The organism is Modestobacter sp. SYSU DS0511 (genome assembly GCF_054050755.1).
In genome coordinates this window covers 56,775-114,445 of record NZ_JBJGZY010000008.1, presented here as the reverse complement: position 1 = coordinate 114,445, position 57,671 = coordinate 56,775, and the positions used below count along the sequence as shown (strand labels likewise).

Sequence of the window (57,671 nt, the reverse complement as noted above, 5' to 3'; positions counted from 1 at the left end):
CCCACTCGCGGCACATGAGCAGCAGCTGCTCCTTGGCGAAGTCGGGGTCGACGTGCGCCAGCGGCAGGCAGTGGAAGGCGGTGTCCCACGCGGCGAACCACGGGTACTCCCACTCGTCGGGCATGGAGATGACGTCGGCCAGCGCGAGGTGCCGCCAGCCGACGTTGCGCCGTCCGCGCTGCTTGCGCTCCTCGGGGGCCGGCTCGTCGGGGCTGCCGTCGAGCCACTGGGCGACGTCGTAGCGGTAGAGCTGCTTGGTCCACAGCAGGCCGGCGTAGGCGCGGCGGGCCACGTGCCGGTCGTCGGCGGACAGGCTCGGGTGGATGACGTCGGCGTAGAACTCGTCGGCCTCGTGCTTGCGGTTCTGCAGGACGGCGTCGAACTCGGGGCCGAACGTGTCGTCGTCCGGATCGGGCTTGCGCAGCCGCAGCTTGACGCTGACCGTCTCGCCGGGCTGGACGGCGTCCCACTGGTACCAGAAAGCGGCCTTCGTGCCGGTGTCGGCGGGGTTGACCGCGTCGCGGTCACCCTCGACGACGCACCGGTTGATGCCGTCCTTCGTGTACTTGGTGGCGTTGCGGGCGGCACCGAAGAGCTCGACGGCGTTGGTCTCGTTGTCGCAGAACAGCACGTTCGGCGCGCCCTCGGCGGCGAGGACGTAGCGGCCGAGGAAGCCGTGCTCGGCCTCGATCGCCTCCAGGCCGTTGACGCTGAGGGTGGGCGCGAGCAGCTGGGTGAGCACGCCCTGGCGCTTGTCGCCGCCCCACGACCAGGTGTTGCGAAACCAGACCTGCGGCAGCAGGTGCAGGGGCGCGGCGTCCGGGCCGTGGTTGGTGGCGGTGACGACGATGCAGACGTCGTCCGGCGCGTTCTTGGCGTAGGTGACCTGGACGTCGAAGAACCGGTCCTCGTCCAGGACGCCGGTGTCGGCGAGCTCGTACTCGCGCTCCAGCTTGCTGCGGCCGGCGTTCTCGTCCCGAAGCTGCTGGTACGGGAACTCGGCCTGCGGGTAGCGGTAGAGCCACTGCATCCAGGAGTGGGTGGGGGTGCCGTCGACGGCCCACCAGTGCTCCTTGGCGTCCTCGCCGTGGTTGCCCTCGGCGTTGGTCAGCCCGAACAGCCGCTCCTTGAGCACCGGGTCCTTGCCGTTCCACATCGCGACGGAGAAGTTGAGGAAGCCGTAGCGGTCGCAGAGGCCGCCCAGGCCGTCCTCGCCCCAGCGGTAGGCGCGGGCGACGGCGTGGTCGAACGGGAAGGACGCCCAGGCGTCGCCGTCGGCGGAGTAGTCCTCGCGGACGGTGCCCCACTGCCGGCCGGCCAGGTACGGGCCCCACATCCGCCAGGGGGCGGACATGTCGGCGGACTCGGCCAGGCGTGCGTGCTCGGCGCTGCGAGGCTGGGCCTCGGACTGCGGGGTGGGCTCGTGGATCGGCGCGGCGCCGGGGGTCGCGTCAGTCACGGACCCCACGGTCCCACGGGTTGGTTGCCGGGGCGTGTCAGGCGGGACCGTCCGAGACCAGGGTCACCGCCACCCGTCTCGCCCGTTGCACCCGTACCCCGTCGGTCGGCACGCGGCGCGCCGTCATCGTCCCCGCGGACTTGGCGTCACACGCCGATGCGCCCACGCTGTGAAGATGGCGGGGGCCTCGGACCGGGCGCGCCCGGGGCTGCACACCCGGTGGGCGCTGCTGGGCTGGGCCGGCCTGGTCGCCTCCGCTGCTGCGTCGGTTCCGCTGACCTGGCGCGACTGGCCGACGACGACCGCACTGACGGTGCTCGTCGCCGTCGCCCTGGCCGTGACCGGGCAGCTGCTCCTGGGCCGGCCGCGGGCACGCCGAACCGGCGCACCCCTGCTCGCAGTCGGCGCACTCTGGCCGACCAGCCTCTGGGGAGTGGCCGACCACGGGGTCAGGCCGTTCCTCAGCTGGACGCTGAGCGGGGTCGCGTGGGCGTTGCTGGGGATCGCGATGCTCAGCTATCCGTCGGACCTGCCATGGACCCGCTGGGTGCGCGGCTACATCGCCGTCCTGGTGACCGTCCTCGTCCCGGTCAACGTGGCCCAGGCCCTCGTCTCCGAACCGGAGTGGATCGGCTTCGCCGACGGTGCCTGGTGGCCGACTCTCCTGACCTCACCCGCCTGGCACGTGACGACGATCGTCATCTACTCGATCGGCTGCCTCGCGCTCGCCGCCGGGGCGATCACCCTCTTCGTCCAGCGGATGCGTGCGGCCTCCGGCATCGACCGGCTGGCCCTGCTGCCTGCGCTGCTCGGGGTGAGCACCGGTGCGGTCGTCGGCGCCGTGACCACCAGCGGGCAGGTGCTGGTGGCGTCGCAGGAGGCGTGGGCAGCGATGGTCGCCACCCAGAGCGTCGCGCTGCTCGCGCTGCCGATCAGCGTGGCGCTGACCGCCCTGCGCAGCCGGCTGGCCAACGCCGACGTGGCACGAGAGGTGGGTCAGCTGATCCGGCCGGCGACGCCGGACTCGGTGCAGGGAGCCGTGCGCACCCTGCTGCGCGACCCGACGGCGACCGTGCTGTTCTGGTCACCGGAACGGGCCGGCTACATCGACGGCGCGGGCCGACCTGCCGGATCGCCCACGGGCCGGGACCAGCTGATGGTGGACGTGCACGCGAGCTCCGGCGCCCCACTGGCCCGGGTGGCGTTGGACCCCCGGCTGCGACACCACGCCGGCCTGGTCGACTCGACGATGGCCTCGATCGGCCTGGCCCTGGAGAACGCCTGGTTGCAGGCCCAGCTACGCGCCCAGCTGGGCGAGGTCCGGGCGTCGCGCACCCGCATCCTGGACGCGCAGATGAGCGAACGGCGCCGGCTCGGCCGCAACCTGCACGACGGCGCCCAGCAGAACCTGCTGGCGCTGTCGATGCGGCTGGAGGCGGCCCGCACGCGGACCGCGGACGAGACCACGCAACGAGAGCTGACCGAGATCAAGGACCAGTTGCGCACGGCGCTGGCCGACATCCGGGACCTGGCCCGCGGGCTGCACCCCGCCGTGCTCACCCAGGCCGGGCTGGGTGCGGCGGTCGCCGAGATGGTGGGGCGCCGGCCGGTGCCCGTGCTGGTCGAACTGCCGGCCGAGCGCCTGGACGAGCTGGTGGAGTCGGCCGCCTACTTCGTCATCTCCGAGGCGCTCGCGAACGCCGACGAGCACGCGCACGCCGGCACCGTGTCGATCTGGGGCCGGCTGGTCGACGGGGACTTCGTCCTGCGGATCAGTGACGACGGCCAGGGCGGGGCGGATGTCGACGGCGCCGGCCTCCGCGGACTGGCCGACCGGGTCAGCGCACTGGGCGGGAGCCTCGTCGTCGTCAGCCCACCGGGCGGGGGGACGCAGGTCGACGTCCGGATCCCCTCACCCTGACGACGTCCGCGCTCCTGGCTCCGCTGCCACCACCGCGTGGCCGCGCAGCCAGGTGAGGACCGCACGGACCCGGCGGTTGTCGCCGCTCTCGGCGGAGATGCCGAGCTTGTCGAAGATGCTCGCGGTGTGTGCCTCGATGGTCCGCTCGCTGAGGTGCAGGCAGCCGGCGATGCTCCGGTTGGAGCGCCCCTCGGCCATCGACCTCAGGACGTCGCGCTCGCGGGCGCTCAGCCGGTCGAGCTGACCGGCGCAACGCTGTTGGGCGATGAGGTCCGCGACGACGTCCTGGTCGAGCACGAGCCCACCGGTGGTCAGCCGGCCCAGGGCGTCGAGCAGGGTATCGAGGTCGTCGACCTTGTCCTTCGACAGCAGTCCGCGCCCGCGGGTGCCGCTGGCGAGCAACCGGGTGGCGTAGGAGGGCTGCACGTGCGCGGAGAGGAGCAGCACCGGCAGGTCGGGCCACCCGACGTGCAGCTGCTCGGCGGCGACGAGGCCCTCGTCGGTGTGGGTGGGCGGCATCCAGACGTCGATGACGACGACGTCGGGCAGCGCGGCCAAGGCCCGGAGCTCAGCGAGCAGCTGGACGCCGTCCGCGGCGAGCGCGACGACCTCGTGACCGGCGCTCTGCAGCAGCACGGCCAGCCCCTCCCGGAAGAAAGGGCTGTCGTCCGCGATGGCCACCCGCACCGACGCATGGTCGCGGACAAGGGAGCGGCGCACCACCGTGGCAGCACGGGTCCGCGGCGCGGGGATTCCGCGGCTTCCGCGCGGGCTGGCCCGGATCCGCACCGGTGCGGTTCCGGCGATCGTTGGCGAACCGGATCCCGGGCCACGGGGGCAGCGGGGACGGCACCCGTCACGGAGGACACCATGGACGACTCTGGCAGCGGAGGCGGCGGCTTCGTCGTCCTCCTCATGATCCTCGTGCTGCTGGCGCTCTACTTCACCCCCACGATCATCGCGTTCGCCCGGGGCATCGCCGACCGGGGCACGGTGCTCGTCCTCAACCTGTTCCTCGGATGGACCTTCGTCGGCTGGGTCGTGTCGCTGGCGATGGCGGCCCGGAGCCGACCGGACCCGGTCGTCGTCGTGGCGCAGCCGATGATCGGCCAGGCCGGGCCGCAGCCGGGCTGGTACCGCGATCCCTCGGACCCGTCGGCCGAGCGCTGGTGGGACGGGGCGCGGTGGAGCGAGACACAGCGCGCACTCTCCTGATCCCGCTGCCAGCTCGGTCACCGGCTGGAACACCGCCCCGAGCTCGGCTGCGGGCTGGGTCACGGGGAGCGGTCAGCGGGGCAGCGCGTGCAGAGCGAGCGCGACCACCAGGGAGGTGTGCCGGGACGGCGCATGGACGTCCCCGATCAGCTCCTCGATGCGGGCTATCCGGCCGTGCACCGTCTGCCGGCGCAGTCGCAGCACCGCCGACGTCTGCACCTTCGACGACGAGTTGCCCAGGTACACCCGCAGCGTGTGCACCAGGGCGGTGCCGTGCGCGGCGTCGTACTCGACCAGCCGGCCGATCTCCTCGCGGACCAACTGCTCGGCCAGCGGTTCCGCGGTCAGGTCGCTGAGCAGCAGTTGCGCCGTCATCTGCCCGGCCAGCACCACCCGATCCCCGGCCGGGGCGAGGTCCAGCGCTCGCCGCGCCGCGGACAGTGAGCGGTCGGCGTCCTCCAGCCTGCCGACCACCGGCCCGGCCGAGACCCGGGCACCGTCCCGGCGACCATTCGCGGGCACCCGGTCAACGGCGGCCAGCGCCGCACGGGCGGCCGTCAGCGCACCCGAGGTCCGGACGACGGCGACCACGTCGTCCCCCACATCGGCCACGAGAGCCGTCCCGGCCGGGAGCGCCCCGCCGACCGCGCGGACGACCGCGTCCAGGTCGCTCCCGCCGAGCCCGGTCACCACCAGTGCGACGTAGCGGCCCTCGGGGGTGAAGGGAAGGCCCAGCACCCGAGCCCGGGCAACCAGCTCCCCGGGGGACCGCCAGCTCCGCTCGGCGAGGTCGGTGAGCAGTTGGGCGCGCCGCTGCCCGAGGTCGTCGCCGGCGGCCGAGCGCAGCAGGGCCAGCCCGAGCGCCTCGGCGCCGAAGCTGCAGACGGCGATCACCGCGGGATCCTGACCGCGGGCCGGCGGCAGCACGGCCACCTGCCCCCAGTGCCGCTCCAGCAGGACGATGTCCCGGCGGACCACCGGCCGCCCCCGGCGCCGGGCCCCGGGGGACTCCAGACCCGCGGACACGACCAGCGCGCCGTCGGCGGTGGTCACGGTCACCGGCGCGCGGACCAGGGAGGAGAGCAGGGCGGTCAGCTCCGCCGGGCCGGCGCCGTCGAGCAGGGCGTCGGTGAGCACCTCGCGCACTTCGCGGTCCCGCCGCTGCGCATCCATCGAGCTCTCGAGGATGGCCGACTGCACCTGCTCGGTGATCTCAACGAAGGGCACGACCTCCCGCAGCACCAGCAGCGGCAGGCCGTTCTCCCGGCACGCCGCGACCAGCGCGGGGGGCGCGGCGGGGAACGTCCAGCCCAGCTCGAGCGCCAGCGCTGCGGCCCCCCGCTCGGCCAGCGCCGCGACGTAGGCGGTCTCCCCCACCGCGCCCCGTCCGCCCAGGCCGAGCCCGGTGGTCAGCAGCAGCTCCCCGCCCTTGAGCAGGAAGGCGGCCTCGGCGAGCTCGCTGGTGTGCACCCAGCGCACGTCCCGCTCCAGCAGGTCGGCACCGACGACGACCTCGGGCCGGGCCCGGGCCAGGGCGTCGATCCGCAGCACCTCGGCCAACGTCATCGACATGACCGGAGCAGATCAGGGTCCGGACACAACGTCCAGTCCCACGCGGCAGATCGCACCACGACGTCCATGGCCGGAGTCCCGCTCGCCCCGCACGATGACGTCATCCGGTCCCCGCACCAGCGCAGGACCCGTCCAGCGAGAGGAGCGCGGTGAAACCCGCAGCTTTCGACTACCGGCGCCCGGCGACGGTCACCGACGCGCTCGCCGACCTGGCCCGGGCAGAGGGCGCCCGCGTGCTCGCCGGCGGGCAGAGCCTGGTACCGCTGCTGAACCTGCGCCTGGCCACCCCACCGGTGGTCGTGGACATCAACCGCATCGAGGGGCTCGACCACCTCACCATCGGCGACGGCCGGGTGCACCTGGGGGCCACGGTCCGGATGGCGACCGCGCTCACCTCGGACCTGGTGCGCGAGCACGCGCCGCTGGTGACCGCGGCGCTCGCCCGGGTCGCCCATCCGCAGGTGCGCGCCCGCGGCACCGTGGTGGGCAACCTCTGCCACCACGACCCGGCGTCGGAGATGCCCGCGGTGGCCCTGGCCCTGGATGCCGAGTTCACCGTCCTCTCCCCCGACGGCAGCGCGGCCACCGTGCCGGCCGCCGACTTCTTCCTCGACTCGTTCACCGCCGCCGTCCCACCCGGCGGGCTCGTCACCGCGGTGTCCTTCCGCGCCGCGCCACCGGGGACCGGCGCCGGCTTCTACGAGGTCACCCGCAAGGCGAAGGACTTCGCCCTGATCGCCGCGGCCGCCCAGCTGACCGTCGCGGGCGGCTCCGTCACCGATGCCCGGGTGGCGGTCACCGGGCTCGGTCACCGGCCGGTGCGCATGACCGCCACCGAAGCCGCCCTCACCGGCGTGGCCCCCACCGCAGAAGCCGTGCGGGATGCCGCCCGGCTGGCCGACGGCGAGGCGCTCGCCGAGGTCAACACCCGTTCCCCGGCGGGCTACCGCACCCGCGTCCTGCCGGTGGTCGTCGCCCGTGCGGTGAAGGCCGCCCTCGCCGACCTGGAGGTCACCCCATGACACAGGCCCCCGCTCGTACTCCACTGATCCCGATCAGCCTCACCGTCAACGGCCTGCCCGTGGAGGGCGCCGTCCCCGGCCGGACGCTGCTGGCCGACTTCCTGCGCGACACCCTCGGCCTCACCGGCACGCACGTCGGCTGCGGCCACGGCACCTGCGGGTCGTGCACGATCCTGGTCGACGGCGAGGCGGTGCGCTCTTGCCTGCTGTTCGCCGTCCAGGCCGACGGCTGCGCGGTCACCACCGTCGAGGGCGTCTCCCCCGACGGCCGGTTGACCCCGGTCCAGCAGGCCTTCCAGGACAACCACGGCATGCAGTGCGGCTTCTGCACCCCCGGCTTCGTCTGCTCGCTGACCGGGCTGCTGGCCAAGGAGCCCGCGCCGAGCGAGGAGACGATCGTCGACACGCTCAACGGCCACCTGTGCCGGTGCACCGGCTACCAGAACATCCTCAAGGCGGCCCGTCAGGCCGCCGGCCGACCCGTGGAGGGCGACCAGTGACCGAGCAGCTCGCCCGCCCCAAGTACGTCGGCGGCGCGGTCAAGCGCCGGGAGGACCCCCGTCTCCTGCTGGGCCGCGGGCGCTTCGTGGCCGACATCAACCTCACCGGCACCGTGTTCATGGGTGTCGTCCGCTCACCCCACGCGCACGCCAGGATCGCCTCGATCGACACCACCCGGGCGCTGGCCGACCCGCGGGTGCTCGCGGTGCTCACCTGGGACGACATCAAGGACCAGGCCGGGCCGCTGCCGTGCATCGACAGCTACCCCGACTCACTGCCGGCGCTGCAGACGGCGCTCGCCGACGGCGTCGTCCGGTACGTGGGCGAGCCGGTGGTCGCGCTGGTCGCCACCACCGAGTACGGCGCGGAGGACGCGCTGTCGCTGGTCGATGTCGGCTACGAGCCGTTGCCGGCCGTCGTCGACCTGGACGAGGCGACCGACGGGACGACGCTGCTCTACCCCGAGCACGGCACGAACGTGGTGACGACGATCGCCCAGGACGCCGGGGACGTCGACGCCGCGTTCGCCGCCGCCGACCGGGTGTACGAGGAGACGTTCACCATCCACCGGTACGTGCCCATGCCGATGGAGACCCGTGGCGTGGTCGCCGAGGTCGACCCGATCAGCGAGCGGCTGACGCTGACCACCTCCACGCAGTTCCCGCACCTCGTGCGCGGCTTCCTCTCCGGGGTGCTGGGCATGCCGGAGAGCCGGATCCGGGTGGTCGCCCCGGACGTCGGCGGCGGGTTCGGCGCGAAGTGCGAGTTCTACTGCGAGGAGGTGCTCGCCCCGCTGTTCGCGCTGCGGCTGCGGCGCCCGGTGAAGTGGATCGAGGACCGCCGCACCTCGATGGTGGCCTCGTCACACGCCCGCGAGCAGAAGCACACCGTGCGGGTCGCAGTGACCGACGACGGCACCGTCACCGCCGTCGACGCGCAGAGCTGGACGTCGAACGGCGCGGCGTACTGCACGCTGGCCACCACCCCGGCGTCCATCTCCAGCGCGATGCTCCGCGGGCCGTACCGGATCCCGCACTACCGGGCCCGAGCGCACTGCGTGGTCACCAACAAGACGCCGCTGGCGGTGTACCGGGGCGCTGGCCACCCGCAGGCGGTGCTGGTGATGGAACGGATGATGGACACCATCGCCGCAGATCTCGGCCGGGACCGGGTGGAGCTGCGGCTGCAGAACATGATCACCCCGGACGAGCTGCCGCTGGACCGCGGCACGGCGATCGTGCTGGCCGGTCAGGTCGTCTACGACACCGGTGACTACGGCGCCTGCCTCACCCGGGCCGTGGAGATGATCGGGCTCACCCCGGACTGGCCGGCCGAGCAGGCGGCCGCCCGGGCGGAGGGGAAGTACCTGGGCATCGGCCTGGCCTCGCTGGTGGAGGAGACGTCGATCGGGCCGTACGAGTCGGCCGTCGTCCGGGTCGACGGCGCCGGCAAGGTGACCGTGCTGACCGGCTCCTCGCCGCACGGGCAGGGGCACGTGACGACGTTCAGCCAGCTGGTTGCCGACGAGCTCGAGGTCGACCTCGAGGACATCACGATCATCTACGGCGACACCGATGTCGTCGCCGACGGCGTGGGCACCTTCGCGTCCCGCTCGGCGGCGATCGGCGGCGCGGCGGCGCGGAAGGCGGCCGGCGTCGTCAAGGACAAGGCGATGGACATCGCCGCGCACGTGCTGGAGATCGACGTCGCCGACCTGGAGTGGCGCGACGGCGCGGCGCACGTGCGCGGCGTGCCGGCGCGGTCGTTGTCGCTGGGTGAGCTGGCCGGGGCGGCGACGGCGTGGAACGCGCCGCTGCCCGGGGGGATGACGTTCAACCTGGAGGCCACCTACCAGCACCAGGCGGGTGGGATCGCGTTCTCCGACGCCACGCACGCGGCGAAGGTCGCCGTCGACGTGGAGACCGGCGAGGTGCAGGTGCTGGACTACGTGGTGGTGCACGACTGCGGCACGGTGATCAACCCGACGATCGTCGACGGGCAGGTGCACGGCGGGGTGGCCCAGGGGCTCGGCGGCACCTTCATGGAGGAGCTGGCCTACGGGCCCGACGGTCAACCGCTGCCGGTGACGCTGCAGGACTACATCATGCCGACGGTCGGGGACATGCCCTGGATCCGCACCGACCACATGGAGAGCCCGACCCCGTTGAACCCCTACGGGATGAAGGGCGCCGGTGAGGGTGGCGCGACCGGGGCCCCGGGTGCGCTGGTCGGTGCGCTGCAGGACGCGCTGGGAGTCTTCGGGGTGAACCTCACCTCGGACGGGCCGTGGACGCCGGACAAGGTGCTCGCGCTGATCCCGGAGGACCGGGCATGAGCATCACCGTGCTGGCCGGGGCGACGGTGGTCACCATGGACCCCGCGCGCCGGGTGCTCACCGCCGGGGCGGTGGCGTTCACCGACGCCGGGGTGATCGTGGCCGTCGGGGACACGGCGTCGGTCTCCGCCGACCACCCCGGGGCGACCGTCGTCGACTGTGCCGGGCAGCTCATCGTCCCGGGGTTCGTGAACACCCACACCCACCTGTTCCAGACCCTGCTCAAGGGCCTCGGCGACGACCGGGTGCTCTCGGACTGGTTCACCTCGATGACCGGGCCGTCGGCGGTGCAGCTGACGCCGGAGGACTGCTACGCCGGTGCGCTGCACGGGTGCGCGGAGGCGCTCACCACCGGGACGACGACGCTGCTGGACTTCATGTACGTGCACCCGCGCCGCACGTTGGGCGACGCGGTGGCGCAGGCCATGGCCGACGTCGGGATCCGCGGGGTGATGGCCCGCGGGTACATGACCGCGGGGGCCGACGTCGGGGTGCCACCGGAGCTGGTGCAGCCGCTGGACGACGCACTCCTGGATGCCGAGCGGCTGATCGGGGTGTGGAACCGGCCCGACTCGCGGGTGACCGTGGGGCTGGCGCCGTGCATGAGCTGGTCGGTCGACCGGGAGACGCTGGTGCAGACCCGGGCGCTGGCCGACGCGACCGGGGCGCTGGTGACGATGCACCTGTCGGAGTCGCCGTTCGACGTCGAGGAGTCGCTGCGCCGGTTCGGGTCCCGTGACGTGCCGTTCGCGGCCGAGACCGGTCTGCTGGGACCGGACCTGCTGGCCGCGCACTGCGTGCAGGTCGACGACGCCGATCTGGACCTGCTGGCCGCGACCGGCACGAAGGTCTCGCACAACCCCTGCTCCAACCTGTACCTGGGGTCGGGGTTCGCGCCGGTGCCCGCGATGCAGCGGCGTGGCATCACGGTGGGGCTGGCGTCGGACGGGCCCGCGTCGTCATCGAACCACTCGATGCTGCAGGCGATGAAGTTCGCGGCGCTGCTGCACAAGGGGGTGCACCGCGACCCGGAGATCATGACCGCGGAGAAGGCGCTGGAGATGGCGACCATCGACGGGGCCCAGGCACTCGGGATGGCGGACTCGATCGGGTCGCTGGAGGTGGGCAAGCGGGCGGACGTCGTGGTGCTGGACATGAGCAACCTCTGTGTGACGCCGGTGCACGCGGCGGTGTCGTCGCTGGTGTACAGCCAGCGCGGGGACGAGGTCAGCCGGGTCTACGTCGACGGCCGGCTGGTGGTGTCCGACGGTTCGCTGGTGACCGTTCCGGAGGCGGACGTGCGCGCGCGCTCCAGCGCAGCCGCTGCCGGGCTGGCGGCACGGGCCGGCACCGACCGGTTCGCCACCCGGCCGTGGCGGTCGATGGTCGGCACGTGACCGGTCACCCCGGAGACCCCGTGCCGGGTGCGGCGCTCCCCCGTGGCGCCGCACCCGCCACGGCCCCGGGAACCACGGTGCAGACGTCGTCCGGGGCGTTCTTGGCGTAGGTGACCTGGACGTCGAAGAAGCGGTCCGCGTCCAGGACGCCGGTGTCGGCGAGCTCGTACTCGCGCTCCAGCTTGCTGCGGCCGGCGTTCTCGTCCCGGAGCTCCTGGTAGGGGAACTCGGCCTGTGGGTAGCGGTAGAGCCACTGCATCCAGGAGTGGGTGGGGGTGCCGTCGACGGCCCACCAGTGCTCCTTGGCGTCCTCACCGTGGTTGCCCTCGGCGTTGGTCAGCCCGAACAGCCGCTCCTTGAGCACCGGGTCCTTGCCGTTCCACATCGCGACGGAGAAGTTGAGGAACCCGTAGCGGTCACAGAGGCCACCCAGGCCGTCCTCACCCCAGCGGTAGGCGCGGGCCACGGCGTGGTCGAACGGGAACGACGCCCAGGCGTCGCCGTCGGCGGAGTAGTCCTCCCGGACGGTGCCCCACTGCCGACCGGCCAGGTACGGGCCCCACATCCGCCACGGCGCGGACATGTCGGCGGACTCGGCCAGCCGCGCGTGCTCGGCGCTGCGAGGGGTCGGGGTGTCCTGGGGAGCGGGCGCCGGGTCCACGTTGTACAGCGAGGCGCCGGAGTCTGCAGCAGACGCCCAGGGTCCCACGGCGGCGTTGCACTCTTCTGTCACGCGAGGCCAGCCGAGACCAGGACCACCGCTGCGCCGGCTGAGGTGGCCGACCCCACGCCTCGACCCGCGCTCGGCGGCCCCGCTTCTACCGATCGACGTCGCAGAGCCGCCAGAACCGGCTGCGGCGGGCGCCCTGCTGCCCTTCTCCGGGGATGCGGCTGAGCGCCCGGTCGAGCCGCGCCCACGCCGCCGGGTCGGCGCGGAGCCGTGGCAGGTCCTCCACGCCCAGCACGCCGTGCGCGACGAGTGTGCGGGCGTAGCGCAGCGACGCCTCGGCCTTGGTCACGCCACCGCGGGTCGACGTCCGCTGCCGGTTCAGCGCCGCCTCCTCCAGCGCCTGCTCGTCGGGGAAGCGGGCGAGCAGGCGCGGCAACGGATGGCTGTCGGCGGCCGGCGCCTCAGTCGTGACCATCGGCCCGGTCGCCGCAGGGCCGAGCACCCGGTGCACCAGGGGGACGACGACCCGGTCGTGCGAGGTGCCGGGCGTCCAGACCGCGTCCAGGACGAGCGCCGACAGGCTGGCCCAGCGGGGTCGCCCGGGCTGCACGACGACCACGGGCTCACGAGCCGCGCCCTCCGCCGACTCGAAGTCGAGCATCGGCGCCCCGGTGTCCTCCACACGCACCCCTCGATCCGGTCCGCTGCGCCGGTCGCAGCGGGCTGGTCCAGGATGCCGTCGGTCGGACGCCGTGGACGGGCGACACAGCGAAGGGAGGTTCGCCTGGCGAGCTGCGGCGGTGACTCCCATCGGGTGACTCGGCTCCGGCCGGGAGGCGCCGACTGGTCTGATCGCGGGGTGAAGCTCGCCACCTGGAACTGCTGCGGGAAGTTCGACGCCAACCTGCGGCATCTGCTCGACCTGGACGTCGACGTGGCCGTGGTGTGCGAGGCGCTGGCTCCGGCCACGTGGCCCATGGCTCCGGACGGCCGGGCGATGACCGGCCTGAGCAGGCAGGTGTGGGCGGCCAGCTGGAAGGAGCTGGCGGTGGTCGCCCGGGCGCCGTGGTCGGTGGCGCTGCACGAGGACGCCGACTCGGCGCCGGTGTGGACGCTGCCCGTGCGGGTCATCGGCCCGACGTCGTTCACGCTGGTGGCGGTCTGGACCGTGGTCTTCCCGGGGACTCCTAGCTACGTCGCGCAGCTCGATCAGGCCGTCGACTGGATCGAACGGTTCTCCGTCGATGGGCCGACCGTGCTGGCCGGCGACCTCAACGCACCGATCTCGTCCAGCCAGAAGGCGTACGACCGGGTCGAGCGGCGGCTCGCCGATCTGGGCCTGGTCGATGCCTACCGAACGGCCCGCGGGCTCGAGCTCGGCGAGCAGCCCACCGAGGCGACGTACTTCCACCACCGCCGGCAGGGCCAGCCGTTCCACATCGACCACGTTCTCGTGCCCTCGGTCTGGGCGGACGAGGCGAAGGTCGAGGTGGGTGACTTCGACACCTGGGTCGGTTCGGGCCGCAGCGACCACGTGCCGGTGACCGTCGAGGTCAGCTGACGCTCCGGGAATCAAGGCGCGGACCGCGGCCGCTGGAGCGGAGGAAGCAGCCGGCGCTACGGCAAGCCGTGGTCAACCTGCCGCTGGATGGGGCCTCAGTCCTGGTTCTGCTCCGATACTCATCCCCAGGGCGTTTCCCCCTGGCGGTGCTTTCAGGTCCAACGCAACTCGGACTTAGTCAGTGACCCGTCACATCAGCGCACGTCGCTGACGGTCCAGTCGCTGAGCTGTGGCGAGCGCCTCTTGCGCCTTCTTGAGGCGCCCCCGGAGCAGGTCGCGCTCCCAATCGGTCCGAGCCAGAAGCAGCTCTTTCCGGGCAGCCTCCGCAGCGCGCTCGGCCGCTCGCAGGTTTGGCCTCGGCGAAGCGGTCTTCTGGCTGCCGCTTCTCGGGGTGGCCTGCGGCGAGCGACCGGAGTTGGTCCGCTTCCGCTGTGCGATACGCGCCTCTGCCGCCGCAATAGAGGCCTGGCACCTACCAGCGGCCGCGCTCGAAGCAGCGGCACCGGCCCCTCCCAGGGAGCGGAGCTTCTTCTTGCCCTGCGTGATCGTCCGCGTGTCCGCCAAACAGCCACGACAAGCTCGATATGGGAGCACGACCTTCTTGGTCGTCCCGCAGCTGGTGCAGCGGAGCTGGCGGTGCCGCATGCGGTCCGCTCGCTGGGCTGCACGGAGATCTTCCGCGATGGTTCGGATCCGCTCGCCGCCACCGGCGTCGATGACCCGGAGGACTGGACGGTCGTGGTTGAGCCGGCTCACGACATCAGGCTCCGGTCCTGCGCAGCCCGCGTCGTCACCCGTGAGGGTTGTGTCAGCCGGCGGACGACGGCCTCGCCCCCGACCCGGCCGATCAGCTCGAGGTCACCGCAGACGACGAGCAGGTCCCGCGCGCGGGAGAGCCCGACGTACAACATCTCCCGCGCCCGCTCCTCGAGCCGGAATCCGTTGACGGCGAGCACCACGGCCGGCCGCTCCAGCCCCTTGAAGCCGAGGACGTGCCCGTAGAAGAGGTCCTCGTCGTCCCAAAACGTGGCCCAGTAGGCGTCCTGCCCCTGCGCCTGCCGCTCCACCTGCACCGGGTGCCGGCTGTAGGTAGTCAACAGTGCCACCGACTCCGGGGGCCAGCCTTCCTCGAGCAGGGCGTCAGCGGCGTCGTCGGCGACCCCGACGGCGTCCTCGGTGGCGCACTGGATGAACCGCACCGGCACGCCCTGCTGTCCGCGGCTGCGCATCTGCGCCGGCGCGAGGCTGGAGAACGTGCCGGCGATCTGCTTGGTGTTGCGCAGGTTCTCCGTCAGCGGGATCGGCACCAGGTCAACCGTCGGCCGGCCCTGCCGGGCGAACACCCGCTGCCCCTCGTCGGCGAAGACGTACAGGCAACCCTCGCCCGGGTGCTTCAGCGCGGCGAGGACGGCGGCCCACCAGCTCTGCGCGAAGTCCTGCGCCTCGTCGATGACGATCGCGTCGAACCGCTCCCCCTCCGGCAGGTCGCCGGCGAGCGCGATCATGCGGTCGGGTAGCAGTTCCTCCCAGTAGCCGCTGTCGTCGTCCGAACCCACCGGCACCCCCCAGCCGATGCCGAGGTTGTGGAAGGTGCCGACGTACGCCGGCCGCTCCCGCCGCCGCAGCTGTTCGGTCCGGCGGGTGAGGTACTCGGCCAGGCCCCGCGAGTAGCACATGAGCGCGACCCGCTTGCCCTCGTTCGCCAGCCGGCGTGCCTTCTCGATGGCCAGCCAGGTCTTGCCCGATCCGGCGCCGCCGCGGATCTCGACCCGGTTGAGCAGCGCCAGCCGGTCGAGGACGTCGGCCTGCTCGCGGGTCAGCAGGTCGCAGGCGGCCTCCCTCTCGGCGAGGTCGGCGACCAGGTCCCGCTGCGGGATGGCCGCACCGGCGAGGCAGTCGACCAGCGCGTCGACGTCCGCGTGCGTGGGCGGCTCGGGGACGTCGACCAGCTTGCGCAGCGCCGTCTCGATCCGGCTGGCGGCGTAGGGCAGGTCGGTCTGGTCGAGGACCATCCACCGTGGCAGGTCCGGCGCCCGGAAGTCGTCAGGCAGGGTGGTGGTCGGCAGCGCGACGAGGTGCCCGAGCCGCGGGTTGCCGGCCGACCAGCGCGGGTGCTTGTCGAGGTAGTCGCGCAACAGGTACTTGCAGATCCGGGCCTGGTCGACCGGGTGGATCACCTTGTCGCGGGTGCGGCCGGACTGCCGCCACTCCCCGTGCTGCAGGGACACGCTGCCGCCCTTGACCTCGACGACGGCGATGCCGACGCCGGGCCAGGCGACGATGAGGTCGGCCTCCCGGTCCTCCTTGCGGTCGCTGAACCGCTGGCCGCAGAAGACGACGGCGTCGTCAGGCAGGTGCTCGAGCAGCGCGTCGGCGAAGAGGTGCTCGGCGTACGACGCGAACGCCGGCTCCTCCGGATACCGCCGCGCCGTCACTCCCGTACTCCGGTCACCTGCATGACTCCCCGTGATCCCCGTTGATTGCAGGACGCAGCATGGCACCGCCTGCGGGCGCCACCCGGTCGCCACCGCTGCGCGCGTCCTCAGGTGAGAAGCCCACGGCAGTCAGTCGAGGACGTCCTCGTCCTCGACTGAGGGCTCATCGCGCCCCCCGTTGAGTCCGCAGCTGCGGCAGGTCAGCACCGGCTCGTCCGGCCCGAGCATGCAGCCGCCCAGCGCGATGAGCCCTCGTTCGGCGAGCTCGAAGTCCGCGGGGCCGGGCAGCCCCCAGACCAGCGGGATGGACTCCTCCCGCCCACACGACGGGCACGACTTCCCGACCTGCACGCCAACCGACTCGCTCAAGAGCCCTCCCCGCGTCTCGGCCACCCCGACGGCGACCGGGTGCGGAGTAAAGCAGCAGACCCCGACAGAACGTCCATGCCGGCACCGAGTCGGACCGCTGGTCGCCGGCCGACTTAGCGCAGCACGGATGGCTGGATAGTCACGTTGAACCCGCAGCGTTCGAGATCTCACGATCCAACACATCGACAACGCGCCGAGAAGCGTCGTGGCGCAAGAGGCGGACTTGACCTACTGCGCGCGGCGCAGCCGCCGCAACCTCACCAAGAACCGCGGCGTACGCCTTGTCACGGGTGATGAAGACATCGCAATCCGGTAGGTAGGCAGCATGCTGGTTGTCGACAGGGTTCCCATGAGTCACCTTGCGCCGCAACTGAACGACCTCAAGTGTTCGCCGAAGCCAACTGCGCAACACTTCTCCGGACTCGACCTCCTCAAGCCATAGCCGCGAGAAGCCGGGAAGGTCGCCAGCCAACCTGTCAAGGTCGACGTAAGCACCAACCCAGTCCGCAAAGGTGTTCTTGGGCCCACCTAACGCCCCACGAGCTCGCAGACTGAGCAGGCTGTGCGCCAATTGGTCTCGGGTCTCCAGACGCCATGCTGCGATAGGCCGACCATCCCAGCCACCCCAATCTGGCTCTTTATGTGAGGCAGGATTCGAGACCAGAAGGGTCGTCAAATCATCGCCTACTAGCCCACTGTCCACGAATCGCTGCCGATTGTCCTGCTGATTCAGCATGACTGAATTGATCACTGGCTCCGTCTGCACCGCCCACTCGTGAGCTAGGTCAGACTGCTCCACTGCATGCCGATAGATCCGCTTGAGCCACCAGGCATCCAGAGACGCCACCGCACCGGTGTCAGGTAACGGACGGATCATCTTGGGTCGCCGTCGCCGTATGACGTTCACGTACTCGAGCGACTGGAGATGCGCCTCGGTCTGTAGCCGCCGCCTCCGGGGGCCACGAGCAAGGAGTCGAACAATTCGATCTCGAGTGGCACGCTGCGGAGTCTTGAGCACTTCGAGCAGTACACTCGGCGGGACGATCAGCTCGCAGTTATGTCGGTCAGCAATCTCCTCAAGGGACCTTCCGGTGCCCTCAAGGGCAATCGCCGACCATACGTTGTTGTCTAGCAATAGCCGCAATCGGGAGGTGACCGTCATCGGATCAGACGCCGCGCTGTCATCACCTCGTGAACCGCGGTCACAACTCCGCGGCCTTCCGCAAGATGATTTCCACGTCGTCCGTCAGCTCGAACGCCCGTAGCCGCTTCCGCGCCGCAGCCAGCTCCTCGCGCGAGAACAGCTCGGAGAACTCCGGGTCGAGCACGCTCGCCGCTGGACTCTTGTGCAAGAGGGAGCTCTTCACCAGACGTCGCCAGTTGAAGCGCGCGTCGTCGTCTGCCAGCAGTTCGCGGACCGCCTGGTGGGCGCCAATGGAGGCGACACGGCCTGTGAAGTAGGCCGGCTCGTAACCACAGGCAGCTCTGATGTATGCCAGATCGGCGCGGATACGGTCGTCGAATGCCTTCCGCAGACGCTTGGACGGTGCGTTGCCTGTGGGCCTTGCTGCCCGCTGCTCCTCGTTGGCGCTCGTACGCGCGTCGAGAAGCCGGCCCGCTGCGTCGAGCATGTCGCCGATGGCGGTTGGCCGCACCGACTCCTCCTCGAAGAGGGTCAGCGACTCATCCCTGCGACTGTCCGTCGACTTGCTCGTCGACACATTGGCGGTCAGCGGTGGGCGGCTGTCCCCGAGTCGCAGCTCACCACCGTGGTTGATCAGCGAGCCGGCCTGCTCGAGCCGTGACACAGCCGCCGACAGTGCAGCCTGGATGTCTGTTCCTTGGCGGCGCCAGCCGAACAGCCGGGACATAGCAGTCATGAGGTCTGTGGCGTGCATGGACCTCGCATCCCGCACGAGGAGGAGGACGGCCAACTCAAGCTCAGCGGGTGGGACCCAGCCGATCTTGCGGATCCCCTCGTCGTCCGTTGGAACTCGGACGACGGCGACCTCAACTCCGGACAGGGACAGGAAGTCAGCGCTGTCCCGGATGACTTTCCGACCATCGACGGTGACCTTGGACAGCACGAGGTCGATGTTCTGCTGGATGGCAGAGCCGACGCGTCCCACTCGCCAGTCGTTGCGGAAGTACTCCAGCAGGCGGCCGTGGTGCACCGGCGCTTCGACGCGCAGGACGCGCTCGAAGTAGGCCCGCATGGCCGGCCGCGCGTCTGCCGAACTGGGTGCCGCCCAGGTGCGCTCACCGGGGCTTCGCCCGTATGCGGAATGGGTCGGGTATGCCACCGCCCAGTCGGGCTTGGCGTCGAAGTCGATCTCCTCCAGGACGACCGCTGGAGCTGGCTGTCCGTCGGCAGCTGGCGCGGCAGGGCTCTCCCCTCGGATCGCCGCCTCGATGGCTGCCTGGAGCTGCTCGATCTGTCCGCGCCGATCCCGGGCCCAGCTGAGCCCCCAGATGCGGTGCATGCGCCACCCGAGCCCTTCCAGCACCTGCTGGCGGAGCCGGTCACGGTCGCGGGCTGCCTTTGCGGAGTGGTACATCGCGCCATCGCACTCGATGGCCAGCACGTACTCACCTGCGCGCTCGGGGTGCCGCACGGCCATGTCGATGCGGTAGCCGGCGTTGCCGACCTGCGGATCGACCTCGTAACCCATGCCCCGGACGACCTCGAGCACATCCTCCTCGAACGGGCTCTCCGGACCCACGGAACCCTCTCGGGAGTCGACGGCGAGCGCCGGAAGACCGCGGTCAGCGAAGTCGAGATAGCTCTTGAGGTGCGGGACACCGTTCTGCTCGTCGCTCGGCACTGGGAACTCGTCGGTCGTGATCCGTCCGGCCCGGAAGGAGGAGACGACCTCCACTCGCCGGCGGGCACGGGTGACGGCCACGTTGAGACGCCGCCATCCACGCTTTCGGTTCAGCGGACCGAAGTTCATGGTCATCTTGCCGAACTCGTCGGGGCCGTAGCCGACGGTGAAGACGACGATGTCGCGCTCGTCGCCCTGCACGCTCTCCAGGCTCTTGATGAAGAAGCCGTCCAGTCGGTCGTGGTCACTCAGCAGCCTTCGCAGGACCGGCTCGTCGACCGCCCTGCGTTCCATCGCTGCAAAGACCGCATCGACCTGCGGAGAGCTGAAAGCGACCACCCCGATGGACAGATGGGGATGGAGCGTCGCGTGGTGCAGCACCCGGTCCACCACGAACTCCGCCTCGACCGGGTTGTCGCGAGTCGTGCCCCGGTTGTAGACGCCGTCGACGACGAAGCCCTCGACGCCGAGGTCCGACGCTTCGAACGTCGCGCCGGGGAAGGAGTGCAACTTGCCCTCGTAGACGCGGTGGTTCGAGTAGCTGATCAGCGACTCGTGCTGGCTGCGGTAGTGCCAGAGGAGCGGCAGGTTGGCCAATGCGCCAGACGCCTTTGCGAGGAGGAGCAGCGACTCGAAGGAGTCCGTGGCCTCCTCGTCGTCTTCGGTGAAGTCCTCGCTGCCGGCCCCAGCCGTGAAGAAGGCGGTGGGCTCGAGTTGCTTCTCGTCACCCGCGACGATCAGGGCGTCACCGCGGTAGATGCAGTTGATCGCGTCCCACGGCAGCACCTGTGACGCCTCGTCGAAGATGACGACGTCGAAGCGCATGTCCGCCGGAAGGAACTGGGACACCGACAGCGGGCTCATCATGAAGCACGGCTTGAGGTCCTGCACCAGCGACCGGGTCTCCGCGAGCAACTGCCGGATCGGCTTGTGTCGCGTCTTTTTCGCTGCCTCGCGGCTGATGACGGACGCCGCCCTGCTGCCGTTCGAGCTGGGGCGCCGAGCCGCGCACTGGGAGACCACCCCGGCGTACCGATCATCGACCTGCCGACGGTCGAGCACGCGGAAGTCCGCGACCAGCGCGTCGCGGTCCGCAGCCCGGTAGCGCGCCAGCCGATCGTCTGACCGCACCGTCGCGTCGACCCACGCCACCGACGTCGCGCGCTCGATCGATGGGAGGACGTCGGCGGCGGGGGTGACGCGGTCCACCAGCTCCGCGACGACGCCGCCGAGTCCGTGCTCACCGAACCACGCACTCAACCGCGTGTACTGGCTCCAGTCCTCGATGTCAGTAGCCGCTCGTTCGGTCATCTCCCCGAGCAGCTGCTCGGCGTCCTCAAGATCCGCCGCGAAAGCGGCGCTCAGCTCACGCGCACGGTCGTCCTGGAAGAGGCCCAGGACCTTCTCGGACGCAGCAGCCCAGCGGTCGACGAGTTCGGCGAGATCACGTGCAGTGAGACTTGGGGATGCCAACCGCTCGGCAACGACAGGAGCGACCGGCCCGCCGAGCTGCTCCCGAAGATCTCGTGTCCACGCCAGTGCACCGTCGAGGTCACTCCACTCCGTGTCCAGGGCGCGGTAGGAGGGGCCGAGCATGGCCTGGTCTGCCTCGTACGCCTCGAAGATGCGCGCCCCTGCGTCGTCCCGGCGGCGGGCTGTCCGAAGAAGGCTCTGGGTCTCGTGCACGGTGATGTCTCGCCCCGTCACGAGCGCAACGTGCTCGGCTGCTTCGACCCCGGGCCCGAATGCGCTGGCTGCTTCGGCGCACCACTCCCCCAGCTGGTGGAGTGACATGACCATCGCCGCGAATGCGAACTCACCGAGCCGCTGCTGGATCTCTTCGTGCAGTTGCGCCACGAGGTCCCGCAGCTGGCCACCCAGTCTGGTGAGCAGCGGGTCGGGCTCGCCGTCCTCACCCAACTGGCTCGCGAGAGCTCGCATGTCGAGGTCGTCACCCGCCAGCCGGACGGCATTGCGAGCGACGTCGATGGCCGACGACAACCGACCGAAGTCCGTGTCACCCCGGCGGTAGTAGGAGCCGAGGCGAGCTGCGTGATCGACCTCTCCCTGGTCGAGCGCACGTTCGGCGCGCTGCCACTCGGCTGCCTCACCCAGGAGCGCGAGGACGTCAGGTGTGACCTTGCCGGAGACAGTCACCGCTCTCAGTTGTTTGCGATCGGCGCGCGCCGAACCGGACCAACGACGGATTCCGGTGTGGACTTCACGGAACCGGTGGTCGAGTGCCGCGAGATCCAGCTCCAGCGCATCCGGGCCGAACACACCCTCGAGAGCTGTGCGCCGACTCCGCATGCTGGTCACCAACATGCCCAGCACTCGCTCGGACTCTTCGAGTGCCGCGTGCAGGTTGGGGTTGAACCAAGGGGTCAGCGGTCGCGCGGTGACCGCACCGAGAGCCGCCAGGTCGGCCAGGCGAGCAGCAACCGACAGGGTCGGGCCCTCGGTCCCGAAGCCGAGCGCGGCACCCAGTCGTTGGGTGATGCCGTTGATCTCGACGAGTCGTTCCGGCAGCTGGGTCAGCCACTGGAGCAGCCGCCGCGATTCCGAGGCCGTCACTGCACCGCCGGGGGCCCAGCTCATCTCCGCCGGGTCGAGCAGAGCATCCATGTCGTTGCCGCGGTCACTGTCCAGCTCCCCGTGCCGCGGGCCGGCCTCTCGTTCCAGCTGCGAGGTGACCGCCTGGTAGTCGCCGATCCAGGTCCTCAGTTCCGCTGCGCGGACACCGAAGGCCGTGAGGTCAGCGTCGTCGACTGACAACCACGAGACCGGCGCCGCATCAGGAAGAGCCTCGACGAGCTCGAGGACGTGACGCCGCCGCTCCACGTCCTGGTGCCGGACCCCGAACGACATGCCCAGGTCTTCGTCGACCGCCGCACATCGTGCCCGGAGACCGGCGACGGCATCCCGCGCCTGCTGTGCAGAACGGCGCATGCCGTCCACGTCGAACTGGCCATCAGCCGCATCCGCGAGGTCTCGCCAGAGGAAGGCGTCCCCCTCGAGAACCGGCTGCCAGACTCGTGCGATTCGCGCAGCGCGGTCGAGGATGGCCGCGAAGGTCCCGTCGTCCAGATCAGCCCAGGCACTGGACACGGGCACAGCGACGTCCCGGTATCCCTCCAGGTGGACGACTCGACCGAGGACGTCGAACAAGCTGCGTCCGAGGGGCTTGCGGACCTCGTTCATCGCCTCCGCGTGGGCCGTGAGTGCGACCCGATCTTGCACGAGGGTCGAACGCTCCACGTCGCTGAACCGCGGAGTCGCGCGCGGTGACGTGGTCAAGGCACGGTGCAGCTCCGCGGCGACCTGCTTGCGGGTGGCCGCATGGCTGTGGAGCTCGAGCAGGAACGGGCTGAGCTGCTTGTCCGCCAAGCGGTTGCGGACGACGTCGAGGGCAGCGGCCTTCTCACTGACGAAGAGGACCGACCGCCCAGAGGCCATCAGCTCGACGATGATGTTCGCGATCGTCTGGCTCTTGCCGGTACCCGGCGGGCCGTCCATGACGAAGCTGCGCCCATCGCGCGCCGCGAGAATGCATCGCCGCTGGCTGCTGTCGGCATCCAGGATGCTCATCAGCTGCTCGGGCGGAGTGACCCGGTCGACGTCGTCCGGGTGGACGGGCTCGAAGCCGAATCGCTCGCCCGTCGGAGAGTCCGGTCCGAGGGCCAACAGCTGCACCATCGGGTGCACGAGGACCTGCTGTTCGTGGTCGAGCAGGTCCCGGAAGATGGCCTCCTTGTGAAAGCTGAAGTTGGTCAGGACTGCTCGCTCGACGACGGCCCAACCGGGCTGCTCGGCGATCGCCGAAGCCACCTCGGCCAGGTAGTCCGCGATGGCGACTCCGTCTGCGTCAGGAGCCGGGAGCTTGACCCCGTAGTTCTGCTCCATCAAGAGCTGGAGCGCCGGGTTGAGGACGACGTCCTCCTCCGCCGGTCCCAGCGACCACGTGCCGGCGTCGCCCTCGCGGTGGAGCTGCACGGGCACCAGGAGCAACGGGCTGTCGACCGGCTTGTCATCCGGGTCCAGCCAGCGGAGGAAACCCGCACCGACGTAGAGACTCCAGAAGCCCCTGTCGGCGTACGTGCTCTGACTGACCTGGTCCAGCCGCCGCAACGCGCCTGGGAGCTTTTCGGGCGTCTTGTTCCCGACGTCGATCCGCGGCCGGTCCGATCGAAGAGCCGGGAGCTGGTCCGGGTCCTCCTCGCTGGCCTCCGCTGAGGTGACCACCGCGCTGCCACCGGCCACCACGTCCAGCAGTCCTTCGAGCCGGGGGGCCGCGATCTCGAGTGACGCAGTCTGGACGTGCTTGAAGTAGACGAGTCGCTGCCGGCCGTCAACAGCGACGAGCGCGGCGCGCCACTCCTCGATCTGCCGGCGCAGCTTCTTCTCGAGGCTGTCCGTGAGGCCGAGAGCTGTGGACCCGGAGCCTGCGGGTTGTTCAGAAGACCGTGTCACGGGACCCTCCTTGCACGAGTCGGCGCACGAGGTCCGTCACGAGCTGTCGGTCGTCGTCGTCGAGGGATGCGATGAGATCGTGGAGCGAGTCCGACGGCACGAGAGTCGGCTCATCAGCCGGCTCATCGTTCGGCGCCTCAGCCGTTGGGGTGCTCGGGTCCTCGAACAGGCTGTCCTGACGGGGCGGCAACAGGTGGGTGAGCCCGTCCGGGAGATCGTCCCCATCCACCAGCCGGAGCACCTGGGTGCAGCGGGTCATGGCGACGTAGAGCAGCCGTTGCCCGTCCGTGGTCGCCCGAGAGAGCTCGGTCGGGTTGAGCACGACGACGGAGTCGAACTCCAGCCCCTTGACGAGAGAAGCCGGCACGATGGTGAGCGGCTTGCCGAAGTCGCCGGCCCGACCGTCCCCCGTGGAGCCATCGACGGCGCTGTAGGCCGGGAGCAGGTCATCAAAGGACTGGTCCGGGACGACAATCGCGGTCTTCATGCCCTGCGCGACGTCCAGGAGAGCGAGCCGCAGCGCGCGGTCACTCGCTGGCTCGACGTCGTCCAGGTGGACGGTCGGTGCGCCAGCGCCGATGCGAACCGACCGCGGCGCGGACAGGTCGGGGGCGATGAACGGGAGCAAGCGGGCTGCGAGCGCCAGCGCCTCGGCCGGCACCCGATAACCGATGCTCAGCGTCTCGACGGTCGCTGCGGTGGTCGCGAGGTGTTCGGTCAGCTCCGTCCAGTCGTCCCGGATCCAGGCGCCGGTCGCCTGCGCGAGGTCACCCAGGACGGTGAACGACCCTTCGGGGCAGCGGCGAGCCAGCGCCCGGGCCTGCATCGGGGAGAGGTCCTGCGCTTCGTCGACGACGACGTGACCGTAGGTGCGGACCTCTCCGTTGAGCAGATGCGAGAGCTCGTCGAGGCAGAACAGGTCGTCGACCGTCCAGGGCTCGTCACCGATGGTGGCCTGGGGCTCGCGGTAGAGGCGGGCTCGCTCGTCGGCGGAGAGGACGCCGGTGGTCGCGTCGACCAGCCACGACTGCGTCCCGTACAGCCCGCGGAGCAGCTCTTCCGCGGTGAACGTCGGCCACATGCGGTCGAGGGCGTTGGTGAACGTCGAGAGCCGCCGGATGGCGGGTTCTGTCGCGATGACCGCTCGGCCTGCCTCGGCTTGCGCCTCGACATAGGCGGCGAAGGCGGCGGCTGACAACGACTGCCGCAGCAGGTCACGCGCCTGATTGTGCGGCAGGTCGCGCGCGGCCGCGTCGTCGGCGAGTGCACGGATGCGCGCAGCAGGCAGCACTGCTTTGGCACCCCCGAGCGAGAACTCGAGGTCGCCCTCGGTCCAACCGCGACGCGCATCGAGTGCTCGGCGCAGCACCGAGGCCATCGCTGCGCTGCCCTTGACGCGGGCTGCCTCGGCCGAGTCCGCGCGCGCCGCGGCCGCCTCGCCGGCATACAGAGACGCGAGGTCGACCTGGAGGATGTCGGACGCATCGAGGGACGGCAGGACACCGCTCATGTAGCTCAGGAAGGCGGTGGACGGCGCCACGACGAGGATGCCGGCCCGCCGCAACTCCGCGTCGTTGAACGCGTGCCATGCGGCGCGGTGCAGCCCGACGACCGTCTTGCCGGTCCCGGGGCCTCCCTGGACGACGAGCACCTGGTTGCGAGGCGCCCGGATGATGCGGAACTGCTCGGCCTGGATGGTGGCGACGACTTCGCGCATCGCGCCGTCACGCGAACGGTCCAGCTCGATGAGCAGGGCGTCGCTGACCGGGGTCGGCGCGCCGTCCTCGCCCTTCGCGACGTCGCTGACCGAGACAGCGGTGATCTCGTCGACCACCTGTGCCAGGACGCGGTCCTGCTCGATGAAGACGCGCTTGAGCTCGAGTCCGCGGGAGTCGATCGGGCTGGCCTCGTAGAAGACCTGTGCGGCGGGCGCGTGCCAGCTGGCGACGACGAGTTCCTTGGTCTCGTCGTGGACCCTTCGCCGTCCGATGTAGAGCGGCTCGCCGTCACGGTCGACCCGACCGAACACCAGCTGGCCGGACCCCCGGGCGTTCCGAAGCACCTCCAGTGCCCGCCTGACCGCGTGGGCCGTCGCTCGGTTGCCCTCTTGATAGCTCTGGTACGTGACCTCGACGCTGGCCAGGCCCTTGTCGAGAAGCTCGTACGCGCGTGTCACGTAGGCCTGCTCCGACTCGTGCGCCGGATGCGCAGCTACCCGGGTCGCAGCCGCAGGCTCGAGGAGGGCGCTCACTGAGCCCACCGGTTCACAGGCCCGGGTTCAGGCCTGCTGTCCATGGCATCGGACATCTGCATGCGTTGCTCCCCGTGTGCGCGCTCGACTCCGCCGTCGATACGGAACGGACCCTGCCATCTCCCCGTGACGTTTCGAGGCAGCAGGAGCGATGAGTCACCGGATGGGGTGGCCGCCTGCCCCACGCAGCACAGGGGCCACATGCGGGAGGCCGACGGGCTGTTCAAGCCATCCATCCGATAGCCGGGCGAGCGTCACGCTGGCGCCAGGCTCGCTGTCTCGGCAGAGTCCTGGTCCACGGTGAACGCCTTGTCCGCGAGGGAGCCGACCGCCCAGGTAGCCGTTGCGTCCATGCCTCCGCCGACGGCTCCACCAACGAGGGGAACGCCCTTGGCCAGAGTGATCACCGCGCGCTTGGTGCCGTACTTGGCGACGAGCATGAAGCCGACCTTCTTGTTGATCTGACGGATCACCGTGATGGGGATCCGCTTGATCACGGTCATGCTCACCTGGGTTCCGACCTTGACCCCGACCTGCTTGAGCACCTCGGCGCCCGCATTGCCGACCAGGCAGAGGAGCACAGCGGTGCGGACCTCCTCGCTGTCGAGGTCATGCCCGTGCACAGCGGCGATGGCACCAGCCAGGTGGGTTTGCACCAGGTAGGACGCGCCGACGTTCGCGGGGAGGGTGAGAGGCATGGCGATGAAGCCACCGAGGTTGGTCACGAAGCCCTGCGCGCCAGCGGCAGCCGCGTGATTGCGGACGAGGGCGCTCACCGCCTGCTCGGTCGTTCGCCCCGACAGCGCCTCCGCAGCCGATTCAGCAGCGCTCTTGAACGGCCCGAAGCCGTTGATACCGACCTTCAACAACTGTTCGACGAGCTCCTGCCCCGCCTTCGCCACGTTGGACGAGCGGTCGTCAGGGGACGTGGCAACAGTCATCGAGAGCACCTTCCATGGCTACGAACATTCGGCTCGGCGACGCTAGGGCGCGATGTGCGCGAAACGGCCGGGACAGGCCGGCGCATCGCCCGGGCGGAGCACAGGTCGCCCCTTGGGACACACGAGACCCGTGGAACACAGGCCGACGAACCACCGCGCCCCTGACTCAAGAGTCATGGCGGATCAGTACTCACGCCGACGGCCTTCGACGGGGATGGGGAGGCTGAGTGGCGTCCCCCCAAGGTCACCCGTTCGCCCAGCGCCTGCGCCTGCGCCTGCGCCTTTGAGCGTGTCCACCCTTGGCTGATGGCCTTCGGTGAGACGGTGCCTGCACAAGGAGCATGATGAGGCGGGGGACACGAAGTGCTGGATGACGCGCAGGTGCGAACTGCGATGTTCGACCATCTGCGACGCCTCACCGAGCTACACCCGGAGGGCGTGCGGTCAGCGGACCTGAACACCTTCACCGTTGGCGATCGCGCGATAAAGCTGGTCGTGCAGCCCGGCATCTGGAAGCCGGCCGAGCTGGACGCCGCGCTCACCATCCGCACGACCTTCACCGCACCGAATCAGATGCCGCCGTACCAGGACGACATTGCAACGGGCGGGCTGATCAAGTACGCCTACCGCGGTACCGACCCGAACCACTCGGACAACCGAGCGCTGCGCACGGCGATGCAAGAACAGTGCCCCCTGGCCTACTTCATCGGCGTGGCCAAGAGCGTCTACCAGGCGCACTTCCCGGTGTTCATCGTCGGCGAGCGACCCGAGCAGCAGGCGTTCCTGGTAGCGATCGACGAGGCTCAGCGCCTGGTGGACCCCGAGCTGGTCGAGAGGCTGACGCCCGATCGGCGCTCGTACCTGGAGCGGCTGACGCGGGTACGACTGCACCAGCCGGTTTTCCGTGCCCGGGTGCTGCAGGCCTACGAGACGCAGTGCGCCATTTGCCGGCTGAAGCACGCCGACCTGCTGGACGCGGCCCACATCGTCCGCGACGCCGACGAAGGCGGGCTGCCCGTCGTCCCAAACGGCCTGGCGCTGTGCAAGATCCACCATGCCGCCTACGACCGGAACATCATCGGCGTGCGCCCCGACCTCGTGATCGACGTACGCCGGGACATCCTCGCCGAGGTCGACGGGCCGATGCTCAAGCACGGCATCCAGGAGATGGCCGGCGTGCGCATCACCGTGCCGCGCCAGCGGACCGCTCAGCCAGATGGCGAGCGCTTGGAGCAGCGGTACGAAGAGTTCCGCGCAGCCAGTTGACCAGGCCAGCGAGCGCCAGGACGGTGCGATTCTGGAAGGCGCGACCTCGATGCGGTCGCGCGTTCCGGCGGAGCTCGGGACCGTGCCGCTCCTCCGGGTGAGTCGGCTTCAGTGACCGGCGTCTGACTGTTGTGATCCCCGGGTGAAGCTCGGCACCTGGAACTGCTGCGGGAAGTTCGACGCCAACCTGCCGCACCTGCTCGACCTGGACGTCGACTTGACCGTCGTCTGCGAGGGCACGACGCCGGCGGCCTGGCCGCGGACCGCTGACAGCCGGTCCGTGACCGGGCTCGGCCAGCGGGTGTGGCCGGAGAGCTCGAAGGAGCTGACGGTCGTCGCCCGCGAACCGTGGTCGGTGGCGGTGCACGAGGACATCGGGTCCGCGCCAGCGTGGTTGCTGCCGGTGCGGGTCAGCGGTCCGACGTCGTTCACGCTGGTGGCGGTCTGGACGGTGGTCCTCCCGGGGACGCCTGGCTACGTCGCGCAGCTCGACTAGGCCGTCGACTGGATCGACCAGTTCTCCGCTGAGGAGCCGACCGCGCTGGCCGGCGATCTCAACGCACCGATCTCCTCCAGCCAGAAGGCGTACGACCGGGTCGAGCGCCCGCTCGCCGACCTGGGCCTGGTGGACGCCTACCGGGTGGCCCGTGCGCTCCACTCAAGCGAGCAGCCCACCGAGGCGACGTACTTCCACCACCGCCGGCCGGATCAGCCGTTCCAGATCGACCACGTGTTCGTGCCCGCGGACTGGGCTGCCGTCGCGAAGGTCGAGTTGGGCGGCTTCGACACCTGGGTCGGCGCAGGTCGCAGCGAGCACGTGCCGGGGACCGTCGAGGCCAGCTGACCGAAAAGCCGGGACGCCCCGGCAGGCCGTCACCACCCGGGCCGTGCGCGCCCTGCAGCGCATCGAACTTCGCCTTCGCGTTCTGACCTGCCATCACCGCGCGGTCTCGCACCGCGGCCGGCAGCCTTCGTCGCGTCCGGGCCGTGAGTCGGTCTTGACGCCACTCAACTATCTCCGCCCACGCGCGCTCGTCATATGGCGTCATCTCAGTCGACACAGGATCCCCCGTCATCGTGGTTCCTCCTACGCCTCGTCTTTGGGCGTACCGCCCGCGACGAGATCCGCGTGATCCTCCGCGACAGCGGCGTTGGTTTCGTCGAAGTGGTCCAGCGTTTCCCCCGGCTCCCCGGCACTGATGTCGCGCTGCACCGTCTTGCCGATGGCCTTCTCGACGAGCCGCACGAGAGCTTCCCGCCGGCGGGTGAAGTGGGCGTCGAAGTTGCCAGCCCGCAGGGCCTCCGCATCCACCAGATGGGTGCCCAGCAGGCCGTCGACGCGTTCCGCATCTACACCGGCCTTCTTCTCGATGAGCTTCAGGTAGATCGCCGGGTCGCTGCCGCCGATCGTACGGTTGGTCTCCGCCGACAGCGGCGTCTTGTTGACGATGCTCTCCCGACGCTCGTCGTCGATGTTGTTGTCGAGGCACCACTTCTGCGGGAAGACATGGTGGATGTCGACGGCCAGGTTGACGTACTGCACCTTGTCCAGCGCCTGGCCCTTCATCCAGTCATGTGCCCCGTTGCCGAGTAGAAGGGCGTAGATGCCCTTGTAGGCAGCCGCACCGCGCGTGCGCAGTGAGTGCAGTCGGGACTCCACGAAGTTGGCGTCCTGGACCGTCTTCGGCGTCACGGCTTCCGGCTGCTGCCGGGACCACGCCGGGACCTGCTCGATGTCGCGGACGAACCGGGTCTCGATCGCGCTGCCGTACAGCTCGCCCAAGATGCCGCACCAGTACCACTGCCGCAGTCGGTCGCGCACCCCGATGAGATCGGCATCCTTGCCGAGTTCCACTTTGAGCGCCGCCAGGGGGACGAGCTGCTTCGGGTACGGCAGGAATCGGGTGTCGAAGATGTGCAGATCCGCGAGGAAGGTGGACGCCCAGATGAAGGCTTCCCGGAGCGGGTCGCGCCACGTCAGGTAGTCCGTCAGCTCCAGCTTGAGGACGTCTTCCCGCTTGGCCGACACGGCGGGTGGCCTCTCGGAGCTGTCGGCTCGATTGCGCTGCAACGTGGTGAGCATGGTGACGGCCTGCAGGAAGTCCGTGTTCTCCACGGCGGACAGCGCCGGGTAGCCGGCGAACTTGAGCTGCGTCTCGCGCCAGTCGTCGTTGAGCCGGAAGTCCTCACCGTGCTTGTCGTAGAAGGCCTTGTCCCCGGCGAACGTCGCGGTGAGCAACTCGAACACGTTGAGCGCCAGGCCGCCCGTGTTGACCTTCTCGAACACGGTGGCCACGGCCGACTTGCTGGTGGCGGTGTCCAGTTCGATGGCCGGGATGTTGTAGGTGCCTGCGGGCTGCACGACCGAGGCGTGGAACCGGCTCGCCAGGTCCTTGTCCTCCATCGCGAACAGCCACGTCACGGTGTCCGCACCGGCGAAGAGGAGGCGGACGGGGAAGTAGCCTTCGGCCCGCTCCTTGTCCGCGTCGGACAGATCGAGGTCGACGTCCTTACCGAAGTTGGAACGCACGACACCGTCCCCCGGTACGGAGACCACCGCCTCATCCATCCGGTCCTCGCCGAGCAGGGCGGTCTTCATGTCCACGTAGTAGCGGCGGGTCATCTTCTTGCCGCGGCTGTCCTCGGTGGCAACCACGCCGTCGCCGGTGAGGGCCTGGGTCAGCGACGTCAGCCGCTGCTGACCGTCAAGCAGGAGCAAGTCGGCCGCAGCTTCGGACGGCGGCGTCACGCCCTCCACGGGGCGCGGCTTGAACCGGATCTGGTCGTTGCCGGTGCGCAGCAGCATCACGACGCCTAGCGGGTGACCCCGCAGGACCGTGACCAGCAACTGCCGGATCCGCTCGTCCTCCCACTTATAGCCCCGCTGGAAGTCCGGCAGCTGGATCTTGCCGCTTGTCGTCCACTTCAAGTACTCGCTCAGCTCGTATAGCGGCGTCTGGAACCCCACGCCTGCCCCCGTATCGGTCGTGTTGCGAACGGTCGACTTCAGTCTGTCGGACAAAGTCCCAGGCTCTTGGGACTGCCCCGACTTCAGTTGACTCGTCGGGTGTGGTGATCAGGCCGCGGTAGCGGCGAGGTTGAGTGTCTCGTACTCGACTGGGGTCAGCCGTCCGAGACGGCGTTGCCGGCGCCGGCGGTGGTAGGTCCGCTCGATCCAGGTGATGATCGCCAGCCGTAGTTCCTCGCGGGTGTTCCAGCGCTGCCGGTCCAGGACGTTCCTCTGCAGGAGCGCGAAGAACGACTCCATCGCGGCGTTGTCGCCGCAGGCTCCGACCCGGCCCATCGAGCCGATCAGTCCGTTGTTCTGAATCGTGCGGACAAAGGCGTTCGACCGGAACTGGCTACCCCGGTCGGAGTGCACCGTCGTGCCGACCGGGCCGCGGCGGATGATGGCGTTGCGCAGCGCCGCCACCGCCAGCGATGCCTTCATCCTGGAGTCGATGGAGTAGCCGACGATCCGGCCGGAGTAGACGTCCTTGATCGCGCAGAGGTAGACCTTGCCCTCGGCGGTGTTGTGCTCGGTGATGTCGGTCAGCCAGACGACGTTCGGAGCGTCCGCGGTGAACTTCCGGTCGACCAGGTCGTCGTGCACTGGCGGGCCGGCCTTGCGGTTCAGCCCGCGCTTCTTGGCGAACACCGACCAGATCCGCTGCTGGGAGCACAAGCGTGCGACTCGGTTCTCACCTGCGGAGATGCCTTGCTCGCGGAGTTCGTCGGCGATGAACCGGTAGCCGAAGGCTGGGTCGTCGTCGTGGATGTCGAGGGCTGCGTTGATCAGGTGGGCGTCGTCCCAGTCCCGCTGGCTCACCGGGTTCTTGCGCCACGCGTAGTAGGCCTGCTTGGAGAAGCCCAGCACCCGGCAGGTCACCGCGACAGGGATCTTCTCGGCGGCGAGTTCACGGACCAGCGGGTAGGTCATTTTGGGAGGACGTCGCGGGCGAAGTAGGCCGTCGCCCGGCGCAGGATCTCGTTCTCCTGCTCCAGCAGCTTGTTGCGCCGGCGCAGCTCCCGCAGTTCGGCTGACTCGTCGGTCAACCCGCCGCCGCGGTCGCCCGACGCGGCCGGCGGGGCCAGACCGTCTTCCCGGTCGGCGATCTTCAGCCAGCGCTGCAGGCAGGACTCCGAGATCCCGAAGTCCCGGGCCACTTGGGAGATCGACGCCTCGCCCTTGCGAGCCACGGCGATGACGTCACCCCGGAACTCCGGCGGGAACGGCTTGGGCACGATGCTGATCCTTCCAGCGAGGCCGAAGCCTCACAGGCAAGGAGTCAACCGAACTGGGGGCAGTCCCCGGCGGTCGGGCTTGAACGCAGGAGAACCTCCGAGTGGGGTGTGGCTTGTCGAAGGCCCACATCCGCCCGGAGGTTCTCGTGTCCCACGGTAATGCCCGTCTGACCGTCCACGGCCGCAAGCTGATCGTCGACCGGTACCGGGCCGGCTGGCGACAGGCGCACATCGCCGCAGCGATGGGCGTCTCGCGCAAGTGCGTGCGGACCTGGATCGCCCGGCACGCCGCTGAAGGCGAGACCGGCCTGGTCGATCGGTCCAGCCGCCCGCACACCACCCCGACGCGTACCTCAGTCGAGGTCGAGGACCGCATCATCGAGCTGTGGGACCGGGAGCGCCGGGGGCCGGACTGGATCGGCGCCGAGCTGGGTGTGCCGGCCCGCACGGTGTCCCGGGTGTTGGCCCGGCGTGGGCGGCCTCGGCTGTGCGCGCTGGACCCGATGACCGGCAGGTGATCCGTTCCTCGAAAACGACCGCCACCCGCTACGAGCGGTCCCGGCCCGGCGAGCTGGTGCACATGGACGTGAAGAAGCTCGGGCGCCTCCCCGACGGCGGTGGCTGGCGAGCCCACGGCCGCGCCGCCGGCAGCACCAGCCGCGACCGGGCCACGAGGGTCGGCTACGACTACGTGCACTCGCTGGTCGATGACCACTCCCGGCTGGCCTACTCCGAGGTCTTGGCCGACGAAAAGGGCGCCACCTGCGCCGGGTTTCTCACTAGAGCCGCGGCCTACTTCGCCGCCCACGGCATCACCCGGATCGAGCGGGTGATGACCGACAACGCCTGGGCCTACCAACGATCGATCAAGACGGTCTGCGCCCAACTCGGCGCGAAACAGAAGTTCATCCGACCGCACTGCCCCTGGCAGAACGGCAAGGTCGAACGACTCAACCGAACCCTGATCACCGAGTGGGCCTACCGGCAGGTGTTCACCAGCAACGACGACCGCGCCGCCGCCCTTGCCCCCTGGATCGAGCACTACAACACTCGACGCCGCCACTCAGCACTCGGAGGCATGCCCCCGATCAGCCGCCTGACACCAACCTGATGGCCGGGTACATCTAAGCGGCTGCAGCACTGAACGAGACGGATAGGGCACTACGAGTCGCTCGCGACGGAGTTTTCCAAAGAAGCGAGTTCCAACGCGGCTGCGACAGCCTCGAACTCGGCCAATGCTGCGGTGAGGTCCTCAACGATTTCCCGAGCGATGAACTCGGGGGCAGGGAGGCTGTCCGTGTCTTCTAGCGACTCGTCACGCAGCCAGGTGATGTCAAGGTTGGCCTTGTCGCGAGCGCTGACCTCTTCATAGGTGAAGGACTGGAACCGCTCGGACTCCACGCGCTCGGACCGGGCCTCGCCAGGGCGGTAGCAGCTGACAAACTCATCGAGGTGCTGACGCCGAAGCTGGTTCTGCTTGAGCGTGAAGTGCTGATTGGTCCGCAGGTCGTAGACCCAGAGGCGCTCGGTCCAAGGCCGCTCGGATGCCGGCTTCTTGTCGAAGAACAACACGTTCGCCTTCACGCCCTGGGCGTAGAAGATCCCAGTCGGCAGCCGCAGCATCGTGTGAAAGTCGAAGTCGTGCAGCAGTCGGCGACGGAGCTTCTCGCCCGCTCCACCTTCGAACAGCACGTTATCTGGGAGGACCACGGCGCCTCGGCCGTTGATGTCCAGGATCGTGAGGATGTGCTGCAAGAAGTTGAGCTGCTTGTTAGAGGTCGTCGCAGTGAAGTCCTTGCGCTCGATCTCCCGGTCCTCACGGCTCTCGCGTCCGTCAGCGCCGACCATGGCGAGCGCAGACTTGCGTCCAAACGGCGGGTTGGACAGGACGACAGACCAGCGCTCGGCCGGCGGCTCTCCGGCCAGTGAGTCACGGACCTCAATCAGGCTCTCGCCGTTCGGGGTACCAATGCCGTGCAGGATTAGATTCATCGCTGCCAGGCGAGCAGTGCCGTCGACCAGCTCGATGCCGTGAACGAAGCCGTCGCGAAGGTGTTCGCGCTCGGTCGGCGTCAGTGACTCGGCATGCCGGGCGGCGTACTCGTGAGCCCCGAGCAGGAAGCCCCCCGTGCCAGCGGCCGGGTCCGTGACCCGGTCCGAGACGCTGGGCTGAACACAGTCGACCATCGCCTGGATCAGCGCACGTGGTGTGAAGTACTGGCCGGCACCAGACTTGATGTCCTCGGCGCCCTTGGACAGCAGCTCCTCGTAGGCGTCCCCCTTGATGTCCGTGCCGGTCGCAGACCAGTTCTCCTTGTCGATGAGGTCGACGACAAGGCGCTTCAACTTGGCCGGGTCCTGGATGCGATTCTGGGCCTTACGGAAGATCGTGCCGAGGACGCCCGACTGACGGCTGAGCTTCTCCAGGATGTGCCGGTATGTGACCTCAAGGTCATCCCCATCGGCGTCAAGCAGGAGCTGCCAGGAACAATCCGCGGGAACGATTCGCTCGGGCCTTAGCGGTCGCGCCTCCCGCTCGTGTGCCATCTTCAAGAAGAGCAGGTAAGTGAGCTGCTCCGTGTATTCGATGGTTCCGACGCCATCGTCGCGCAGGACATTGCAGTAGGACCACAGCTTCTCTACTAGCCGGCGCGAATCAGACACTGGCCAACTCCTGTCCGAATTGTGATTGGGGGCCACGAGTCAACCCGCCCGTGAATGCCGCCTGGAAAATGGAGCCGCGCAAGGTTCTTTCGCGCCGGACGACATTACTGACGCTCACCTGCAGCCTTTCGATCGACTGCATGACCTCGGCGACCCTGCTCACCGCATCCGCCTGGCGATCGTCACTTGGCAACTGCACTGGCCATTTCGCGAGACGCTGTCGCCCGAGGTGCGCGATATTGACGCCTTTAGCTTCTGCTATGAAGCGGCCCCGCATAGCTTCGGCAAGAAGGTAATAGTGGAGAAACTCGGGCGATCCCTCATGACGCCGCACTCGCACCAAGGTGTTCTGAAAACACGCGTCGACTAATTCTCCGCGGTAGATCGCCGATTTGCCGACTTCCGCGGGACTGCCCGATGCTTCGGTCAACAGGATGTCGCCGTCGCGCAGTGTGTAGATGGCCGACTCCTCTGCTGTGAAGTTCATCGACTTCACATCATCCAGAACAAGTCTGTTCCAGTTCACATTGGCCGCACGCAAATAGGGGCGCATACGGTCGCCGGAGTGATTTTTCGGCGACCGCTGTCGACCCAGTCGCACCTCAGCGATAGTCGCCAGTGGCACGTCGACGCCACCAAGGTCGTGAGTCAGAGACCACATGGCATGGGCAGTCAATACCCTAATCCGCCGCTGGGCGGTCTTCGCTGAGTTCAGCGCGTTGTCAAGGCGGGAGAGGTGGTCCTCCAAAAGATCGACTATTCGCCTTTGCTCAGCCAACGGGGGGACGGGAACCTGTAGCCGCAAGAATCTTGCTTGCGTCAGGTTGAGACCGCTGTCGCTGATACCGGTCTTCATGCGCTCCAGGGCCTGCTGAGCAGGGGGACTGAGTAGATACATCTCCAAGAAGCGCGGATCGACGACGGAATCGTTGGCGCGAAAACGGTAAATTTTGCCTGAGATCATCAGCCGCGACCGAGTTTGCCTAACTAAGCATGGTATAGCGCAACGGGCGCGCGGTCCTGCGCAGGTTAGTAGTAGATCCCCAGCCTCGACTTCAATCGAAGGGTCAGGAGTCAATGACTCGGGCAGTTGCTTATTGTGTTCGTCGAGGAAGCGTCCAGGCTGTACGGCAGTAGTTTTTAGCACACCCCACGTGGATTCGTCCGGGGATGGCTCCTTCAGACACTGAGGGCTCCACCCTTGCTGAATCAGCTTTCCGTTTACGAGTGGCTTGAGGACCTGTGATATCGGCATCCAAGCCCAGTCGGTAGGGATAATCATCCCAGTCATGCGGTCAACTCCGAATTCAACTGTTCAATCAGGGAACCAGCATCCGGCCCTAGATCACGAACGGCGCCATCCACGCCTCCACGCTCCGTGAAGGGTGCCGACTCCAAGTCGTCAGGGCTAACGCCCGCGGAGGTGGCCACGACTTCCGCCATACGGTCGATCCACCACCGCTCGCCCGTGGTGAACCGCGTGCCAGCCTGCTCTTGCTGCAGCAGCCAAGCGGCGTAGCGCTCACGAACTCTGTCCCCGTAGGGGACAAGCTCCGAATCCTCGCCCAGGGTGAAGCGCAGCAGTGACACAAGGTCGGTCAGCGTGTGTCGATCGCTCTTGCGTACGCGGCTCTTTTCGACAGCCTCGTAGGCAGCCCAGATCAACTCCGGCGTCCAGCTGTGCGGCGGCCGGCTAATTCGGTCGGCCAGCTCCTTGATGTCGCTGAACGCGATGCGTCGCTCCTTGGCCTCGCCCATCAGCTGGATCGCGGTGATTTGGTCGCGGTGGTCTTCGAGGTACTGCTTCCAAGACTCGACGATGGTCTGGGCGCGGGATGTGTCGACAACGCCGTGGGCATCAAGCAGCTCATCCACGCTGTTCTCGTCAATGACCCGGTCATGCGCTCGGCGGAGTTCGAGGATCCGACTGCGCAGCTCCGGGTTGGCAGCGAGGGGCTGGATGGCCTTGTCGAGTAGCTCCTGAAGGGCAGTTTCGGGATCTGCGGCGCCAGCCGCAGCCTTGGCTTGAGTGTCGGGGTCAACTGCGTCGACGAGGTCGCGGATGATGCCGCGAAGTGACTCCCCGGCAACGTTGTCCAGCTCTTCACGCTCCGCGGGAGTTACCTGCAGTTCGAGCGCGGCCAGTCGAGAAGCGAGGGTGGCGGTCTCGTCTTCGGTGATGGTGAGGGTCGCGACCTTGCCCAGCAGTTGCTGGAGGCTGACGCCCTTCTCTCGGTTGAGCGGCGGGTCCACGAACTCGTGCTCGGTAACGCCGATGGCATCCACCAATACGAAGCGGGTCTTGGCTTCGGCGTCCGGGGTCACAGCCTGGAAGTCGGCCGGCGGGATGGTGCGAGCGCCGCGGCCCTTCATCTGCTCGAAGTACTGACCCGAGCGTACGTCGCGCATGAAGAACACACACTCAAGCGCCTTCACGTCGGTGCCGGTAGCGATCATGTCGACCGTCACGGCAATACGCAGTGACGCTGACGTGCGAAAGCGCTGCAGGTGACCCTTGGGATCGGTCGCGGCGTAAGTAATCTTCGCAGCGAAGTCGTTGCCCTTACCGAAGACCTCCCGCACCGTCATGACGACTTCCTCGGCGTGGGCGTCGTCCTTGCAGAAGATCAGCGTCTTGGGGACCGTAGTGCGGCCCGGGAAAATCTCGGTGAAGAGCTTGTCGCGGAAGGTCTCGAGCACCAGTCGAATCTGATTCTTCGCGGTGACGGCCCGGTCGAGTTGCTTGCCCGTGTACTCGAGATCGTCATCGAGGGCGACGAGCTTCTCCTCGCGGGTCCGCCGGTCCACGGTTGGGACCACCGTGCCCGCGTCGATGCGAGAGCCGTCCTGGGTGATCTTCGTGCGGATCTTGTAGATGTCGAAGTCGACGTTCACGCCGTCCGCGACGGACTGCGGGTACGTGTACTCGCTGACGAGGTTCTGCCGGAAGAAGCCGAAGGTCGCCTTCCCCGGCGTAGCGGTCAGCCCGACGATGTGCGCGTCGAAGTAGCGCAGGACGTTCTGCCAGACCCCGTAGATAGAGCGGTGAGCTTCGTCGACGATGACGAGATCGAAGGCCTCGGGAGGCATCGCCGGGTTGTATGTGACCGTCACTGGCTCGTCGGGCAGAAAGTCATCGAGGGATGGGTCGTCGTCCTCAGGGACTGGCTTGTTGCCGAGGACGCTGTAGACACGCTGAATCGTCGAGATGACTACGTGGCTGCTTGCTAGCGTGCCCGCGCCAGTGAGCTTGTCGGCGTTGTATATCTCGGTGAAGCGCCGGCCGTCGTCAGGCGTGCGGTAGTTCTGGAACTCCGCCAGGGTCTGGTCGGCGAGGTTGTTGCGGTCCACCAGGAAGAGCACCCGCTGGAAGCCGGCGTGCTTGAGGAGTCGGTAGCAGCTTGTCACTGCCGTGTACGTCTTGCCGGCACCAGTGGCCATCTGGACCAGCGAGCGGTCGTAGCGCTGCTCAGCGAGGCTCCGCTCAACCCCTGTGATCGCCTCGATTTGAGCCGGACGCAGAGGAGCGACATCCAGCTCCGGCATGTGCTGCACCTTGCCCCGCCAGGTGGGGCGTTCCGGGTCTGCCTGGGCGTCGCGCAAGATACGAGCGAGAGTGCTGGGCTTAGGGAATGCGAACAGTCGCCGCGCGCGAGGGTCGGGGTCGTAGCCGTTGGTGAAGCGAGTTTCGGTGCCGCTCGCCTCGAAGACGAAGGGGAGCCGTCCGTCAACTGTCAGTGCCGCGAGCCGGACCTCGGGATGGAGGCCGGTCGCATACATGGCCGACTGCCACTCGACACCAGACAGGGTGGTGCCCATCGGCTTCGCCTCGATTACTCCGACGGCTGCCTTGTCGACGTAGAGCAGGTAATCCGCTCGGCCGTGCCCAGCCGCCATGGTGGTCTCGCGCACTGCTACGCCTTGGGCCGCGAACAGGTTCAGGCCGTGACGGTCCTGCACGGCCCAGCCGACGGCAGCCAGCTGCTGATCGATCAGCACGCGGGCCTGCTGCTCGGCAGGGAGCCTGGGGTGCGGGCGGTCACTCATAGTTCTCAGCAGGGTATGTGAGCGGCGGGAGCCCGATGCTCATGACACGCGTTGGCTTAGCCCTGTGGGGTAGCCCGGCTGAGTCACCGGGTTGGAAACTGGCCTCGACCAAGGGCGTCAGCCAGGAGAAGAAGGCGCAACTCCTTCACTTCCTTCTTGGCCAAGTGCCGGTAGTCGACATACGCGTGGCCAGGAGCGCGCACTTCGTCTTCACCGAGAGGGGCTCCGGAGTCATCCACGGCCTGAGTTCCGTTGTCTAGGACCACGCCGACACTGCAGCCCCAGACGCCCAGGCTCTGCGAACGCGCGTGGGCGTTGTGCCAGTCCCGCGCCTCCTGAGGAGTCACCTTCTGAGACCAGGAAAAGGAGGGCTTTCCCTTGTCTGCGTCACTCGGCCCAAAAGAACTGCTTGATGGCTGACCAACCTGAGGATCCCAGAGTGGCACGGTGGCCTGTCGATAGAGGATATCGGTTGGTTCGGTGATCGAGGCCTCTCCCTCGCCAAGTGGCGTCAAGCTCACGGAGCGACAACCCGTCGAAGGAAGGCGAGGGCTCCCTCAATGTCCGACGCCTCGGCGTCGTCCGAGACCCTGCCCGCAACCACCAGATGCATCAGTTCGAAGTGCACGTCCGGTGAAACCTCCACGCTCGTCACTTGCTCCGGCGACGCCCATTCCAGCTGAACTCCGCCGTCTTCGAGAGGAAAAATGCCGGGGAGCGGAATGCCTGCCCGAGTGAGCTCTCGCAACAGGTCCCGAGCTGCCTCAAGGGCTGTGAAGGCGACGAGCTCACCGGCGTCGCCGTCCACGCCCTCAAGCCATCCAGAAGACAGCGTGGCCAGTTCAATCAGGCGGCGCGAGTAGTGACCGCCGTCCACCTCGAACAGCTCGACGAAATGTGCGTCGACCTGGTCGATAGATCCCCTGATCGTGCGCAAGTTGCCCGTAACTCGCACGACCGGTGCTACAGCATTTGAGTCCAAGACTGCACGCAAGTCAGAAGTGAGTTCCGGGTCGACGTAGCGACCAGTCACGGCAGTTTCTGATACAGGATGCCGCAGTCGAAACCATCGGTCCTCGGCGTCCAGGGCCACCAACCGCCCAGCTACCGCCCCCTCCGATATTCGCGGCTCGTCATCCTCAATGACAGGGTATGCAATGAGGCGCGGGAGGGCCGCCCGCCTGACCGCTGGGGTATACCGGATAGGTTCATTGCCGCCGGGACGCAGCTCGATAGCGTCGCCCTCCTCCAGAGTGTCCCCGAAAGTACGAAAATCCCCACTATTGGTCCAGTCGAAGGATTCAGGTAGATCGAAGCCAGAGACGAGTGCATTGAAGGCCGCATCCACCGTATCGGCCGCCTGAGCGTAGTAGCGTTCATACGGCGTCGACGCCGAATCGCGCTCCAGCACGGGGGTTGCACTACCCTCCTCAACCGCCGTAATGGCTAGGTTAAAGGCGGACCGAAAGCCCTTCGGCAGATATGATCGTTCTGGGTTCTCAGCTCGCCACTCGGCTGCTGCCACTTCGCGCACCAAACGCTCATAGCGCTCTAGCTCAACGAGCGCCGAAATCGGAAGGCGGCCCTTTTCGAACCGAGGCCCGTCGAGGCGAATCTTCGCGAAAGCGTCAACCTTCATTTTCTGATCACCGTGAACGCCTGGACTGTCCGGGGCGTCTCCGGGGGGAATGTCATCGGCGGACATCACTAGGCAAGGTTAGCATACCAACCATTGCGGGTCGCCGTGGCAGCATTCCTGATGCGCAAGCGATCATTATGTGCGGTGACGAAACTGGTCGGTCGGGCCCATTCTCGACGGCACCTCGGCAGCTACCCCTTCCCCCGATTGAGGTAAGGGCTGCGTGTAGTGGTAATTCGCCGTCTGCTTTTGCAGCAGAGCAGCTCGCTCCCGCTAGCGATCCAGGCGGCTGAGGGCTTGGCGGGCGACCGCGTGATCATTGAGGATCACCCAGTGGTCGACCTGCGCCTGCACTGCTCCCTGACGGATGACGCGGCCGATGCCCTGGTCCAGACGCGCCGGGTTGTCGGGAAGGCCACGGAGACGAGGTGGCGGCAGAATCGGAGGTTGAGTCCGCGCTTGACCACCTTGGAGCCGAGGAGCACGTTGACGTTTGGGTCGCTGCGAAACTCCTCGATCAAACCGGGGTGACTGTCCTTCGCCGTCTCTCCGCGCAGGTTGAGGAGGCCGATGTGGAGGCCTTCGAGCTGATCGGCGACGCAGTCCAGCTCGTCGATGCTCTCGCCGATGACCAAGATCTTGGCGGTCGAGTCGGCATGTAGGAGTCGGGCGATCGGCCAGCAGCTCCGGTGCCTAGGCCTCGGGGCAGATGACCAGCTGCCCGGCGGTGTACTTCGCCGCCGAGGCCCTCTTCCACCACGCGGGACGACGTCCTGTGCGGCCCACGTCCACTACCTAACGTCCCCGCCACCGGCGCGAGCGAGGGAGCGGACATGGCTGTGGGCTTTGAATTGATGGACCCCACCGAGCAGGCCAAGGACGAAGGCACGGCGGTACTGCTCGCCGAGCGGCCGGCCGACCTGCGGGGCAAGCGCCTGGTCCTGATGGACAACGGCAAGCACAACGCCCGTGAGCTGCTGGAGGCGGTCTTCGCGCTCGTCGAGGCGGAGCTGACGCCGTCCGAGGTCATCTGGAAGACCGTCCCCGCCACCTGGCCGGCGCCCGACGAGACGCTCGACGCCATCGCCCAGGAGTGCGACCTCGTCATCGAAGCGGTCGGTGATTAGGGCAGCTGCAGCGCGGCCAGTGTGGCCGACGTCATCCTGATGGAGAAGCGCGGAATCCCGTCGGCAGCGATCTGCACCGACGCACTCAAGGCGAGCGCCGACGCCATGGCGCGCATCCAGGGCGCCCCTGGCTACACGTTCGCCGTCGTCCCCCACCCGGTGAGCAGCCTGGACGCCGACGGCATCGCCGAGCACGCCCGCCTGGCGGCACCGCAGGTCATGGCGATCCTGCGCGGGGAGGTCTCGTGACCGAGCAGCAGACCGGCCTCACCCCCGAGGACCTCATCGCCGCGATCGAGGAGTGCCACGCCAACGGCTGGACCGACGGCCTCCCCGTCGTCCCACCCATCCCGAGCCTGGTGCACCGCTTCCTCGAGCACACCGACCGCTCGCCGTCCGAGGTCATCTGGACGATGACGCAGGTGAAGCGCGGCTGCACCGTCCAGGCCGCGGCGATCAACGCCGCCATGGCCGGCTGCCTCCCCGAGCACTTCCCCGTCGTCCTCGCCGCGCTCGAAGCCGCGGTCGACGAGGGCTGGCCGGGCCTCGGCGGCTGGCAGAGCACCACCGGCGGCGGCCCGCTGCTCGTCGTCAACGGACCCGTCCGCACCGAGCTCGGCTTCAACAGCGGGGGCAACGTGTTCGGTCCCGGCTTCCGGGCCAACGCCACGGTCGGCCGGGCGCTGCGGCTGATCATCATGAACGCCTACGGCATCCGCCCGCACGAGCTCGACCAGGCCACCCAGGGTTTCCCGGGCAAGTTCTCCCTCTGCATCGCGGAGAACGAGGAGGAGAGCCCCTGGGAACCGCTGTCGGTGACCCTCGGGCACGACGCCGGCGTGAGCACCGTGTCCGCGCTGCACACCCGCAGCACCGAGCACGTCGACAACCGCAACACCGGCGACCCGAAGGCCGTGCTCAACGACATCGCCGACACCTGCGGGCGGATCGGGTCGATGACCCGCCGGTTCCGCCGGGTCGGCGTCGTCATCGGCCCCGAGCACGCGCAGCTGCTGGCCCGGCACGGCATGAGCAAGCAGGACGTCCGCGAGTACCTGGCCGAGCACAGCGGCCGGACGGCGGGCACGCTGCGCGCCGCCGGCCGTGGCGAGTCGACCGCCGTCTTCTCCAACCACCCGGGCGCCGCGGCATTCGACGAGAAGCAGGCCTCGGACATCGAGCAGATCCCGGACGACGACCTGGTGACGTCGCTGCGCACTCCGGACGACGTCATCGTGGTGGTGGCCGGCGCCGCCAACGCCGGGATCTCCACGGTGGTGCAGACGCTGGGCTTCCCGACCAAGACCATCGGCACCGCGGTCGTCCGCCGCTGATCGCCACGCTGAGGGGCCACCGACGCGCGTGGCTCCTCAGCCCTGGTCGTCGCAGCCCAGGAGTCGGCCGTCCGCTCGGAACGCCAGCGTCGATGGCGAATACAACAAGACCTGCCAAATCCGTGCGGCCCTGATATCGGAACACGCTCGGCCTGTTGTCCTGGCCTGGTCGCGCCGCCACGCCAGGCTCAGGGCACTCACCGGGCTACTCCACAGGAGAAACCAATGCGTCTCCGCAGCACCGCCGTCGCCACCGTGCTCTTCGCGGGTCTGTCGATCCCCATGGCCGGGACCGCGCTCGCCGCTGACATCTACAACTGTGACGACTTCACGTACCAGGAAGAGGCCCAGGCGGTCTTCGACCAAGACCCCAGCGACCCGAACCAGCTCGACGACGAGGACCCCGACCAGCTCGCCTGCGAAGCGCTGCCGAGCAACGGCGGCTCGGTCACCGTCTCGGCGGGTACGAACGGCACCACCGACGGTCAGGTCACCACCACTCCGCAGGGCGCCGTCGCGGCCGGTGACGGCAGCGCCGCGGAGGACGGCAGCGTCCTGCCCTACGTCCTCGGTGGCCTCGCCTTCGCCGGCGCCGGTGGCGCCGCGCTGGCCGCGCGTCGCAGCTCCCGCACCACCGCCTGACGCCACCTGCGTGCAGCACCGCGCATTCCGGGCTACCGGTCCGGGTCTCACCGAGACCCGGACCGGTGGCCCGGTGCGCATCACCGGGGCCTATCCCCCACCGCTGGTCGACCACCAGCCCACCGAGGCGCCCTACCCGACCGCTGACCGACCGCGCGTCACGCGGTACGACCGCTCCCGGCACCGTGCACCCCGGCCGACTGCACCGCGGGTGTGGGCCGGTACTTCGGCTGCGCTCGCCGTCGCCGGACTCAGCGCGGTGCTGTTCCTCCCCCAGGGCGCACCCAGCTCCGCGCGCCTGGACGCCCCCGTCGCGGTCGCCGCGACCGCCGGGGCCGGCGTTCCCAGTGCGCCACCTCCGTCGGCGACGCCGGACGCCGTCCTGCAGCTGCCGGCGAGCGCCCCGGTGCACATCCAGATCCCCGCGCTCGGGGTGACGTCCGACGTCATGGAGCTCGGCCTGGAGCGCGACGGCTCCCTGGAGGTGCCGCCCGGCGCCTACCCCGTCGGCTGGTACGAGGGCAGCCCCACGCCAGGGCAACGGGGGCCGGCCGTCGTCGCCGGGCACGTCGACTGGCACGGCGAGCCGGGCGCGTTCTACGGCCTCCGGGAGCTCCTCCCCGGCGACGAGGTCGTCATCGAGCGGGCGGACGGCACCATGGCCACCTTCCGGGTCGATCGGGTCGAGGAGCACGGCAAGGACGCCTTCCCCACCGACGCCGTCTACGGCGACATCGACCACGCGGGGCTGCGCTTGATCACCTGCGGCGGCGCCTTCGACGACGAGTCCGGTGGCTACCTGGACAACGTGATCGTCTTCGCGGACCTGGTGAGCTCAGACTGACCGGCCAGCGTCGGTCGACCCGCACCTGCACCCACTCGACCTCGGGTATCTGTGCTCGACCGGCGCGGAGACGCAGAGGTTCCTGGTCAGCCTCGTCGACTGAGCAGGAACCCTGCGCATCGACCCAGCAGTCCTCCTACGCTCACGGGTGCATCCTCGCCAGCACACCGTGACCGGCCGGAACGGCCGCGTGATCAGGCCTCGGGGAGCAGGCCCGCCCTCACTGCCAAGGTGGCTGCCTGCACCCGGCTGGACACGCCCAGCTTGCCGAGCAAGTGCTCCACGTGCGTGGACACCGTGCGGGTCGCGACGACGAGCTGCTCCGCGATCTCGCGGTTCGACAGCCCGGTGGCCAGCAGCCGGAGCACCTCGAGCTCCCGCGGTGACAGGCCCAGCGAGCGGTAGCGCTCCGCCTCCTCGATGAGGCCGGCGAGCGTGGGACGCAGCCCCAGGAAGACCTGCTTTGTGCGCGGGGCGATGACCTCGGCCACCGAGTTCACGTTGCAGACGCCGACGACCGCACCCCGACGGTTCGTGACCAGGGCCGACATCCCGTTCCCGAAGCCGGACGGGCTGAGCACCTCCCGGGCGGTGTGGCTCTCCCGGAAACCCGGGATGTCCTCCCAGGAGAACAGCTCCTCCGGGTTCCGCCGCTGCCTGCGGAAGCCCATGCACCTCGTGGTGAACCGGGTCGAGGTGTAGTAGCGGGCGACGCGCTCCTCGTGCCCGAGGTTGGCCAGCTCGATGTGCTCCCCCGAGCGGGGGTCGATCGAGTTGACCTGCGCCACGTCGAGGTTCGTCTCCGCGCACAGCAGCTCGACCGCACCCCGCAGCCGGGCGAGCGGTCCCCCCGACGCGACGGCTCGGAGCGACTCCTCGAACGTCATGTCCGGCACCAGAGCCCTCCGATGTCCGCGCGGCCGCCCAGCCGCCTCCGGGTGCCGGCAACGGTATCCACGCGCCCGTGTCCGGCGGGTTTTAACGGCATGACGACGGCGTTCCGGCGAACGGGACGCCTCCCCGGCGGCCGCGCGGATACGTCACCTCACCGATAGCCCGCCTCACGCGGTCTTCCTAGCGTCGGCTGCCGACAGCACCCAGGTCCGGACGACGGCCGGACGCCCGGGTCGCGTCACCACCCCGCAGCCCCCAGGAGGACACCATGACCACCGGCTACCTGTGGCACCCGCTGTACGGCTGGAACGACACCGGCAGCGGCTCGCTCACCCCCGCAGACCCGGCAGCGGGTCTGCAACCTGTCGCCTTCCACATGGCCCACGCCGACAACAAGCGACGGATCAACGAGCTGGTCGAGGTCAGCGGGCTCATCGACGCGGTCGAGAAGGTCCCGGCCCGGTACGCCACCCGCGAGGAGATCCTCCGGGTGCACACCGTCGAGCACCACGACCGGATCGTCGCCGAGAGCAAGCTGCCGAAGGGCGGGGACGCCGGGGACGGCATCTCGCCGTTCGGCCGGGGCGGCTACGAGATCGCCGCACTCGCCGCAGGTGGCGCCATCGCGATGGTGGACGCCGTGGTCGAGGGACGGGTCGACAACGGGTACGCCCTGGTGCACCCGTGCGGACACCACGCGGTCGCCGAGATGGGCATGGGCTTCTGCGTCTTCAACAACGTCGCCATTGCCGTCCAGCACGCGCGAGAGGTGCTCGGCGTCGAGCGGGTCGCCGTCGTCGACTGGGACGTGCACCACGGCAACGGCACCCAGGCGATCTTCTGGGAGGACCCGTCGGTGCTCACCATCTCGCTGCACCAGGACAGGTTCTTCCCCCAGGACCAGGGCTTCACCACCGAGCGGGGCGGCGGCGCCGGACTCAACACCAACCTCAACGTCCCGCTGCCGCCCGGCACCGGGGACGGCGGGTACATCCGGGCGATGGAGTCGGTGGTGGTCCCGGCGCTGCGCGCGTTCCAGCCCGACCTGATCATCGTCGGCTGCGGGTTCGACCCCAACATCATGGACCCGCTGTCGCACACGATGGTGACGGCGCAGGGCTTCGCGACGCTCACCGAACTCGCCAAGTCCGCCGCCGCGGAGATTTGCGACGGCAAGCTGGTCATGGTGCAGGAGGGCGGCTACAGCATCCACTACCTCGCCGTCTGCGGAGCGCTCACGATCGCGGCACTCGCCGGCGTTGAGCCGATCGCGGACCCCTACTGGTTCCTCTTCGAGAACATGTACGGGCGGGCCGAGCTGCTGCCGGCGCAGATCGACGCGATCGACGCGGCCGCCAAGGAGGTCGACACCGTCCCCGGTCGCGCGAGCTAGCACCGACGGACGCCGAGACCACCCGCCGAACCCGCGGCGGGTGGTCTCGGCACGCCACGCGCAGGCCGTCCCCCGACCCGCACCGTGCGGCCGACGGTGCCGAACCGTCCCCGCGGCGATGCCGGTCGAGCGGTCAGGCCAGCAACGGCATCAGCTGGGCAACCCGCTGGGAGACGGCCGCCAGGTGCTCGACCGGCGCCGCCGACCGAGCACCGGTCACCGCCACTCCGGCGACCAGCTCGTCCCTCCGCGACCGCACGGCGCCGACCAGGCAGCCGACCTGCTCGTGCAGTTCACCCGACTGCGCGGCCCAACCCCGCGCTCGGATGTCGACGAGGCAGGCGTCCAGAGCATCCGGCCTGGTCGTCGTCTCGTTGGTGAACCGGGCCAGCCGATTCGGCGGCAGCAGGTCGCGCCACTCGGGCTGCTCGGCCAGCAGCAGCTTGCCGGCCGCGGTTGCGTGCAGGTGACGCTCCACCAGCTGTGGGTCCTGCAGCGGCAGGTCGGGGTCCATGTCGGCCACGCGCAGCGTCGTCGCCGTGTACAGGATCAGGTGCACCCCGGCCCGCACCTCCCGCCGCAGCTCGGCGAGCACCTCCCGCGCGGCAGTGGGCACCCGCAACGGCGCGATCGCCCCCGCCAGGCCGGCCACCTTCCGGCCCAGCGCGAACCCGCGCAGGTCGGGCAGCCGCACCAGGTACTCCTCCCCCACCAGCAGGTTCAGCAGCCGGTACGCCGTCGCCGGGGGCAGCGACAGTGATTCGGCCACCTCCTTGGCCGTCACCCCCGCCCCCATCCGCGCCACGCACTCCAGCACCGCAAGCGCGCTCTGCACCGCCTTGGGCTGCCGCCCGGTCAGCCCCGCGTCCGACACCGCCATCAGGCCGCCAACGACCCGGGCAGCACGCTCGCCACCGTCGGCTCGTCGTAGACGCCCACCCTCCGCAACCGCGCGGGCCACCGGAAACGGAGCCACCCCAGCCACGCCACCCCCGGCGTCAACGCGCCCAGGTACACCAGCGCCGCCAGCCGACCGTCCACCCAGCCCGACCCGCTCACCGCCACCACCAGCACGACCGACCACAGCCCCGCCGCCGCGATCCCGCCGACCAGCGGCGCGCGGGTCAGCTCCCCGATCCGGCGTAGGAACAGCGGCATCGCCACGCACACCAGCACGTAGGCCACCACGTAGCCGATCGCCGACACCGTCAGCGTCCCGGTCAGCACGCCCCGCCCGGAGAACCCGCCCACCAGCGCCACGAACGGCACCCCCACGACGACGGGCAGCACCAGCAGCAGCGCCACGAACGGCGTCCCCAACCGGCGGTGCGTCCGGCCCAGCGACGCCGCCAGCACCCCCTCCCGGCCCATCGAGAACAGCACCCGGGCCAGCGCGTTCGTCGACCCGGTCACGCAGGCGAAGAACGACGCCGCGATCCCCACCTCCAGCGCCCACGCCACCGGCCCGATCTCCGCGGCCAGCCGCCCGACCGGCACGGGGCTGAGCAGAACCTCCAGCGGCGCGGCCCGCAGAAGCACCACCTGCGCCGCCGTCCCGGCCAGGAACAGCACCCCGGCCACCGCCGGCGTCCACAGCACCGCCCGCGGCACCGCCCGCAGCGGCCGCTGCGCCTCCACCCCGAGCACGGTCGCGCTCTCGAACCCCATGAACCCGACGACGCCCAGCACGACGCCTATCGCGAGCCCGCCCCAGCGCACGTCCCCGTCGACCACGGGCGCGGCCGACCCCAGGTCGGGCGAGACCCGGACCACCAGCACGGCCAGCACGGCGAGCACCAGCCCGATCGACACCACCTCCAGCGCCAGCGCCACCCGCGCCGAGAGCTGGATGCCGCGCACCGTGCACCAGCCGGCCAGCCCGCCCACCAGGAGCACCAGCCAGGCCACCGCCGACACCGGCAGCGAGAACAGCGCCGCCAGGTACAGCGCGCACCCGACCAGCGCCGACATCGACACCGCCGCGTAGCCGATCGCCAGCGACCACCCGCCGACCACCGCTCCGGAGGCGCCCAGCCCACGCGCGGTGTAGGTGTAGACGCCGCCGACCGCGGCCAGCCGGCGGGCGAACTGGGTGAGGCACCAGCCCACCAGCAGCACCAGCGCGGTGGCCGCGGCGAACGCCGGCAGCGTCGCCGCGCCGCTCTGCACCAGCACGATCGCCGGCGTCGTCACCATCGCCGCCGACGGCGCCAGCGCCGACACCGACTGGGCCAGCACCTCCCAGAAGGTCAGCCGCCGCCGGTGCAGGCCGGCCACCGGTGAGACGCGGGCGAGTCGGGTCACGCAACAGCCTCCAGCATCCGGGGAACGCTGGAGAGTAGGCAGCCCGGCTTTGCGCCGGTGTTACGTCGCGACCCCCAACCGGTCGCACCCCGAATGAGAAAGCCCGGTCGCGGCTCTCTCATTCAGCACGCGGCAGAACGTCAGCGACGGGAGACGCCGCGGCAACCGGCTGCGACCAGGGTCTGCGGGCAACGCGACGCCACCGGGGCGCCGCCCGAGCCGGGAGCCCAGCCTTGGCCATCTCCGACCCGCCCGCCACCGGCGCGCCGACGTCGTCCGTCGGCAGCAAGCCCAGCGCCGTCTCCACCCGCAGCCTCTCCGGCTCACTCGGCGTCGGCGCGATCATCTTCATGGTGGTCGCCGCCGCCGCGCCGCTCACGGTCATCGCCGGGTCGGTGCCGATCGGCATCCTCATCGGCAACGGCGCGGGCTACCCGGCCAGCTACGCGATCAGCGCGGTCATCCTGCTGTTCTTCGCCGTCGGCTTCGTCGCGATGACCCCGCACGTGCCGCAGGCCGGCGCCTTCTACTCCTACATCTCCCGCGGACTCGGCCGCCCGCTCGGCCTGGGCGCGGCGATGCTCGCGCTGCTCACCTACATCACCATCCAGGGCGCCGTGCTCGGCTACATCGGCCAGGCGATCGGCGACCTGCTCGGCCGCTACGGCGTCGCCTCCCCGCCCTGGTGGGTGTGGACGCTGGCGATGGTCGCCCTGATCGGGGTGCTCGGCTACCGGCACATCGACCTGTCCAGCAAGGTGCTCGGGCTGCTGCTGATCGCCGAGATCGCCATCGTCGTCGTCCTGGACGTCGCGGTCGTCGGGCAGGGCGGCGGCCCCGAGGGCTTCTCCGGCGGCATCCTCTCCCCCGCCGAGATCACCAGCGGCTCACCCGCACTGGGCCTGATGTTCGCCATCGCCGGGTTTATCGGCTTCGAAGCGACCGCCGTCTTCCGCGACGAGGCGCGCGACCCCGAGCGCACCATCCCCCGCGCGACCTATCTGGCGCTGGCGATCATCGGCGTCTTCTACGCCGTCTCCAGCTGGGCGATCGTCACCGCCTGGGGCGACGAGGCCGCCGTGGCCCGTGCCGCCGAGGACCCGGGCTCGATGGTGGTGGAGACGACGGAGGTCCACCTGGGCACCGTCGTCGCCGACGTGCTCAACGTCCTGCTCGTGACCAGCCTGTTCGCCTGCGCGCTGAGCTTCCACAACGTGCTGGCCCGCTACTACTTCAACCTGGGCAACACCGGCGTGCTGCACAGCCGGCTCGGCAACGCCCACGCCACGCACTCCTCCCCGGCGTCGGCCTCGCTCACCCAGACGGTGGTCAGCGGCGCGCTGATGGTCGCCTGCGCGATCGCCGGCCTGGACCCGGTGCTGGAGGTCTTCACCTGGCTGTCCGGCATCGCCACCGTCGGCATCGTCGGCCTGATGCTGCTCACCTGCACCGCGGTACTGGTCTTCTTCCGCCGCACCAAGGTCGACACCCGGCCCTGGCAGACGCTGATCGCCCCCGGGCTCGGTTTCCTCGGGCTCGCCGCGATCCTCGTCGTCCTCGTGCAGAACCTGCCGCTGCTGATGGGCGAGTCGACCGCACTCGGCGTCGGCGCCGGCGTCCTGCTGCTGGCCTGCCTGCTCGCCGGCCCGGTGATCGCGAAGACCCGCCCGCAGGCCGCCGCCCTCACCGACACCGACCTCTCGCACTGATCAACCTGGAAAGGACCCGCACTCCCATGACGATGACCGCACCCGTCAGCACCGCCACCCACCCGCTCTCCCGGCTCAGCGCCGAGGAGTTCACCGCGATCCGCGAGATCGTCACCGAGGCCGGCCTGGTCACCGAGTCGACCAAGTTCGTCTACGTCGGCCTGGACGAGCCGCACAAGAACGTCGTCCTCGCCTGGCAGCCCGGCGACCCGATCGAGCGCAGGGCCCGCGTGCTGCTGCTCGACCGCGCCACCGGCAACGGCTCGGACCTGACCGTGTCGATCACCGGCCGCACCGTCGAGACCAACACGCCGATCGACGCCCTCGCCGACGGGCAGGTGCCGATCCTGGACGCCGAGTTCGAGGCGATCGAGCCCATCCTCGCCGCCGACGAGCGCTGGGTCGCCGCGATGGCCAAGCGCGGCCTGGACGTCGCGAACGTGCGCAGCGTGCCGCTGTCGGCCGGCTCCTACTTCCCCGACGAGTTCGGCACCCGCGTCGTGCGGGTGCTCGGCTTCCACCAGGCCGACGAGGCCGACCTGCCCTGGGCGCACCCCGTGGACGGCGTCGTCGCGTTCGTCGACGTCACCCGCGGCGTGGCGATCGACGTCCAGGACCACTTCGACCTGCCCGTGCCGGCCGAGCGCGCCGACCTGGACCAGGAGACCCACCCGCACGCCGTTCGCGACCTCAAGCCCATCGAGATCACCCAGCCCGAGGGCCGCAGCTTCACCGTGGACGACGACGTCATCCGCTGGGCCGGCTGGGAGGTGCGCGTCGGCTTCGACGCCCGCGAGGGGCTGACCCTCAACCAGGTCTCCATCGACGGCCGCTCGGTGATCCACCGCGCCTCGATCGCCGAGATGGTCGTGCCCTACGCCGACCCCTCGCCGGTGCGGTTCTGGCAGAACTACTTCGACACCGGCGAGTACCTCTTCGCCCGCTACACCAACTCCCTGGAGCTGGGCTGCGACTGCCTCGGCGAGATCCACTACTTCGACGGTGTCCTCGCCGACGAGGAGGGGAACCCGCGCACCATCAAGAACGCCATCTGCCTCCACGAGGAGGACTACGGCGTCGCCTGGAAGCACACCGACATGTTCAACGGCATGGTCGAGACCCGGCGCTCGCGGCGGCTGGTGATCAGCTTCTTCACCACGATCGGCAACTACGACTACGGCTTCTACTGGTACCTCTACACCGACGGCACCATCCAGCTGGAGTCCAAGGCCACCGGGATCGTGTTCACGTCGGCCTACCGCGGCGAGGAGCACCCCTACGCCACGGAGATCGCCCCCGGGCTGGGCGCGCCGTTCCACCAGCACCTGTTCTCCGCGCGGCTGGACATGGCGGTCGACGGCGTCGACAACACCGTGCACGAGGTGGACGCCGTCCGGGTGCCGATGTCTCCCGAGAACCCGTACGGCAACGCGTTCACCCGCAAGCTCACCCCGCTGACTCACGAGTTGGAGGCCGCCCGGCTCACCGACGCCACCGTCGGGCGGACCTGGCACATCGTCAACCCGGGCAAGACCAACCGCCTGGGCCAGCCGGTCGGGTACGCGCTGCACCCGGAGAACTCCCCGGTGCTGCTCGCCGACGACGACTCCTCGATCAACAAGCGGGCCACCTTCTCCACCAAGAGCCTGTGGGTGACCGCCTACGACCCGGCCGAGCGGTATCCGGCCGGCGACTTCGTCAACCAGCACCCCGGCGACGGCGGGCTGCCGGCGTTCGTCGCCGACGACGCCCGGGTGGAGAACACCGACGTCGTCCTCTGGCACACCTTCGGGCTGACCCACTTCCCGCGCCCGGAGGACTGGCCGGTCATGCCCACCGACTACTCCGGCTTCACCCTCAAGCCGGTCGGCTTCTTCGACCGGAACCCGGCGCTCGGTGTCCCGAAGTCGACCTCGTCGCACTGCGCGACCGGCGAGGGGCACTGCTCGTGACCACCGCCGTCGTCGCCACCCGGCCGAGGGCGGTTGCCCTCGGCCGGGTGGCCGCCGGCCTGGCCGTGGGGTCGGCGGCGGTGCACCTGCTGCTGGTCGACGGCTCGCTCGGCTCGCTGGTGATGGTGCTGATGGCGGCGGCCTGCCTGCCGTGCGCGTGGCACCTGTGGCGGTCACCGACCGGGTCGGTCTGGCGGTTCACCGCCCTGGTGGACGCCGCGATGCTGGTGCTGCACGCGCAGATGCTCGGCGGCTCGGGCGGCCACCAGCACGCGCACCACACGGCCGGCCCGGGTGCGCTGATGTGGCTGGGCCTCGGGCTGGTGGGTGCGCAGCTGGTCCTCGCTGCAGCCGCCGCCGTCCGCCGCTCCTGAGCCCGCGCAGCGCTGTGCGTCCGGTGCCCGTTCCACCCCCGGAATGGGCACCGGACGCACACCGTCAGGCGCTGGTTATCTCCTGAGCCACCTGGTGCGGCTCAGCGAGGCACCGCCACGCGGGAACGCGGACGACCTGCCACCCCAGGCGCTCGATGACCGCGTCTTGAGCGAGATCCTGACGCCGCTGGCGCCCGCGCGGATCGAGGTGCTGGCTGCCATCGCACTCGACGTCGATCCGCCGTCCGTCGGCCTGCCGGATGGCGAAGTCGAGTTCGTACCCCGACTCCACGAGCTTTGGGACGACGTCCGCGCCAACCGCCCGGAGCGCGGCGAACAGCCGGCGCTCCGCCTCCGAGTGCAAGCGCGGGTCCTCCCGCAGGTCGTCTGTCGAACGGCCGGGGACTCGGCGCGATGCGCTGACCAGCGCCTGCAACGTCGGCGCCTCGAGATCGGTCAGCGCCCGGGCATCGCCCACCACGACCAGCGCACGTTTCGCCCGGCTCACCGCGACGTTGATCAGGTTGCGCTCCCTCTCCACCCACCGGGTCGTGCGGGGGTTCGCCCCTGCGGACAGGACCGTGGAGAAGAGCACGATGTCCCGCTCCCCTCCCTGCAGCCGGTGCGCCGTGCCCACCACCAGCTCCCGTGCTCGGCGCTGCTCCTCGCTCACAGCCTGCTCCAGCCCACGGCGGATCAGGTCGGCCTGTGCTGCGAACGGGGTGACGACCCCCAGGGTCCCCGCCTCGCCCCCGTGTTCTACGACCCAGCGGACGACGGCGTCGGCCTCCGCACGGTTGTACGCGCCACCCCTGGGGCCGGCGTCGGTACGCCCATCGACCTGCACCCAGTGCAGGCCCTGCAGCCCGTCGCCTGCCGTGCTCGGATCGGTCAGCACCCGGAGGTCGCCGCCATAGAACGCCTCGTTGACGTAGGCGGCGATCTCCGGGTGGCAGCGGTAGTGCTCGGCGAGCAGGTAGGGCGACCGGCCGGCGCGATGGTCGAAGCCGGCGAACGCCGAGTCCCGGCCGTAGGACACCTTTGCCTCGTGCATCGCGTCCTCGTCGGCCCCGACCGACGCGGCCACCGCCGCCAGGTCCTGCTTCGAGGGCGTCACGACGGGGGCGAGCTGGTTCGGGTCGCCGACCACGACGATCCGCTTGGCCCGGTAGGCCATCGGGAGGACGTCGGCCACGCTGCACTGGCTGGCCTCGTCCACGACCAGCAGATCGAACAGCCCCGCGGTCAGCGAGAAGTTGGACCGCGCCGACAGCGCCGTGCAGGCCCACCCGGCGGCATGGGGCAGCGCGCGGGTCAGGGCTGCGGCCCGGGCATCCCGTGCTCCGGGACGCATGTCGGCCAGCTGGTGCAACGCCGTCCGCCCAGCCGCCAACCGGGCCGACACCGCGCGCCGGACGACGTCCCTGCATGCGGCGGCCCACTCCTGATCCGCGGCCGCCAGCTCGGCGCGCTCCGCTTCGCCGTCCCGGGGCTCGTGCCCGGCGAGCTGCTGATGCGCCTGGTCCCACCGGATTTCGCCCTCGGCCCAGGCTGCCAGGTCCGTCACGGTCACCCCGGGGTCCGCGGACAGCTGTGCGGACGCCAGAACGCGCTGCTGCCGCGCCCTCCGGAACCACCACGCCCGGCCGGCCCGCCGGGCACGGGTGGCCAGTTCAGCTCTGCGATCGTGCACGGGAGACGGCTCGGCGGTGCCCCACAGCACCGTGCGCTGCTGTTCGAGGTCCAGGGCCAGCTGGGCCAGCTCACCCTCGAGGGCGGCTCGCGCGGCCAGACGGTCGTGGAGGGCGGTGCGGCGCTCGATGGCGAGGTCCAGCCGGCGGCGCCCGACCTCGGGTGAGGGGCCGGTGAACGCCGGGCGGGCGGCCAACTCTCGGAGAACGGCAGGCAGTGCCTCTCGGTGATCCCGGTTGCCGGTGCGCACGAGCGCGCCATCGTCGACGGCGTGCGCCTTCTCCACGGCGGCCCGCACAGCCTGGTTGTTCGTACTGGTCACCAGCACCGTCTCCCCACGGAGCCAGGCTCCGGCGACGATCGCCGCGACCAGCTGGCTCTTCCCCGTTCCAGGTGGACCGGTGACCGCGGTGACCGGCGCGCTACCGGATGCCGCCAGCGCCTCCTCCTGGGATGCGTTCAACGTCAGGGGTGCAGCCGGTTTTGAGAGCTGCTCGAGCTCCACCGCTGGCGCCTGCTCCAGCAGGAACCGAGCCGCGGTTGCCCTCCAGTCCTGGCGGGTGCGCAGCGTGGTCAGCTCCTCGACGAGGCCACGGGTCATGACGTCCGAGGTGCCACGGAAGGCCATGGCCCTGTCGTGCACGCCTGCACTGAGTGCGCCCTGCCGTGTGCCGGCTCGCTCCGCACCGATCACCTGGCCGTCCAGCCCCAGAGCCACCAGGACGTCCCGCAGCTGGCCGACCAGGGCAGCCGGGTCCCCGAACGCCAGCCCGTCAGCCACGGCCGCCGAGGCCACCGCGACGGCGTCCGGCGGGAAGAACGCCGTCGACACCAGGGCGCTGTTCAGGCGCGGCTGGTCATCCCGGGGCACCGCGCTGGTCGCTCCCTCAGGGAGCTCCAGCTGCGTCAGGAGGAGCGGCGCCACCCTGAGGGCGCGCTTGGCGTCCGCCAGCACGACCACCGGCCAGCCGACGAACACCGCACCCCTACCGCGATCGTCGAGGAACAGGGCGCGCAGTGGTTCCTCCGCCACCAGATCGTCCACCTCGCCGATGATGAGCTGCGCTCCCTCGTGCCCGAGAGCGACCCAGTCGTGGGAATCGGCCAGTCGCACCGGCTCAGCGACCGACGCTCGCTGCACGCAGGCCAGGTGGTAGCGCACCAGCTGGTCCCACCGCGGGTCCGCGTCGGCCTCCGACCGAGTGGCCCGGCCACCGGCCAGCTGCCCGGCGGCCGTCGGCCTGGCCGACGGTGGCCTGGCCGACGGTGGCCTTGCCGACGGTGGCCGCGTTCCCCGTGAGCAGGGCAGGCAGGTCGTCACTCTGGTCGACGGGTCCCAGGAGGCCGTCGTCCCTGCCGGGAGTGCCCGCCGGCACTCCCGGCAGGAGGCCGGGTACCGCAAGGGGATCCGCCGGGCCGTCATCTCGGCACCGGTACGTGCAGGTTCCGACCCGTCATGGACCGGAAGCTACGCCCGGCGGATGACATCGGTGGTGTCCCTGACGACGGTGCCCCGCCCGCCGACACGATCGCGGCAGTGATCAGCAGGCCGATCCGCCGGCGAGCCGTTAGCTTCCCAGCACGCGTCGCCCTGTCTGCCGCGAGAGGGACCCCATGGAGCTCAGCCCCGCCGAGGAACAGTTGCTCCGCCGTGTCCGAACCGGCAACGACGCGGGCACCGAGCATCTCCTCCCCGTTCGAGCGGCCATGCTGCGGGACCTCCTCGTGAACCGGCTCGGCACCGCACCAGCCGGTGAGCCCGCCGTCGTCGTCCGGGACGTCGTCGTCCGGGATCCACTCGACCTGGCCGGACTCGACTTCCCGAAGAGCCTCCTCTTCGAACGTTGCGAGTTCCGGGACGGCATCCGACTCGACGACGCCTCGCTGGTGGCGCTCACGTTGCACACCTGCCGGGCCTCACACCTCACCGCCCCGGGGCTGGAGCTGCGGGGGGACCTGGTGCTCATCGACAGCCGCTTCGGCGTCGACGACGGGAAGAGTCTCGGTGACCTTCCGTGCACCTGCCACGACGCCCCTGGTCCGGGGGAAGCCGAGTCGCAGGCCCCTCCCCCGCCCGATCCGCCTGGTGCCGCGGCCCCCGCCGCCGTGACGTTGACCGGCGCCCGGATCCGAGCTCTGCGCGGCGGTGACTGCCACGTCCACGGGCGAATGGACCTGACTGCTCTCCAGGTGACCCACGACCTGGACGTCCCGGGCTGGCGGTTCTTCCTGCCCGGGGACACGGCACTCGTCGCCGACCGGGTTTCCGTCGGCGGGGATGCCAACCTCCGCGACTGCCACGTCCACGGGGCCCTCGACATGATCCTCGCGTCGGTGACCGGCTACCTCACCCTCAACAAGACCGAGATCTGCGGCAAGCCGACGCTGGACCTCCACACCGGTCCCGAGCGACTGGCGCTCAACCTCGACGGCACCACCGTCGGCCACATGGTGTACCTGATGGACGGCTTCCGAGCCGATGGCATGGTGCGGGCGATCGGGCTCTGCGCGACCAACTACTTCGGCATCTCCGGCCGCATCGAGAACCCAGGGTCCACGGCGTTGCACGCCCAACGGCTGAGCTGCCGGGGCGCCGTCGTC

At 69.7% G+C, this 57,671-nt stretch carries 41 protein-coding genes and 2 pseudogenes (2 of these 43 cut by a window edge); 20 read left to right on the top strand and 23 right to left on the bottom strand.

Annotation, left to right across the window (positions count from 1 at the left end):
* Positions 1-1,459: the 5' portion of an MGH1-like glycoside hydrolase domain-containing protein gene (locus ACI783_RS06205; RefSeq protein WP_457139636.1), read on the bottom strand. Its footprint begins 1,262 nt before the window's first position; the window shows 1,459 of its 2,721 coding nt (coding positions 1-1,459); the start codon lies at positions 1,457-1,459; its stop codon lies off the left edge, out of view.
* 175 nt (positions 1,460-1,634) lie between these two features.
* Here ACI783_RS06205 and ACI783_RS06200 point away from each other — a divergent pair, with 175 nt between their 5' ends.
* The gene (locus ACI783_RS06200) at positions 1,635-3,380 is read left to right on the top strand and encodes a sensor histidine kinase (protein WP_457139635.1); all 1,746 of its coding nucleotides are present in this window, start codon (positions 1,635-1,637) and stop codon (positions 3,378-3,380) included.
* Here ACI783_RS06200 and ACI783_RS06195 read toward each other — a convergent pair.
* Positions 3,372-4,067: a response regulator transcription factor gene (locus tag ACI783_RS06195; RefSeq protein ID WP_457139634.1), complete on the bottom strand. Its 696-nt coding sequence runs from the start codon at positions 4,065-4,067 to the stop codon at positions 3,372-3,374. The two genes, ACI783_RS06200 and ACI783_RS06195, sit on opposite strands and share 9 nt — an antisense overlap.
* A 183-nt stretch (positions 4,068-4,250) precedes the next feature.
* Between ACI783_RS06195 and ACI783_RS06190 the strand changes: the two genes are divergently transcribed.
* Positions 4,251-4,595, top strand: coding sequence for a superinfection immunity protein (locus ACI783_RS06190; protein WP_457139633.1), 345 nt, complete (start codon positions 4,251-4,253; stop codon positions 4,593-4,595).
* Between the two features lie 72 nt (positions 4,596-4,667).
* Here ACI783_RS06190 and ACI783_RS06185 read toward each other — a convergent pair whose 3' ends face one another.
* On the bottom strand, positions 4,668-6,167 hold the full coding sequence (locus tag ACI783_RS06185; protein WP_457139632.1) for a PucR family transcriptional regulator ligand-binding domain-containing protein: 1,500 nt from the start codon (positions 6,165-6,167) through the stop codon (positions 4,668-4,670).
* Positions 6,168-6,316: 149 nt separating this feature from the next.
* On the opposite strand from ACI783_RS06185, the gene ACI783_RS06180 reads away from it, so the two are divergent.
* From ACI783_RS06180 to ACI783_RS06165, 4 genes are read left to right on the top strand one after another with little or no spacing between them, the layout of a single operon-like run.
* Positions 6,317-7,189, top strand: a complete 873-nt coding sequence (locus ACI783_RS06180) for an FAD binding domain-containing protein (RefSeq protein ID WP_457139631.1) — start codon at positions 6,317-6,319, stop codon at positions 7,187-7,189.
* A complete protein-coding gene (locus ACI783_RS06175; protein ID WP_457139630.1) occupies positions 7,186-7,689 on the top strand; it encodes a (2Fe-2S)-binding protein in 504 nt (167 codons plus the stop codon). Before ACI783_RS06180 ends, ACI783_RS06175 begins: the two co-directional genes overlap by 4 nt.
* Positions 7,686-10,025 carry a xanthine dehydrogenase family protein molybdopterin-binding subunit gene (locus tag ACI783_RS06170; RefSeq protein ID WP_457139629.1) on the top strand — a complete coding sequence of 780 codons (2,340 nt, stop codon included), beginning with the start codon at positions 7,686-7,688 and terminating at the stop codon, positions 10,023-10,025. Before ACI783_RS06175 ends, ACI783_RS06170 begins: the two co-directional genes overlap by 4 nt.
* Positions 10,022-11,422 (top strand): amidohydrolase family protein, encoded by a 1,401-nt coding sequence (locus tag ACI783_RS06165; RefSeq protein ID WP_457139628.1) that lies wholly within the window; start codon positions 10,022-10,024, stop codon positions 11,420-11,422. Before ACI783_RS06170 ends, ACI783_RS06165 begins: the two co-directional genes overlap by 4 nt.
* A 4-nt stretch (positions 11,423-11,426) precedes the next feature.
* Here ACI783_RS06165 and ACI783_RS06160 read toward each other — a convergent pair whose 3' ends face one another.
* Complete coding sequence (locus tag ACI783_RS06160; RefSeq protein WP_457139627.1) at positions 11,427-12,131, bottom strand: hypothetical protein; 705 nt, start codon at positions 12,129-12,131, stop codon at positions 11,427-11,429.
* 109 nt (positions 12,132-12,240) lie between these two features.
* Positions 12,241-12,780 carry a hypothetical protein gene (locus tag ACI783_RS06155; RefSeq protein ID WP_457139626.1) on the bottom strand — a complete coding sequence of 180 codons (540 nt, stop codon included), beginning with the start codon at positions 12,778-12,780 and terminating at the stop codon, positions 12,241-12,243.
* A 171-nt stretch (positions 12,781-12,951) separates the two neighbouring features.
* Between ACI783_RS06155 and ACI783_RS06150 the strand changes: the two genes are divergently transcribed.
* On the top strand, positions 12,952-13,653 hold the full coding sequence (locus ACI783_RS06150) for an endonuclease/exonuclease/phosphatase family protein (RefSeq protein ID WP_457139625.1): 702 nt from the start codon (positions 12,952-12,954) through the stop codon (positions 13,651-13,653).
* A 189-nt stretch (positions 13,654-13,842) separates the two neighbouring features.
* Here the strand turns inward: ACI783_RS06150 and ACI783_RS06145 are convergent, their stop codons facing one another.
* From ACI783_RS06145 to ACI783_RS06115, 7 genes are all read right to left on the bottom strand, one after another.
* Positions 13,843-14,409 carry a hypothetical protein gene (locus ACI783_RS06145; protein ID WP_457139624.1) on the bottom strand — a complete coding sequence of 189 codons (567 nt, stop codon included), beginning with the start codon at positions 14,407-14,409 and terminating at the stop codon, positions 13,843-13,845.
* Complete coding sequence (locus tag ACI783_RS06140; protein ID WP_457139623.1) at positions 14,406-16,088, bottom strand: NERD domain-containing protein; 1,683 nt, start codon at positions 16,086-16,088, stop codon at positions 14,406-14,408. The genes ACI783_RS06145 and ACI783_RS06140 overlap by 4 nt, the downstream gene beginning before the upstream one ends.
* 129 nt (positions 16,089-16,217) lie before the next feature.
* Complete coding sequence (locus tag ACI783_RS06135; protein WP_457139622.1) at positions 16,218-16,457, bottom strand: hypothetical protein; 240 nt, start codon at positions 16,455-16,457, stop codon at positions 16,218-16,220.
* A 139-nt stretch (positions 16,458-16,596) separates the two neighbouring features.
* The gene (locus ACI783_RS06130; protein ID WP_457139621.1) at positions 16,597-17,334 is read right to left on the bottom strand and encodes a hypothetical protein; all 738 of its coding nucleotides are present in this window, start codon (positions 17,332-17,334) and stop codon (positions 16,597-16,599) included.
* 325 nt (positions 17,335-17,659) lie between these two features.
* Positions 17,660-23,752, bottom strand: a complete 6,093-nt coding sequence (locus ACI783_RS06125) for a DUF4011 domain-containing protein (RefSeq protein ID WP_457139620.1) — start codon at positions 23,750-23,752, stop codon at positions 17,660-17,662.
* Positions 23,736-25,928, bottom strand: a complete 2,193-nt coding sequence (locus ACI783_RS06120; RefSeq protein WP_457139619.1) for an AAA family ATPase — start codon at positions 25,926-25,928, stop codon at positions 23,736-23,738. Before ACI783_RS06120 ends, ACI783_RS06125 begins: the two co-directional genes overlap by 17 nt.
* Positions 25,929-26,257: 329 nt before the next feature.
* Positions 26,258-26,944, bottom strand: coding sequence for an EcsC family protein (locus tag ACI783_RS06115; RefSeq protein ID WP_457139618.1), 687 nt, complete (start codon positions 26,942-26,944; stop codon positions 26,258-26,260).
* 363 nt (positions 26,945-27,307) lie between these two features.
* Between ACI783_RS06115 and ACI783_RS06110 the strand changes: the two genes are divergently transcribed.
* The 3 genes from ACI783_RS06110 (at position 27,308) to ACI783_RS06100 (ending at position 29,054) form a co-directional block, all read left to right on the top strand.
* Positions 27,308-28,210, top strand: coding sequence for an HNH endonuclease (locus ACI783_RS06110; RefSeq protein WP_457139617.1), 903 nt, complete (start codon positions 27,308-27,310; stop codon positions 28,208-28,210).
* 142 nt (positions 28,211-28,352) lie between these two features.
* Positions 28,353-28,706 carry a hypothetical protein gene (locus tag ACI783_RS06105; protein ID WP_457139616.1) on the top strand — a complete coding sequence of 118 codons (354 nt, stop codon included), beginning with the start codon at positions 28,353-28,355 and terminating at the stop codon, positions 28,704-28,706.
* A 12-nt stretch (positions 28,707-28,718) separates the two neighbouring features.
* On the top strand, positions 28,719-29,054 hold the full coding sequence (locus ACI783_RS06100) for an endonuclease/exonuclease/phosphatase family protein (RefSeq protein ID WP_457139646.1): 336 nt from the start codon (positions 28,719-28,721) through the stop codon (positions 29,052-29,054).
* 243 nt (positions 29,055-29,297) lie between these two features.
* On the opposite strand, the gene ACI783_RS06095 is transcribed toward ACI783_RS06100, so the two are convergent.
* Together ACI783_RS06095 and ACI783_RS06090 are read right to left on the bottom strand one after the other, a co-directional pair.
* Positions 29,298-31,232: a GmrSD restriction endonuclease domain-containing protein gene (locus ACI783_RS06095; protein WP_457139615.1), complete on the bottom strand. Its 1,935-nt coding sequence runs from the start codon at positions 31,230-31,232 to the stop codon at positions 29,298-29,300.
* Between the two features lie 54 nt (positions 31,233-31,286).
* Positions 31,287-32,455 (bottom strand): IS3 family transposase gene (locus tag ACI783_RS06090; RefSeq protein ID WP_457139614.1). Its coding sequence is split into 2 segments (ribosomal slippage): positions 31,287-32,158 and positions 32,158-32,455, totalling 1,170 coding nucleotides; the frame shifts between segments, so codons are not numbered across the junction.
* 146 nt (positions 32,456-32,601) lie between these two features.
* Here ACI783_RS06090 and ACI783_RS06085 point away from each other — a divergent pair.
* Positions 32,602-33,566 (top strand): annotated as a pseudogene (locus tag ACI783_RS06085) (IS481 family transposase).
* A 50-nt stretch (positions 33,567-33,616) separates the two neighbouring features.
* Here the strand turns inward: ACI783_RS06085 and ACI783_RS06080 are convergent.
* From ACI783_RS06080 to ACI783_RS06060, 5 genes are all read right to left on the bottom strand, one after another.
* Positions 33,617-35,119 (bottom strand): N-6 DNA methylase, encoded by a 1,503-nt coding sequence (locus tag ACI783_RS06080; protein ID WP_457139613.1) that lies wholly within the window; start codon positions 35,117-35,119, stop codon positions 33,617-33,619.
* Positions 35,112-36,083, bottom strand: coding sequence for a restriction endonuclease subunit S (locus ACI783_RS06075; RefSeq protein ID WP_457139612.1), 972 nt, complete (start codon positions 36,081-36,083; stop codon positions 35,112-35,114). The genes ACI783_RS06080 and ACI783_RS06075 overlap by 8 nt, the downstream gene beginning before the upstream one ends.
* A 323-nt stretch (positions 36,084-36,406) precedes the next feature.
* Positions 36,407-39,166 carry a type I restriction endonuclease subunit R gene (locus tag ACI783_RS06070; RefSeq protein ID WP_457139611.1) on the bottom strand — a complete coding sequence of 920 codons (2,760 nt, stop codon included), beginning with the start codon at positions 39,164-39,166 and terminating at the stop codon, positions 36,407-36,409.
* Between the two features lie 517 nt (positions 39,167-39,683).
* A complete protein-coding gene (locus ACI783_RS06065; protein ID WP_457139610.1) occupies positions 39,684-40,871 on the bottom strand; it encodes a hypothetical protein in 1,188 nt (395 codons plus the stop codon).
* Between the two features lie 260 nt (positions 40,872-41,131).
* Positions 41,132-41,479, bottom strand: coding sequence for a helicase-related protein (locus ACI783_RS06060; protein ID WP_457139645.1), 348 nt, complete (start codon positions 41,477-41,479; stop codon positions 41,132-41,134).
* A gap of 159 nt (positions 41,480-41,638) precedes the next feature.
* Here ACI783_RS06060 and ACI783_RS06055 point away from each other — a divergent pair.
* The 4 genes and pseudogenes from ACI783_RS06055 to ACI783_RS06040 all read left to right on the top strand — a co-directional run bounded on the left by ACI783_RS06055 (position 41,639) and on the right by ACI783_RS06040 (position 44,752).
* A pseudogene (locus ACI783_RS06055) lies at positions 41,639-42,181 on the top strand (UGSC family (seleno)protein).
* Positions 42,178-43,266, top strand: a complete 1,089-nt coding sequence (locus ACI783_RS06050) for a hypothetical protein (protein WP_457139609.1) — start codon at positions 42,178-42,180, stop codon at positions 43,264-43,266. Before ACI783_RS06055 ends, ACI783_RS06050 begins: the two are co-directional and overlap by 4 nt.
* A 225-nt stretch (positions 43,267-43,491) precedes the next feature.
* A complete protein-coding gene (locus ACI783_RS06045) occupies positions 43,492-43,908 on the top strand; it encodes a hypothetical protein (RefSeq protein ID WP_457139608.1) in 417 nt (138 codons plus the stop codon).
* 73 nt (positions 43,909-43,981) lie between these two features.
* Complete coding sequence (locus tag ACI783_RS06040; protein WP_457139607.1) at positions 43,982-44,752, top strand: class F sortase; 771 nt, start codon at positions 43,982-43,984, stop codon at positions 44,750-44,752.
* 194 nt (positions 44,753-44,946) lie between these two features.
* On the opposite strand, the gene ACI783_RS06035 is transcribed toward ACI783_RS06040, so the two are convergent.
* Positions 44,947-45,639 (bottom strand): response regulator transcription factor, encoded by a 693-nt coding sequence (locus ACI783_RS06035; protein WP_457139606.1) that lies wholly within the window; start codon positions 45,637-45,639, stop codon positions 44,947-44,949.
* Between the two features lie 275 nt (positions 45,640-45,914).
* Between ACI783_RS06035 and ACI783_RS06030 the strand changes: the two genes are divergently transcribed.
* Entirely contained in the window at positions 45,915-47,039 is a 1,125-nt protein-coding gene (locus ACI783_RS06030; protein WP_457139605.1) for a class II histone deacetylase, read from the top strand.
* A gap of 133 nt (positions 47,040-47,172) precedes the next feature.
* On the opposite strand, the gene ACI783_RS06025 is transcribed toward ACI783_RS06030, so the two are convergent.
* Positions 47,173-47,919, bottom strand: coding sequence for an IclR family transcriptional regulator (locus ACI783_RS06025; protein WP_457139604.1), 747 nt, complete (start codon positions 47,917-47,919; stop codon positions 47,173-47,175).
* On the bottom strand, positions 47,919-49,343 hold the full coding sequence (locus tag ACI783_RS06020; protein WP_457139603.1) for an APC family permease: 1,425 nt from the start codon (positions 49,341-49,343) through the stop codon (positions 47,919-47,921). Before ACI783_RS06020 ends, ACI783_RS06025 begins: the two co-directional genes overlap by 1 nt.
* Before the next feature lie 233 nt (positions 49,344-49,576).
* Between ACI783_RS06020 and ACI783_RS06015 the strand changes: the two genes are divergently transcribed.
* The 3 genes from ACI783_RS06015 to ACI783_RS06005 are packed head-to-tail and all read left to right on the top strand — an operon-like array spanning position 49,577 to position 53,378.
* Positions 49,577-51,052 carry an APC family permease gene (locus ACI783_RS06015; RefSeq protein ID WP_457139602.1) on the top strand — a complete coding sequence of 492 codons (1,476 nt, stop codon included), beginning with the start codon at positions 49,577-49,579 and terminating at the stop codon, positions 51,050-51,052.
* 32 nt (positions 51,053-51,084) lie between these two features.
* Positions 51,085-53,004: a primary-amine oxidase gene (locus ACI783_RS06010; RefSeq protein ID WP_457139601.1), complete on the top strand. Its 1,920-nt coding sequence runs from the start codon at positions 51,085-51,087 to the stop codon at positions 53,002-53,004.
* A complete protein-coding gene (locus tag ACI783_RS06005) occupies positions 53,001-53,378 on the top strand; it encodes a hypothetical protein (protein ID WP_457139600.1) in 378 nt (125 codons plus the stop codon). Before ACI783_RS06010 ends, ACI783_RS06005 begins: the two co-directional genes overlap by 4 nt.
* Before the next feature lie 64 nt (positions 53,379-53,442).
* Here ACI783_RS06005 and ACI783_RS06000 read toward each other — a convergent pair whose 3' ends face one another.
* On the bottom strand, positions 53,443-56,115 hold the full coding sequence (locus ACI783_RS06000; RefSeq protein WP_457139599.1) for an AAA domain-containing protein: 2,673 nt from the start codon (positions 56,113-56,115) through the stop codon (positions 53,443-53,445).
* Positions 56,116-56,777: 662 nt separating this feature from the next.
* On the opposite strand from ACI783_RS06000, the gene ACI783_RS05995 reads away from it, so the two are divergent.
* Positions 56,778-57,671, top strand: partial view of a hypothetical protein gene (locus ACI783_RS05995; RefSeq protein WP_457139598.1) — the 5' portion only. The gene runs 867 nt beyond the window's last position; 894 of the gene's 1,761 nt are visible here — the first part of the coding sequence; its start codon is at positions 56,778-56,780; the stop codon falls past the right edge of the window.

What these genes read in the sequence shown, in the direction of transcription:
- ACI783_RS06115 (WP_457139618.1), bottom strand. Translation starts at nt 26,944, where the DNA reads ATGACTGTTGCCACGTCCCCTGACGACCGCTCGTCCAACGTGGCGAAG.
- ACI783_RS06185 (WP_457139632.1), bottom strand. Translation starts at nt 6,167, where the DNA reads ATGTCGATGACGTTGGCCGAGGTGCTGCGGATCGACGCCCTGGCCCGG.
- ACI783_RS06200 (WP_457139635.1), top strand. Translation starts at nt 1,635, where the DNA reads ATGGCGGGGGCCTCGGACCGGGCGCGCCCGGGGCTGCACACCCGGTGG.
- ACI783_RS06130 (WP_457139621.1), bottom strand. Translation starts at nt 17,334, where the DNA reads ATGATCCGTCCGTTACCTGACACCGGTGCGGTGGCGTCTCTGGATGCC.
- ACI783_RS06045 (WP_457139608.1), top strand. Translation starts at nt 43,492, where the DNA reads ATGCGTCTCCGCAGCACCGCCGTCGCCACCGTGCTCTTCGCGGGTCTG.
- ACI783_RS06075 (WP_457139612.1), bottom strand. Translation starts at nt 36,083, where the DNA reads ATGATCTCAGGCAAAATTTACCGTTTTCGCGCCAACGATTCCGTCGTC.
- ACI783_RS06035 (WP_457139606.1), bottom strand. Translation starts at nt 45,639, where the DNA reads ATGACGTTCGAGGAGTCGCTCCGAGCCGTCGCGTCGGGGGGACCGCTC.
- ACI783_RS06010 (WP_457139601.1), top strand. Translation starts at nt 51,085, where the DNA reads ATGACCGCACCCGTCAGCACCGCCACCCACCCGCTCTCCCGGCTCAGC.
- ACI783_RS06070 (WP_457139611.1), bottom strand. Translation starts at nt 39,166, where the DNA reads ATGAGTGACCGCCCGCACCCCAGGCTCCCTGCCGAGCAGCAGGCCCGC.
- ACI783_RS06190 (WP_457139633.1), top strand. Translation starts at nt 4,251, where the DNA reads ATGGACGACTCTGGCAGCGGAGGCGGCGGCTTCGTCGTCCTCCTCATG.
- ACI783_RS06175 (WP_457139630.1), top strand. Translation starts at nt 7,186, where the DNA reads ATGACACAGGCCCCCGCTCGTACTCCACTGATCCCGATCAGCCTCACC.
- ACI783_RS06030 (WP_457139605.1), top strand. Translation starts at nt 45,915, where the DNA reads ATGACCACCGGCTACCTGTGGCACCCGCTGTACGGCTGGAACGACACC.
- ACI783_RS06065 (WP_457139610.1), bottom strand. Translation starts at nt 40,871, where the DNA reads ATGTCCGCCGATGACATTCCCCCCGGAGACGCCCCGGACAGTCCAGGC.
- ACI783_RS06165 (WP_457139628.1), top strand. Translation starts at nt 10,022, where the DNA reads ATGAGCATCACCGTGCTGGCCGGGGCGACGGTGGTCACCATGGACCCC.
- ACI783_RS06025 (WP_457139604.1), bottom strand. Translation starts at nt 47,919, where the DNA reads ATGGCGGTGTCGGACGCGGGGCTGACCGGGCGGCAGCCCAAGGCGGTG.